The following is a 56,248-nucleotide window of genomic DNA, read 5'->3' as shown; positions in this document are numbered from 1 at the left end:
AGGGGATTCGAAGCCGCGTCAACCCTTAATTTCAAGAAACCTTGATATCGCCGAAAAGCAAAGCGGGGAGGCCTGACGGCCTCCCCGCTTTTCATCAAGCCACACGCTCTTAAAGCACGCCGGCACTGCGCAGCCGTTGCACCTCACCGGCATCCAGCCCCAATACATCCTCCAGCACCACCTCGGTATGCTCACCCAGCAGCGGCGGCGCCCGACGGTACTCCACCGGCGTCTCCGACAGGCGTATCGGGCTCGCCACCTGCGGCACGCTTCCCGCCAATGGATGCGGAATGTTCACCGCCAGCCCGCGCGCCAGCACCTGCGGGTCCTGGAACATCTGCGCCAGGTCGTTGATCGGCCCGCACGGCACCCCTGCAGCCTCCAACTGGCTCACCCACTCAGCCGTGGTCTTGAATACCGTGGCCTGGCGAATCAGTGGAATCAGCTCGGCCCGGTTGGCCACCCGCTGTTTATTGGTAACAAAGCGTGGATCGTCCGCCCATTGCGGCTGCCCGGCCACCTCGGCGAACTTGCGGAACTGGCTGTCGTTGCCCACAGTAAGGATGAAGTCGCCATCCGCCGTCGGGAAATCCTGATAAGGCACGATATTGGGATGCGCATTACCCAGACGGCGAGGCGGGTTGCCCGTGGTCAGGTAATTCATGGCCTGATTCGCCAGACAGGCCACCTGCACATCGAGCAACGCCATGTCGACATGCTGGCCTACCCCGGTCTGCTCCCGATGGGCGAGAGCAGCGAGGATCGCCACCGTGGAATACAGCCCGGTAAGGATATCAGTCAGCGCCACCCCTACCTTGACCGGCCCCGCACCTTCTTCACCCTCCGGGCGGCCGGTCAGGCTCATCAACCCGCCCAGCCCCTGGATCATGAAGTCATAACCCGCGCGCTTGGCATAAGGCCCGGTCTGGCCAAACCCGGTGATGGAACAATAGATCAGCCGCGGGTTGACCGCCTTCAGGCGCTGGTAGTCCAGACCATAGGCAGCCAACCCACCTACCTTGAAGTTCTCGATGACGATATCGGACTTCGCTGCCAACTCACGCACCAGGCGCTGCCCCTCGGCCTGGGTAAAGTCGATGGTCACCGAGCGCTTGTTGCGGTTGGCCGACAGGTAATAGGCCGCCTCACTGGTGTTCTCGCCCTCGGCATCCTTGAGGAAGGGCGGCCCCCACGAGCGGGTATCATCACCACTGCCTGGGCGCTCGACCTTGATCACATCGGCACCAAGGTCAGCGAGAATCTGGCCAGACCATGGGCCGGCCAGCACGCGAGAAAGGTCCAGCACCCGCAGATGTGATAGCGCGCCCATGGGCTGGCTCCTTATCAATAGAAGGCCTGGATACCGGTCTGCGCACGCCCCAGGATCAGTGCATGCACATCGTGAGTACCTTCATAGGTGTTGACCACCTCCAGGTTGACCAGGTGACGGGCCACGCCGAACTCATCGGAAATGCCATTGCCACCCAGCATGTCACGCGCCATACGGGCAATATCCAGCGCCTTGCCGCAGGAGTTGCGCTTCATGATCGAAGTGATCTCCACTGCAGCCGTGCCTTCGTCCTTCATCCGCCCCAGCCGCAGGCAGCCCTGCAACGCCAGGGTTATTTCGGTCTGCATGTCAGCCAGCTTCTTCTGGATCAACTGGTTGGCAGCCAACGGACGGCCGAATTGCTGGCGGTCCAGAGTGTACTGGCGCGCGGTGTGCCAGCAGGCTTCGGCGGCGCCCAGCGCCCCCCAGGAGATGCCATAGCGGGCAGAGTTCAGACAGGTGAACGGCCCCTTGAGGCCGCGCACATCCGGGAAGATGTTTTCCTCCGGCACGAACACGTTGTCCATGACTACTTCGCCAGTGATCGAGGCGCGCAGACCGACCTTGCCGTGGATCGCCGGGGCACTGAGGCCTTGCCAACCCTTTTCCAGGACAAAGCCGCGGATATCACCCGCATCATCCTTGGCCCAGACCACGAATACATCGGCGATCGGGCTGTTGGTGATCCACATCTTGCTGCCGGTCAGGCGGTAGCCGCCGTCGACCTTCCGGGCACGGGTGATCATCGAGCCCGGGTCGGAGCCATGGTTAGGCTCGGTCAGGCCAAAGCAACCGATCCACTCGCCGCTGGCCAGCTTGGGCAGGTACTTCTGCTTTTGTGCCTCGGTACCGAACTCGTTGATTGGCACCATCACCAGCGACGACTGCACGCTCATCATCGAGCGGTACCCCGAGTCGATACGCTCTACCTCGCGAGCAATCAGGCCATAGCACACGTAATTCAGGCCACTGCCACCGTATTGCTCGGGAATGGTGGCGCCCAGCAACCCGACCTCACCCATTTCACGGAAGATCGCCGGGTCGGTCTGCTCATGACGGAAGGCCTCGAGCACACGCGGGGCCAGCTTGTCCTGGGCGAACTGATAAGCGCTGTCACGCACCATGCGCTCTTCTTCAGTGAGCTGCTGATCGAGCAGCAGCGGGTCGATCCAGTTGAAGCTTGCTTTACCGGCCATGAGCGAAATCCTCGAAATAGGGGGCAGTTTCTTGTGCCTTTGAGCCTAGGCCTGATCGGCCGCCGGGACAAACGAGGATTGCGCACCAATTAGTGATAATTTGTCACTTCGTAAATCGGCAAAACGCCATATTGACAGCCTTACGAGTGAGGTTGACGTACATGCGTCGCAAGATCCCCAGTACCGCCGCCCTGGTTTGCTTCGAGGCGGCGGCGCGCAACGAGAGCTTTACCAAGGCTGCCCAGGAGCTTGCCCTGACCCAAGGTGCCGTCTGTCGGCAGATAGGCGGCCTTGAAGCCTTCCTTAATGTGGAACTGTTCCGCCGTTCGCGCCGCGGGGTAAAGCTGACCGAAGCCGGCCTTTCCTACAGCCGCCAGGTGGCCGCCCAACTGGACGCGGTAGAGCGCGACACTTTGTCGGTAATGCGCCAGCAGGGCGCCAACGTGATCGAACTGGCCGTGGTGCCCACCTTCGGCACCCAGTGGCTGCTACCGCGGCTCAAGGACTTCCAGCAGCGCCACCCGGAGGTCACGGTCAACCTCACCAACCGCACCCGGCCATTCCTGTTTGCCGACACCACCTTCGATGCCGCCATCTACTTCGGCGATGCCGACTGGTCCGGCACCCAGTCGCACCGGCTGATGGGAGAAAACCCGGTACCGGTGTGCAGCCCGGCGCTGCTGGGCGGGCAGGGTACGCTCGACGCGCAGCGCATTGCACAGCTGCCATTGCTGCAGCAGAGCACACGCCCCTATGCCTGGAGGCAGTGGTTCGGCAGCGTCGGCATGAATGTGGAGCGCGACATGACAGGCCCGCGCTATGAACTATTCTCGATGCTCGCCCAGGCGGCCATGCATGAGATGGGCATCGCCCTGATTCCGCCGTTCCTGATCCAGCGCGAGTTGGAGGAGGGTAGGCTGGTGGTCGCTAACAGGCATGCCCTGAGTAGTGACAAGGCCTACTATCTGATGATTCCAGAGCGCAAGGTGGAGTCGGCTTCGCTGCGCGCCTTCCGCGACTGGCTGGTGAGCCAGGCCCGGGCGTACACGGCAAAGACCTAGGCAAGCGCAATAAGTTGACTTCGTAGTCAATTATTTTAAACACCTACAGATGTATGTATTTGTCGCATCTACATAAACTGTTATACAAGTGCAAAAATCCTCTTAAACCCTCCTTAGGGCGCGGCTTTGCGGGTTATTTTGCGACATTCACCAAACCATAGGCGAATTGGCTGCAAAATTTTTATATTTTTCTCCTAATCTGCCAATAGCCCATGTTTGACGGGCTGCAGCCTGACCGTTGCGACATACGGTCACAGGGTGACTTGTAGTTTTGACTTCGTTTCGCTTCAGAACCGGTTGAAGGCCCCTGGCTTCGTCTGCAAAATGCTTCGCCCACCCGGGATTCGGCGGGTCGGCGCTCCACAGCCGCCCCAGCGCACCATCCGAAGTGCGCTGGCTTTTACAAAGACAAAAGGTCACCGCAGGAGAAATAGTCGTGCACATTGGTGTTCCTCTCGAGACGCAGACCGGTGAGACAAGGGTCGCTGCGACCCCGGAAACCATCAAGAAACTGATTGGCCAGGGCCATCAGGTCACCGTCCAACGGGGGGCAGGGCTCAACGCCAGCATTCCGGACGGTGCCTATGAGGCCGTGGGCGCTTCCCTGGGGAGTGCAGCCGATGCCTACGGCGCCCAATTGGTGCTCAAAGTGGTCGCCCCCAACGACCAGGAACTGGCCCTGATCAACAGCGGCAGCCTCCTGGTGGGTATGCTCAACCCCTTCAACAGCGAGTTGATCAGCAAGATGGCCGAGCGCGGCATTACCGCGTTCGCCCTGGAAGCCGCGCCGCGTACCTCGCGGGCGCAGAGCCTGGACGTGCTGTCGTCGCAGGCCAACATCGCCGGTTACAAGGCGGTGTTGCTGGCTGCCCATCACTACCCACGCTTCATGCCCATGCTGATGACCGCCGCCGGCACCGTCAAAGCCGCGCGCGTGCTGATCCTGGGCGCAGGCGTTGCCGGCCTGCAGGCCATTGCCACGGCCAAGCGCCTGGGTGCGGTGATCGAGGCGTCCGACGTACGCCCGGCCGTGAAGGAGCAGATCGAGTCGCTGGGCGCCAAGTTCATCGACGTACCCTACGAAACCGATGAAGAGCGCGAGTGCGCCGAAGGCGTCGGCGGTTACGCTCGGCCGATGCCGGCCAGCTGGATGCAACGCCAGGCCCAGGCCGTGCACGAGCGCGCCAAGCAGGCGGATATCGTCATCACCACTGCGCTGATCCCGGGGCGCAAGGCACCGACCCTGCTCAGCGCCGAAACCGTCGCGCAGATGAAGCCCGGCTCGGTGGTCATCGACCTCGCGGCAGCCCAGGGCGGCAACTGCCCGCTGACCGTCGCCGACCAGGTGGTGCAGGAGAACGGCGTGATCATCGTCGGCCCGACCAACCTGCCGGCCCAGGTAGGTGCCGATGCCTCGGCGCTGTATGCCCGCAACCTGCTGGACTTCATGAAGCTGCTGTTCGACAAGGACGGCGCGCTGGTCATCAACCTCGAAGACGACATCGTCGCGGCCTGCCTGATGTGCCGTGATGGCCAGGTCGTCCGCAAGAACGGCTAAGGAGCACGACAATGGAAGACATGCTGATTTCCCATGGCATCTACAACCTGATCATCTTCGTGCTGGCCATCTATGTGGGCTACCACGTGGTATGGAACGTCACCCCGGCGCTGCACACGCCACTGATGGCCGTGACCAACGCCATCTCCGCGATCGTCATCGTCGGCGCCATGCTGGCCGCCGCGCTTACCGTGACCCCGGCCGGCAAGCTGATGGGCACCCTGGCGGTGGCCCTGGCCGCGGTCAACGTGTTCGGTGGCTTCCTGGTCACCCGTCGCATGCTTGAGATGTTCAAGAAGAAAACCAAGAACGAGGCGCAGAAGTAAGCATGAGCATGAATCTGGTAACGCTCCTCTACCTCGTCGCCTCGGTGTGCTTCATCCAGGCGCTCAAGGGCCTGTCGCACCCGACTACCTCGCGGCGCGGCAACCTGTTTGGCATGATCGGCATGGGCATCGCCATCGTCACTACGGTCGGCCTCATTTATAAACTTGGGGCTGAGCTTGCTACTGCCGGCATCGGCTACGTCATCATCGGCCTGCTGGTCGGTGGCACCGCCGGTTCGATCATGGCCAAGCGTGTCGAGATGACCAAAATGCCGGAACTGGTCGCCTTCATGCACAGCATGATCGGCCTGGCTGCGGTGTTCATCGCCATCGCCGCGGTGCTGGAACCGCAATCGATGGGCATCGTTGCCGCCATGAGCGACCCGATCCCCACCGGCAACCGCCTGGAGCTGTTCCTCGGCGCGGCCATCGGTGCCATTACCTTCTCCGGTTCGGTAATCGCCTTCGGCAAGCTGTCGGGCAAGTACAAGTTCCGCCTGTTCCAGGGCGCACCGGTCCAGTTCGCCGGCCAGCACAAGCTGAACCTGATCCTCGGCCTGACCACCATCGCCCTGGGCCTGCTGTTCACCTTCACTGGCCACTACAGTGCCTTCACCCTGATGCTGGTCTTGGCCTTCATCATGGGCGTGCTGATCATTATCCCGATCGGGGGCGCTGACATGCCGGTGGTGGTGTCGATGCTCAACAGCTATTCGGGCTGGGCAGCGGCCGGTATCGGCTTCTCGCTGAACAACTCGATGCTGATCATCGCAGGCTCCCTGGTCGGCTCGTCCGGTGCGATCCTCTCGTACATCATGTGCAAGGCGATGAACCGTTCGTTCTTCAACGTCATCCTCGGTGGCTTCGGTGGTGATGCTGATGCCGGCGCAGCGCAAGGTTCGAAAGAGCAGCGCCCGGTGAAGTCCGGCTCGGCCGACGATGCCACCTTCCTGCTCAGCAACGCCGACAGCGTGATCATCGTCCCGGGCTACGGCCTGGCGGTGGCCCGCGCCCAGCACGCACTGAAGGAACTGACCGAGAAGCTGACCCACAACGGCGTGACCGTGAAGTACGCCATCCACCCGGTGGCGGGCCGTATGCCCGGGCACATGAACGTGCTGCTGGCCGAGGCCGAAGTGCCCTACGACCAGGTGTTCGAGATGGAAGACATCAACGCCGAGTTCGGCCAGGCCGATGTGGTGCTGGTGCTGGGCGCAAACGATGTGGTCAACCCGGCGGCGAAGAACGATCCCAAGTCGCCGATCGCCGGCATGCCGATCCTCGAAGCGTTCAAGGCCAAGACCATCATCGTCAACAAGCGCTCCATGGCCAGCGGCTACGCCGGCCTGGACAACGAACTGTTCTACCTCGACAAGACCATGATGGTGTTCGGTGACGCCAAGAAGGTCATCGAAGACATGGTCAAGGCGGTGGAGTGACAACGGCTGTTGCAAACCAGCTGATATAAAGGAAGCCCCGGTCAGAATCTGCCGGGGCTTTTCTTTTGTTGATCCGGATCAACGGCTCTACCCCAAGGCTTCTCATACGACCATGGTCGTGGGACGGCAGGGGGCGAAGTCTCTAGACTGCGCTGCAGTAGTTTCAGTAGCCCGAGATAACAATCCATGTACCGTGATCGTATCCGCTTGTCCTCCCTGCACAGCAAGGTAATGAGTGCGGCTGATGCCGCTGGTCTGATCGAGGACGGCATGACCGTCGGCATGAGCGGTTTCACCCGCGCCGGCGAAGCCAAGGCCGTACCACATGCACTGGCCGAACGTGCCAAGCAGTCGCCACTGAAAATCAGCCTGATGACCGGCGCCAGCCTGGGCAACGACCTGGACAAGCAACTGACCGAGGCCGGCGTGCTGGCTCGCCGCATGCCGTTCCAGGTCGACAGCACCCTGCGCAAGGCCATCAACGACGGCCAGGTGATGTTCATCGACCAGCACCTGTCGGAAACCGTCGAGCAACTGCGCAACCAGCAGCTGAAGCTGCCGGACATCGCGGTCATCGAAGCCGTGGCCATCACCGAACAAGGCCATATCGTGCCAACCACCTCGGTGGGCAACTCGGCCAGCTTCGCGATTTTTGCCAAGCAGGTGATTGTCGAGATCAACCTCTCGCACAACACCAACCTCGAAGGCCTGCACGACATCTACATCCCGACCTACCGCCCGACCCGCACGCCAATCCCGCTGGTCAAGGTCGACGACCGTATCGGCAGCACCGCCATCCCGATCGACCCAGCCAAGATCGTCGGCATCGTCATCAGCGACCAACCGGACTCGCCGTCCACCGTACTGCCGCCGGATGACGAAACCCAAGGCATCGCCGACCACCTGATCAGCTTCTTCAAGAAAGAAGTCGAAGCTGGCCGCATGACCAACAAGCTCGGCCCGCTACAGGCCGGTATCGGCAGCATCGCCAACGCGGTGATGTGCGGGCTGATCGAGTCGCCCTTCGAAGACCTGACCATGTACTCCGAAGTACTGCAGGACTCCACCTTCGACCTGATCGACGCCGGCAAACTGAGCTTCGCCTCGGGCAGCTCGATCACCTTGTCGACCCGCCGCAACGCCGATGTGTTCGGCAACCTGGAGCGTTACAAGGACAAGCTGGTGCTGCGCCCGCAAGAAATTTCCAACCACCCGGAAGTGGTCCGTCGCCTGGGCATCATCGGTATCAACACCGCGCTGGAGTTCGATATCTACGGCAACGTCAACTCCACCCACGTCTGCGGCACCAAGATGATGAACGGCATCGGCGGCTCGGGTGACTTCGCCCGCAACGCCCACCTGGCCGTGTTCGTCACCAAGTCGATTGCCAAGGGTGGCGCGATTTCCAGCGTGGTGCCGATGGTCAGCCATGTCGACCACACCGAGCACGACGTGGACATCCTGGTCACCGAGCAAGGCCTTGCCGACCTGCGAGGCCTGGCGCCACGCGAGCGTGCCCGGGCGATCATCGACAACTGTGTGCACCCGGACTACCGCGCGGCACTGAACGACTACTTCGATCGTGCCTGCCAGCGAGGCGGCCACACCCCGCACATCCTGCGCGAAGCCCTGAGCTGGCACGAGAACCTGGAAGAAACCGGGCGCATGCTGGCTAGCTGATCCAGTTGTGGTACGGAACGGCGGCCCTGCTTCCGCTGTTCCGGCCTCTTCGCGGGCAAGCCTGCGAATGGGCCATAACAGTCAAACCCTTCTATCAATACACCTCGCCGCCAGAAGCAATATAATCTGTACTACTGTACTGGTATTTTCACGCCTTCCTGGCTGAAGAATCCCCTCAATTGAATAAAAACGCACCAAACAAGTGCAGACCAGTACAGTTACGCCAGTTTCGAGTGCAACAGTAGGGTTACACAGTTAACTGGACCATCGTCTTTCAACTGAACTGTATCTACTGTTATGGACGGCAGAGGAGGATCATTGGCATCAGTTAAATCACTACCTAATCCCGCCATAAGCGGAAGGATGAAACATCATGGAACGTACCCTCAGTTCCGGTCTGGTTTTTGAAAGCAACGCCCAACAATCCAACGCTTCGCTGCCGCTGCGCGCTCTGTCCACCCTGCTGCTGTGGCAGCGCCGCATGGCCAGCCGCCGTCAACTGGCTCGCCTGGACGCCCGCCTGCTGGCCGACGCCGGTATCAGCGAGTCGCAGCGTTACGAAGAGCTGAGCAAGCCTTTCTGGCGTTAAGCTCCGGCTTGCCGGCTTCGGCCGGCACCGCGAATTTCCGAAACCCGTTGCAGGTGACTGCGACGGGTTTTTTGTTTTCAGGCGGCATGCCAGAGCCTTTCCGCCAATAGACCTGTACAGTTTATAAAATCCAAAAACATACCAGCACAGTTTACTGGCGCGCTGTTCATTAACATCCAGAAACACCGGCGCGTGATACGCTTGGCGTAACAGTCTGGTAGAACGCACTGTTGAAAAGTACCGCGACGAGCTGTGCGAGCGTCCGATAAACAGAACCACCCGACCCTAGTCCAGGAGTCCACGATCATGTCCCGTAAATACCTGATTGGCGCCGCTCTGATGCTGAGCCTGGCCGGCACCGCAAACGCCACCAGCTTCGTTGTCACCACTGACGCCGTCGTTGGCGCGGTGGCCGCGTCCACCGATGCCACTTCCGATATTTCCTCCTCGTTCCGTGACGACAAGATCGTCCAGGCCGCCCGTGACGACGCCGCCAGCTTCGTTGGCAGCCAGGGCGACATCCGCGGCGCCAAGCTGGAAAGCGCTTTCCTGCACATCCGCTCGCAGATGCCCGCCCTGCAGGCCAGCGACGCGCAACTGGCCCAGGCCATCCTGGCGCTCTGACCCCGACTGAGCCGTTCAGCTGTGCTGGTCACCACCAGCACAGCCGTACCCACCTTTGCCCCCCACGTTTCCAGCTGTCGTAGAGCCCATGCGTTATCTGTTGCCGTTGCTGTTCTCCGTTGTTGGCATGGCCAGCGCCCATGCCATGGATACCACCACGCAAGGCCTGGTCATCACCGGCTATGTCACCAGCCAGGTCACCACCGCACCGTTCGACCGCAAACTGGTCCGCCAGGCCCAGGACGATGCCGCAGCCTTCGTCGCCAGCGACGGCCAGATCCGCGGTGCGCGGCTGGAAGCGGCGCTGGAATCATTACGCCACAATTGTGCACGGCAGGCCGTCGGCGATCTGGAACTGGCGCAGGCAATTCTCGTCCAATGACTACACCTGACTCCCTGTATTTTTCGGAGATGCTCCATGCGTAAACCGCTGATTGCCGCTACCCTCGGCATGCTGCTGCTGGCCGACCTGGCCCAGGCACAGACCCTGGTGGCCACCAGCAATATCATCGTGCGGGCCTTTGGCCGTTCGATCGATTTCACCTCTGACACCACCACCTCGATCCGCGATTCCAAAGTGGTGCGCGAAGCCCATGACGACGCCGCCAGCTTTGTCGCCAGCAACGGTGACATCCGCGGCGCCCAGCTCGAAGCGGCCTTCAATACCCTGCGCGAGCGCGTACCGCAAGCGCGCGACGCCAGCGACCAGGTACTGGCCGAAGCCATCCTCGCGCTGTGAACCGCGTGCGCGCCTGGCTGCTCGGCTGCGCCCTGACGCTGCTCGGCACGCCCGCCATGGCCGACCTGCAGCTCCAGCTGCAGGCATCCGGCCTTGACCCGCAGCAGGCCCAAGCCACCCGGGCCCTGCTTGACGAGGCTCTGGGCAAGCTGCCCCCTCGCTTCAAGCAACAGCTGGACCGCCGCGTGCAGGTCAGCTGGAGCGACAACATGCCGGCCGACGCCTATGGCCAGGCATCGCTGGTGTCCACCCTCGAGCTCAATCGCCGCCTGCTGCCGAGCCTCACCGATGGCAGTGCCGCCACCGAGCGCACCAACCGCCCGCATGGCACGGTGCGTGAAGAGCTGCTGGCCACCGTGCTGCACGAGCTTACCCATATCTACGACCGCGCCCGGCTGTGGCCCAGCGCCGAAAACGCGCTGATCGCCCGCTGCAAGCGCCAGCAAGGTACGTTGGGCAAGGTCGGCCTGCCCGAGGCATGCCGTGGCCAGGCCGAGCGCCGCTTCACCCTCAGCGACGACCCGCGCCTGCTCGACCTGGCCGGCTGGCAGCAATACGTGGGCCGACGCGGCGAGCGCGAGCAGCACAACGGCCAGTTCGTGCGCAGCCCCGACAGCTATGAACTGAGCAGCCCCAAGGAGTACATTGCGGTCAACATGGAGTATTTCCTCCTCGACCCGAGCTACGGTTGCCGCCGCCCGGCGCTGAACCAGTACCTGCGCGAGCACTTCGGCTGGGCACCGCAACAGGACGGCTGCGCCAAGGGCCTGCCGTTCATCAATGCCGGCAGCGACTTCGCCCGCCAGCCGCTGGGCGAAATCGACCCCGAGCGGGTCTATGAGGTGGACTACCTGCTGGCCGAAGCCAACCAGAACCTGGTCAGCCGCTGGGGCCACAGCATGCTGCGCCTGGTAATCTGCAAGCCGGGCCGCCCACGCGGGCCGGACTGCCGCCTGGACCTCGACCAGAGCCTGGTGCTGTCGTACCGCGCCTTCGTCAACGATGTGCAGCTTTCCAGCTGGGACGGGCTGGTCGGCGCCTACCCCTCGCGGCTGTTCGTGCTGCCGCTGGGCCAGGTGATCGACGAATACACCAAGACCGAACTGCGCAGCCTGGCCTCGGTGCCCCTGCGGCTCAGCCGCGACGAGATCGAGAACCTGGTGCGCCAGGCTGCCGAAATGCACTGGAGCTACGACGGCAACTACTGGTTCCTGTCCAACAACTGCGCGGTAGAGTCGTTGAAGCTGCTGCGCAGCGGCACCGCCAACCCACGCCTGAACGACCTCGACAGCATCATGCCCAATGGCCTGCTGGCCGTTCTCAAGGGCAGGGGGCTGGCCGACACCAGCGTGCTTGACGACCCCCGCGAAGCGCTGCGCCTGGGTTATCGCTTCGACTCCTACCGCGACCGTTACCAGGCCATGTTCGAGGTATTGAAGAAGCAGTTGCCAATCAAGCAGGCCAAGGTCGAAGACTGGCTGGCTCTGGACGCCGAGCAACGGCGGGGCTGGTTCGCCCAGGCCGACCTGCGCACCAGCGCCGCCTTGCTGCTGCTTGAACAGGCCAGCCTGCGCCGGCAACTGCTGCTGGCCCAGGACGAGGTCAAGCAGCGCTACCTGAATGCTGCCACGCTGAACGATGGCAGCGTCAGCAAGGCCGATGCGACCCTCAGGCAGATGCTTGCCAACAGCGGCTTCCTCAGCCGCCCGGCAGAGTTGCTCGATAGCAAGGGCTACGGGCTACCGCAGCCGCAGGAGCGCAAGCACCTGGAGCAGGTCAGCAGCGAGCGGCAGGCGCAGTTGCTGCGCTTGAGCACGAGCCTGGACAAAGAGGTGAGGGCGCTGCTGGAGCCATCGAGGGCCAGGGAAATTGCCGCGGTGGAGGCTAATGTGAAGCAGGTGGGTGAGCATCTGCGGGCGCTGCACAAGGCTGCGGGTGGCCTGCAATTGTGATGCTTGCTGTACCGGCCTCTTCGCGGGCAAGCCCGCTCTCATAGAACTGCACATAACTCGTTGAATTAGCAGGCCCCCTGTGGGAGCGGCTTTAGCCGCGAACACCGGCGCAGCCGGTGCCATGCACCGCGTTGGATTCTTCGCGGCTAAAGCCGCTCCCACAGGATGCTCGGACCGCTTGCGAATTCAGTTCTCTATGCGACAGCGCAGCCCAAAGGGCTGGGCCATCTCCCACAGGAATAGCGCCGATCTTGAGGTTTGTGGGGCCCTGTAGGCGCGGGCTTGCCCGCGAAGAGGCCGGCACAGGCAGCACAAGGCCTACAGCTTCTCCTCCGTCTCCGAAGGCAAATCCTCATCCAGATGCAGCCAGGGCAACCGGCTACCCACCCAGATATGCCGGCTGGCCCTGACCCGCTCCGGGTGGTCCAGCGTCGCCACCGTCACATCCACCGTGTCCGGGCTATGCGTGGTCACCAGTGCCACATGCGCCCCGCAATGCCCACAGAAGTACCGGCTGCAACTGGCCGGCGCCATATAGCAGTTCGGCTCGCCCGCCAGCCACCGAAACCCCGAGCGGGGCAGGGTGAGCCAGGTCACCACCAGCCCGCCGCTGACCCGCCGGCAGATCGAACAATGGCAGTGGGCAATGTCCGTCAGGTCGCCCTCCAGCCGATAGCGCAAGGCGCCACAATGGCAGCCACCCTCGGTCACATCCTGCATAACCTACCTCTCGTCGCCTTTGCTTCGGCGAAAGCTGGCTGAAAGCTTGCCCTCATAGGATAGCCCCCACTACCGGCACAAGACCGGTCAGCCAGGGCACCCGGTAACCTCCGCGCCCGGCCCAATCAACAACAACAATGGTGATTCTGATGTATGCCTGCGCCCGACTTTTCGTAGCCCCCCTTCGCATGCTCCCCGCACAGCGCCAAACGCGCTGATCCGCCCGAATCGACTTTCCTTTCGCCGCGCCACGCCTGGAGTATTGCCATGCTGACCTTCCTCGGCTTTGCCATGGTCATCACCTTCATGTACCTGATCATGACCAAGCGCCTGTCGGCCTTGATCGCACTGATCCTGATACCGATCCTGTTCGCCCTGTTCGGCGGCTTTTCCGCCAAGATCGGCCCGATGATGCTCGAGGGCATCAGCAAACTCGCGCCTACCGGCGTGATGCTGATGTTCGCCATCCTCTATTTCGCCCTGATGATCGACTCCGGCCTGTTCGACCCGGCCGTGCGCAAGATCCTCAAGCTGGTCAAGGGCGACCCGCTGAAAGTCTCGGTCGGCACCGCAGTACTGGCCCTGGTGGTCTCGCTCGACGGTGACGGCGCCACCACCTACATGATCTGCTGCGCCGCCATGCTGCCGATGTACAGCCGCCTGGGCATGAGCCCGCGGATCATGGCCGGCCTGATCATCCTCGCCGGCGGGGTGATGAACATGACCCCCTGGGGAGGCCCGACCGCCCGCGCCGCCAGCGCCCTGCACGTGGACCCGTCGGACATCTTCGTACCGATGATCCCGGCCATGCTGTTCGGCGTGCTGGCGATCCTGGCCATCGCCTACCTGTACGGCAAGCGCGAACGTGCCCGCCTGGGCGAACTGCACCTGCCCACCGACGACATCGACCACAGCGAAATTACCGTTTCGCAATACCCGGACGCGCGCCGGCCAAAACTGCTGTACTTCAATGGCGCCCTGACCGCCGCCCTGATGGTCGCACTGATTGCCGGTGTGCTGCCGCTGCCGGTGCTGTTCATGATCGCCTTCAGCATCGCCATGATCGTCAACTACCCGTGCCTGCAACAGCAGAAAGACCGCATCGCCGCCCACGCCGGCAGCGTGCTGGCGGTCACCGGGCTGATCTTCGCCGCCGGCATCTTCACTGGCATCCTGTCGGGCACCGGTATGGTCGACGCCATGTCCAAGAGCCTGCTGGCGGTCATCCCCGAGGCGCTGGGGCCGTACCTGGCGGTGATCACCGCGATCGTGAGCATGCCGTTCACCTTCTTCATGTCCAACGACGCGTTCTACTACGGTGTGCTGCCGGTGCTGGCCGAAGCCGCCAGCCACTACGGCATCAGCCCGGTGGAAATGGCCCGTGCATCGATCGTCGGGCAACCGGTACACCTGCTCAGCCCCTTGGTACCCTCCACCTACCTGCTGGTGGCCCTGGCCGGCATCGAGTTCGGCGATCATCAGCGCTTCACCTTGAAGTGGGCAGTGCTGGTGTGCCTGTGCATAATGCTCGCCGCGCTGCTGATGGGCATTTTCCCGCTGTTCAGTAGTCTTTAATAAACGCGTATTACCCTAACGCGACGCGCCCCAGATCCGGGCGCGTCGCCTTTACCGTTCGAAGGAAAACACATGGAATGGCTGACCAGCCCGGAAATCTGGGTTGCCTTTTTTACCCTTACTGCACTTGAGATCGTCCTCGGGATCGACAACATCATCATGATCTCGATTCTGGTCAGCCGCATGCCCAAGCACATGCAGCCGCGCACCCGGATCTTCGGCCTGGCGCTGGCCATGGTCACCCGTATCATGCTGCTGCTGTCGATCACCTGGGTCATGCGCCTTACCGACGACCTGTTCGTGGTCCTTGGCCAGGGTATCTCCGGGCGTGACCTGATCCTGTTCTTTGGTGGCCTGTTCCTGCTGTGGAAAAGCTCGCAAGAGATCTACCACGGCCTGGAAGGCGAGGACGAGAACCCGGAAGAGCCGAAAGGCGCGGGTGGCAAGTTCTTCTACACCATCATCCAGATCGCCATCATCGACATCGTGTTCTCGCTGGACTCGGTGATCACCGCGGTGGGCATGGTGTCCCACGTACCGGTGATGATCGCCGCCATCGTCGTCGCCGTGCTGGTGATGATGCTGTGCGCCGGCACCATCAGCGACTTCATCGACAAGCACCCGTCGCTGAAGATGCTCGCTTTGTCGTTCCTGATCGTGGTCGGTACCGTGCTGATCGCCGAAGCTTTCGAGGTGCATGTGCCGAAGGGCTACGTCTACTTCGCCATGGCCTTCTCGCTGGCGGTGGAAGCCATCAACATTCGCATGCGCACTGCCTTGGCCCGCAAGAGCGGCAAAGAGCATGAGCCGGTGAAACTGCGCAAGGACATTCCGGGTCAATAAGATCAGGAGTGCAGGACAGAAAGGGCCCTTCGCTGGGCCCTTTTTCATTCCTGGCCTCCAGAAACAGGGCTCTCCTGTGCCGGCCTCTTCGCGGGTGAACCCGCTCCTACAGGCTACGTGGCTCCTGTGGGAGCGGGTTCACCCGCGAAGAGGCCGGCACAGGCAATCATTCATTCCCAATGTGTTTCAAATAAATGGCAGCCATGCGAAGCTGGCGACAGCTACGCAAAACAACTAAAGCTTTGAGTGAGCACCGAAAATTCCTCAAACGCTCACGCTTCGTCTCTTGGCCCGCTGGGCCAATGCAACAGGGGGCCGTCGCCATGCTGACCCTGCTCAACCTGCTCTCGGCCGTTACGCTTCTGGTCTGGGGCACCCACATCGTGCGTACCGGCATCCTCCGGGTATTCGGTTCGAGCCTGCGGCGCATCATCAGCCAGAACATGAGCAAACGCCCGCTGGCGTTCGTCGCCGGCATTCTGGTCACGGCCATGGTGCAAAGCAGTAACGCCACCGCCATGCTGGTCACCTCGTTCGTCGGCCAGGGCCTGATGGCCATGACCCCGGCCCTGGCGATCATGCTCGGCGCAGACGTGGGTACCGCGCTGATGGCCCGGGTGCTGACCCTGGACCTGTCCTGGCTGTCGCCGCTGCTGATCTTCCTGGGTGTGATCTTCTTCCTCTCGCGCAAGCAGACGCGGGCCGGCCAGCTGGGCAGGGTAGGCATCGGGCTTGGCCTGATCATCCTGGCATTGGAGCTGATCGTGCAGGCAGCTACGCCAATTACCCACGCCCAGGGTGTCAAGGTGCTGTTTGCCTCGCTAACCGGCGACATCATGCTTGACGCCTTGGTCGGCGCACTGTTCGCGATGATTTCCTATTCCAGCCTGGCCGCGGTGCTGCTCACCGCGACGCTGGCCGGTGCCGAAGTGATCAGCCTGCCGGTGGCCATCGGCCTGGTGGTCGGCGCCAACATCGGCAGCGGGCTGCTGGCCTTCATCAGCACCAGCATGCAAAACGCCGCCGGGCGCCGGGTGGCCCTGGGCAGCCTGCTGTACAAGCTGATCGGCCTGCTGCTGATCATCCCCGTGCTGCACCCGCTGGTGGGCTGGATGGACTCGCTGAGCTTCAGCCCGCAGGAGCTGGTCATCGGCTTCCACCTGCTCTACAACACGCTGCGTTGCCTGATCATGCTGCCCACGGTCAAACCCATGGGCCGGCTGTGCAACGCCCTGCTGCCCGAGCGGGAAAACGGCAACGGCCAGATACGCCCGCGCCACCTCGACACCTCAGCGCTGGAAACACCCAGCCTGGCCCTGGCCAATGCATCCCGAGAAACCCTGCGCCTGGGCGATATCGTCGACAGCCTGCTCGAAGCCATGCTCGGTGCCCTGCGTGGTACCCAAACCGCCTTGCCGCAGCAGGTCCGCGCTTTGGGCGAGGACGCCGAAGCCTTGTACAGCGCGATCAAGCTGTACCTGGCGCAGATGTCGCGTGAAGACCTCAGCGAACAGGACAACCGCCGCTGGGCAGAAATCATCGAGCTGGCGATCAACCTCAAGCTGGCCTGCGACCTGATCGAGCGCATGCTGCGCAAGGTCCAGCAGCAGAAAACCAGCCAGCGCCGGGAATTTTCCCAGGTGGGCCTGGAGGAGCTGACCGGCCTGCAGGAGCAACTGCTGGCCAACCTGCGCCTGGGCTTGTCGGTGTTCCTCAGTGCCGACCCGGAAAGCGCCCGCTTGCTGCTGCGGGAAAAACGCCGTTTTCGCGCCCAGGAACGGCGCCTTGCCCACGCCCATGTCAGCCGTCTGCAGCGCAAGGTAGTGCAAAGTCTCGAGACCAGTTCGCTACACTTGGAGCTGATCGCCGACATGAAACGGTTGAACTCTTTGTTCTGTAGCAGTGCCTATGTGGTACTGGGCGGCTCGGACACGGGCGGGCTGATGCTCGACAGCGTGCCGGACGAAGCCCGTCTGCCGTGATTTCGCCTACCTGAGGACCCAAGCTCGCCCATGCGTTGCCTGATGTTCGTTTGCCTGCTGATCTGCAGCCTGCCCTCATTCGCCCTCGACCGCTCGCGGGTCGAAGGTTACCTGTTGCCCAATGGCCTGCAGGTCATCCTGAAAAACGGCTATGAACGTGACCATGTGGCGATTCGCCTGGTGGTCGGCGTCGGCCTGGATGACTTCAAGTGCGAGCAGAAAGAGCTGCCGCACCTGCTCGAACACCTGCTGTTCAGCGGCATCGACGAAACCGGCGAGGGCGGCCTGGAAGAGCGTCTGCAATCGCTGGGCGGTGAATGGAACGCCTACACCAGCAGCGCCGACACCACCTTCGTCATCGAAGCCCCGGCGCGCAACCAACGCAAAATCCTCGACCTGCTGCTGGCGGTGATCCACGACACCCGCATCGATGCCAAGGCCCTGGCCACCGCCAAGCGCATCATCGAGCGCGAGGATGGCGGCCACTATGGCCACCTGCAGCGCTGGCTCGACCGTCAGGACATCGGCCATCCCGCCAGCGACCAACTGGCCACCGAACTGGGCCTGAAGTGTCCGGAGCGCTCCAACCTCGACGACATGACTCTGGAGCAGGTGAACACCTTGCGTGACCGCTGGTACGCGGCCAACAACATGACCCTGATCGTGGTCGGCGGCCTCGACCGCCTGCTGCCGGCCTACCTGGAGCGCACTTTTGGCGAACTGCCCGCCACCGAGCCGGAGGAACGCCGTACCCTGGAAAGCATCGGCCAGCAAGCTGAGCAGCGCCGCAACCTGACCCGCGGCTGGCTGGGTGACAGCGTCAAGCTGCACTGGCTGTTCGTCGAACCGGTGCTGGACAACGATCACCAGGCCACCCTCGACCTGCTGTCGCACTATCTGGACTGGGCGCTGTACGACCAGCTGCGCCTGCGCAACGGGTTGTCCTACGGCCCCTCGGCAAAACGCGAGAGCTTTGGCGACACAGGCCTGCTCAGCCTCAACGCCGACCTGGAGCGCGAGGACATCGACCAGGCGGTCGAGGTGATGCAGGCGATGTTCGACCACCTGCGCAAGGAAGGCCTCGACCCGGACACCTTCGAGCGCATCAAGTACGCCAGCGTCGCCAAGGAAAGCTGGAGCACCCAGGGCAACAGTGCCTTGGCCGACTACTACTGGGGCGCACTGAACGACTATAGCGACGGGCGCTTTGCCAACCCGGTGCGCAAGCTGCGCCAGGTCAGCCTGGCGCAGGCCAACGAGGCGCTGAAGGAACTGCTCAAGGAAGATGGCTATGTGCGTATCGAGAAGCCGTTGCTTGGCTATGATGAACTCTACGGGCTGGTTGCCTTGCTGTTGGGGCTGATCCTGGCAGCGGGGCTGTTGCGCTGGCGGCGGCATGGTCCGGAAAAACCGAGTGGCGCTACACGCTAGCGGTGAAACGACGGTATCCTTTTGCCAGTACCGGCCCTTTCGCGGGTAAACCCGCTCCTACAGGGTTAGTGCAATTCCTGAAAGTTGCACTGTACCTGTGGGAGCGGGTTCACCCGCGAAGAGGCTGGCACAGTCACCCATCCTTTCTTTTGTAGCCCCCAATGCCCCAAATCCCCCATATCGTCCAGCGCATCATCGAACTGCTCAAACGCTACCCCGGCATCATCGCGCTCTGCGGTTTCCTCTCCGGAATCGGCAGCTTCATCCTGGTTGACCGCCAGGCTGGCCTGGCAAGCTGGGTAGCCGTGCTCATGCTGGTCAGCTGGCTCTGGCTGATGCTGGAAAACACCCTCACCGGCCTGTTCGCGCGTACCTTCAACCGCGAAATCCCGCAACCGCTGCTGCGCTACGCAACGCAGATGATCCACCAGGAATCGCTGTTCTTCGTGCTGCCGTTCTTCTTCATCACCACCACCTGGAACAGCGGCCAGCTGGTGTTCACCGGCCTGCTCGGTGCCGCCGGACTGATTTCGATCATCGACCCGCTGTACTACAAGTGGCTGGCACCGCGGCGCTGGCTGTTCCTGGCGCTGCATACCCTGACCCTGTTCGCCGCCCTGCTGACCGCGCTGCCGATCATCCTGCACCTGACCACCGCGCAAAGCTTCAAGCTGGCCCTGATCGCGGCCATGGCCCTGTCGTTCCCCAGCCTGGCCAGCAGCTTCCCGATCAACAACTGGCGCCGCGCCGTGGCCCTGGTGCTGGTCACCCTGGCAGTCGGCGGCGGGGGCTGGCTGTTGCGCTCCTGGGTACCACCGGCGACCTTGTGGATGACCGAGGTGGCGGTCAGCACCGAAGTGCTGAACCGCCAGCCGGGCGATTCGCTGGACGAAATTGCCGCCAGCCGCATCCGTAGCAGCGGCCTGTACGCCTACACCGCGATCAACGCGCCACGCGGCCTGAACGAGCGGATCTACCACGTGTGGCAAAAGGATGGCCAGGAGGTCGACCGCATTGCCCTGGACATCCACGGCGGGCGCAAGGAAGGCTACCGGGCCTGGACCCACAAGCAGAACTTCCCGCCGAACCCGGTGGGCAAGTGGCAGGTGAGGGTGCTGACCGAGGATGGGCAGGTCATCGGCGTGCTGCGCTTCAAGGTGGTCGACGATGTACCCGCGGGGTGAGTGAAAGGGGGCTGCAGACAGCACATAATCACCAAACAGCCCATGCCCGCTGCGCTATGATCAGCCCCTAAGCCTTAGCGCCGAGTCAGTAGCATGGAGCCGATGACCACCCCCAGCGCCACCCTGGATACCAGCAGCCAACCGGCCTGCCTGCGCATTACCGGTGACTGGACCCTGGCGCACTACGCCAACCTCAAGCGTGAGAGCGAGCGCCTGCGCGCCCAGTACACTGCCGATACCGTCGCCGACCTCAGCCAACTGGGCCGCCTGGACACCGCTGGTGCCTCGCTGCTGGCCGAACTGCTTGGCTCCGAGCGCCTGTCGCGCTGCACCCACGACCTGCCCGAAGCCAGCCGCGCACTGCTCAAGAACGTCTACTGCTCGGTGCAGGACTACTGCATCCCGGTCAAGGAACCCGAGCGTAACGTGCTGCTGTTGCTGCTGGAGCGCATCGGCTGCGCCGTCGGCATCTTGTGGCAAGACACCATGCAACTGCTCGGCTTCGTTGGCCTGATCCTCGAAACCCTGCTGCGCCGCGCCCTGCAACCGCATCGCTGGCGCTTCACCCCGGTCGTGGCGCACATCGAACAGACCGGCCTGGACGCCGCCCCCATCGTCGCCCTGCTGACCTTCCTGGTGGGCGCGGTGGTAGCCTTCCTCGGCGCCACGGTGCTGGCCGATTTCGGCGCGACCATCTTCACCGTCGACCTGGTGGCATTCTCGTTCCTGCGCGAGTTCGCCGTACTACTGACCGCCATCCTCATGGCCGGCCGCACCGCCAGCGCGTTCACCGCGCAGATCGGCTCGATGAAGGCCAACGAGGAAATCGACGCCATCCGCACCCTGGGCCTGAACCCCATGGAGCTGCTGGTGGTGCCGCGAGTACTGGCGCTGTTGATTGCGCTACCCTTGCTGACCTTCATCGCGATGATCTGCGGCATCGTCGGCGGCGCGGTGGTGTGCGCGCTGACACTGGACATCTCGCCAGCCATGTTCCTGTCGCTGCTGCAAAGCGACATCGGCGTGCAGCACTTTCTGGTCGGCCTGGCCAAGGCACCGTTCTTCGCTTTCCTGATCGCCTCCATCGGCTGCCTGGAAGGCTTCAAGGTCAGCGGCAGCGCCGAATCGGTTGGCGCACACACCACTTCGGCGGTGGTGCAGTCGATATTCGTGGTCATCGTGCTGGACGCGGTGGCCGCCCTGTTCTTCATGGAGATGGGCTGGTGAGTGGCCAGGAAAGCGTGATCGAGGCCCGCGGCATCTGCAACCGCTTCGGCCGCCAGAGCGTGCACGAAAACCTCGACCTTGACCTGTACCGCGGCGAGATCCTCGCCGTGGTCGGCGGGTCGGGCAGCGGCAAGTCGGTGCTGTTACGCAGCATCATCGGCCTGCGGCGGCCCAACGAAGGGCAGATCAGGGTGTTCGGCCAGGACCTGGCCGGCCTGCGCGAAGAGCAGCGCTCACTGGTCGAGCGGCGCTTCGGCGTGCTGTTCCAGAAGGGCGCGCTGTTCTCTTCGCTGACCGTCACCGAAAACGTGGCGTTGCCGCTGATCGAGCACGCCGGGTTGTCCCGCGCCGATGCCGAGCACCTGGCCGGGGTGAAGCTGGCCCTGGCCGGGCTGCCGATGTCGGCCGCCGACAAGTACCCGGCCTCGCTGTCGGGGGGCATGATCAAGCGCGCCGCGCTGGCCCGGGCCCTGGCACTGGACCCTGATATCCTGTTCCTCGACGAACCCACCGCCGGCCTGGACCCGATTGGCGCCGCCGCCTTCGACCAGTTGATCCTGACCCTGCGTGACGCCCTGGGCTTGTCGGTGTTCCTCATCACCCACGACCTTGACACCCTGTACACCATCACCGACCGCATCGCCGTGCTGTCGCAGAAGAAGGTCCTGGTGGCCGGCCCGCTGGCCGCAGTCGAGCAGACCAACGACACCTGGATTCAGGAATACTTTCATGGCCCACGCGGGCGCGCAGCCGAGCAGGCCGCCACCCGTGCCGGGCAGGAGCGCTGAACAATGGAAACCCGAGCCCATCACGTCCTTATCGGCCTGGTCACCGTCCTGGTGGTGGCCGGTGCCATGCTGTTCGGCCTGTGGCTGGCCAAGTCCAGTGTCGACGATGCCTTCAAGGATTACGAAGTAGTGTTCAACGAGGCCGTCTCCGGCCTGTCCCGCGGCAGCCCGGTGCAGTACAACGGCATCAAGGTGGGCGACGTGTCCACCCTGCGCCTGGACCCGAAGGACCCGCGCCGGGTACTGGCACGGGTGCGCCTGAGTGCCGACACCCCGGTGAAGGAAGACACCCAGGCCAAGCTGACCCTGGCCGGCGTGACCGGCAACTCGTTCATCCAGCTCAGCGGCGGTACCCCGCAAAGCCCAGAGCTGAAAGGCAAGGACGGCAAACTGCCGGTGATCATCGCCTCGCCCTCGCCAATTTCGCGCCTGCTCAATGACAGCAGCGACCTGGTAACCAACATCAACCTGCTGCTGCACAACGCCAACCAGATGTTCTCCGAAGACAACATCGGCCACCTCAGCAGCACCCTGGCCAACCTCGACAAGACCACCGGCGCTTTCGCCGGCCAGCACGGCAGCATCGCCCAGGCCATCGAACAACTGGTGCAAGTGGGCAAGCAGGCCAGCGCCACCCTGGCCGAAACCCAGGCACTGATGCGCAACGCCAACGGCCTGCTGGGCAGCGAGGGCAAACAAGCGATCGGTAGCGCCGAGCAGGCCATGCAGTCGCTGGCCGAGAGCACCGCCACCATCAACCGCCTGCTCGAGGACAACCACGAAGCCATCGGCGACGGTGCCCAGGGCCTGAACCAGCTGACCCCGGCGATTCGCGAACTGCGCGAAACCCTCAACGCACTCAAAGGCATTTCCCGGCAACTGGAAGCCGACCCCAGCGGCTACCTGCTCGGCCGCGACAACAACAAGGAGTTCCAGCCATGAAACCGTCGCTGCGCCTGCTGGCCCTGGCGGCCGCACTGAGCCTGGCCAGTGCCTGCTCGATCCTGCCGCAGAGCGAACCCGTCGACCTCTATCGCCTGCCAGTGAACCAGCCCAGCCGCACGGCAGCGGCGCTGGACTGGTCATTGCGCCTGAACAAGCCGCTGGCCAGCGAAGTGCTGGCCGGGCCACGGATTGCCGTAATTCCCCAGGGCAATGTGGTCAGCAGCTACAAGGGCGCGCGCTGGAGCGATGCGGTGCCAGTGCTGCTGCGCAACCGCCTGCTCGACGGTTTCCAGCGTGACGGCCAGGTACAGCGCCTGAGCGCCGACGACAGCAACCTGCAGGCCGACTACGAGTTGGCTGGCGAGCTGCAGGCGTTCCAGACCGAATACCGCGAGGGCGGGGCGGTGGAGGTGGTGATCCGCTATGACGCACGCCTGGTCCAAGGCCGTAACCAGCGCATTCTGGCTAGCAAACGCTTTGAAATCCGCCAGCCGCTGGCCGACAAGCAGGTGTCAGCGGTGGTTGCCGGCTTCGGGAAGGCCTGCGACCAGCTGACCGGGCAAGTGGTGGGCTGGACCATTGCCCAGGCGGGTAGTACCCAACCACCATCAGTTCGTTGAGCCAGGCTCTGTCAGGGCCTCATCGCCGGCAAGCCAGCTCCCACAGGTACTGCACAGGCCTTGAATGCAGCACGATCGAGGTGGGAGCTGGCTTGCCGGCGATGGGCCGCAAAGCGGCCCCAAAAGGTCAGGCGAAGAACCAGTAGCAGACGAAGATTGCCGCGACCACACCGGAGAACTCCGCCAGCAATGCGCAACCGACAGCATGGCGCACGCGCTGGATCCCTACCGCACCAAAGTACACCGCCAACACATAGAAGGTAGTTTCGGTACTCCCCTGAATCGTCGCCGCCACCAGCGCCGGGAAGCTGTCTACGCCGTGGGTCTGCATGGTCTCGATCAGCATCGCCCGCGCCGCGCTGCCGGAGAACGGCTTGACCAGCGCCGTGGGCAGGCCCTCGACGAAACGGGTATCCAGGCCCAGCCAGGTCACCGCATGGCGGATACCGTCCAGGGCCAGCTCCAGGGCGCCTGAAGCCCGCAGCACCCCCACCGCCACCAGCATCGCCACCAGGTAAGGCAACAGGCCCTTGGCCACGTCGAAGCCTTCCTTGGCGCCTTCGACAAAGGCTTCATACACCTTCACCCGCTTCAAGGCGCCGATCACCAGGAACAGGATGATCACGCCAAACAACGTGAGGTTGCCCAGGATCGACGACAGGCTGGCCAGCGCGGCCGCCGACAGGGTGCCGAGGAAGGCCATGAAGGCGCCCAGCAGCAAGGCACCGGGAATCAGGTAGGCGAGCACCACCGGGTCCCACAGGCGCAGGCGCTGCATCACCGCCACCGACAGCAGGCCGACCAGGGTCGAGACGCTGGTGGCCAGCAGGATGGGCAGGAACACCATGGTCGGGTCCGGCGCACCTTGCTGAGCCCGGTACATGAAGATGGTCACCGGCAGCAGGGTCAGCGACGAAGCATTGAGCACCAGGAACAGAATCTGCGCATTGCTCGCCGTGGTGCTGCCGGGGTTCAGCTCCTGCAGCGCACGCATGGCCTTCAGGCCGATCGGCGTGGCGGCGTTGTCCAGGCCCAGGCCGTTGGCGGCGAAGTTCATGGTGATCAGGCCCAGGGCCGGGTGGCCGGGCGGCACTTCCGGCATCAGCCGGGCGAACAGCGGGCCCAGCACCTTGGCCAGCCACTCGACGATGCCAGCCTTCTCGGCGATCTTGAGAAAGCCCAGCCACAGGGTCAGGGTGCCGAACAGCAGCACCATCACCTCGACCGACAGCTTGGCCATGGCGAAGATGCTCTCGACCATCGCCGCGAAGATGCCGGCGTTGCCGCCTACCAGCCATTGGGCCAGGGCGGACACTGCCGCCACCAGGAAAAAGCCGAGCCAAAGGCCGTTGAGCATCCGTGTATTCCCCCTGAAAAATGCCCGAATGATAGCGTATCGGGGCGTATGGCTGGAGACCGCAGCCGCACACAGGCCCCTGTGGGAGCGGGTTTACCCGCGAACACCGGCAAAGCCGGTGCCATACACCGTGTTGCCTGATTCGCGGGTAAACCCGCTTCCACAATGGCCACTGCTCGGCCCCAAGATCTCACAGGCAACAAAAAGCCCCGACAAGTCGGGGCTCTTCGTCATGCAGCGGTCAGGTTCAGCGCTTGGCGGTTTCGCCAACCATGGCCGCTTCCTGTTTGCCGGCCATCAGCGAGGCGTAGTACTTCTCGCCCTTGGCGGCGTCGTACATACCCTCCCAGCGGGCGATGACCAAGGCTGCCAGGGCGTTGCCCACCACGTTCAAGGCGGTACGAGCCATGTCCATGATGCGGTCGACACCGGCGATGAAGGCCAGGCCTTCCAGCGGGATACCCACGCTGCCCAGGGTGGCCAACAGCACCACGAAGGAAACACCCGGTACGCCAGCGATGCCTTTGGAAGTGACCATCAGGGTCAGCACCAGCAGCAGCTGCTGGCTCCACGACAGGTCGATACCGTACAGCTGGGCAATGAAGATGGCCGCGATGCTCTGATACAGGGTCGAACCGTCGAGGTTGAACGAGTAGCCGGTCGGGACCACGAACGAGCAGATCGATTTCGGTGCACCGTACTTCTCCATCTTCTCGATCACGCGCGGCAGCACGGTCTCGGAGCTGGAGGTGGAGTAGGCGAGGATCAGCTCATCTTTCATGATGCGCATGATCTTGATCACCGAGAAGCCGAACAGGCGGGCAACCAGGCCCAGCACCATGAAGGCGAAGAAGGCGATGGCGAAGTACACCAGCAGCACCAGCTTGGCCAGCGGCAGCAGCGAGCTGAAACCGAAGTTGGCGACGGTCACGGCGATCAGGGCGAACACGCCGATCGGGGCGTAGTTCATGATCATGTGGGTGACTTTGAACATGGTCTCGGAAACCGCCTGGAAGGTACGCACCAGCGGGTCGCGCAGCTCTGCCTGCAGGCTCGACAGGCCCAGGCCGAACATCACCGAGAAGAAGATGATCGGCAGCATTTCGCCACGCATCAGCGCTGCGAAAATGTTCGACGGGATCAGGTTCAGCAGGGTTTCGATGAACGCGTGCTCATGCTGCACTTCGGCCGCGGTGGCCTGGTACTTGGAGATGTCCACGGTACCCAGGGTGCTCATGTCGATGCCGGCGCCCGGGTGGAACAGGTTGGCCAACACCAGGCCAACGACGATGGCGATGGTGGTGACCACTTCGAAGTAGATGATGGTCTTCAGGCCGATGCTGCCCAGTTTCTTCGCGTCGCCAACCCCGGCGATACCCACGATCAGCGACGAAATCACGATCGGGACGACGATCATCTTGATCAGGCGAATGAAGATGTCACCAGCGGGCTGGAGGACGTTGCTGATCCACCATGCCTTTTCTGCACTGAAATGATTCAGTAGAGCGCCGATTGCAACACCCAGGACCAGACCGATGACGATCTGCCAGGCGAGGCTCAGTTTTGCCTTCTTCATGTCTTTACCCTTTGTTCTAGTGGTCATGGCCACCCAACGGAAACGCGCGTAACAGAGCCGTTGGCAAGGTCACGGGCAGCAGATGCTTCCGTCCGGCGACTTCATGTAAGGACACCGCAGGCGAGCGACAGGGCGCTCGGACCAGCGAAAAAGGCGGCAACTATTGCGATGGCAAAGGGGGAAATCTAATGCCTGAAACGTATGACCCATGCCGATTATGCATAACATTTCTGACCACAACGGGAGGTTCGCAAGTGCTTGATTTACAATGTTCGGAATCCCGAACAAGACCAAACCGCCATATTTAGGCAGATTTGGCAGGGCGAAAAGGACGAGGAAGATGGCTTGTTCGACAATCCGAATGGCTGAAATGCCACTTGAACAACCGCCGGGTTGGTCGAAAAAATTTGATGTACGGTCGAGACAAAATGTGTCCTGAGGAGGAAATCGCGCAGGGAAGAGACGTTTCCTACATGGCTCCTCGGAAGCCAGGTCTGGTCAGTGCCCCTACGACACCGCCGACCTGAAACTTCCGATTCCGCCTTTCCTGACCCGGCCCATTGCTGGAGGCACTCCCTGTACCCCTAGGCCACTCCGATCCTGCAACAATCAGAACAGCCCGGCCCCTTGGTCATGTGCCGCCCCTCCTCGGGGCGGCGCATCATAGAAGCCTGAAATATAAAGAGGTTCAGCTTCTATTACGTGACAGTGCATGACCTTTCATCCGTACCGCTCAGTACCAGTTCGGGTCACGCTTCAGCTGCTCCTGCAGCATCGCCTTCATGCCGTCGTCCGGGTCACCCAGCCAGCGGTACTGCGCGTGGCGGGTGGGCGACTTGTCGTTCGGCAAACCTTCGGGTACCTCCACGAGCATCCCGTAAGCATCGTCCTTGTCCCAGCTGAACGCCACGATCAGGCGCTTGTAGGTGCAGTTGTCCTGGCCTTCGCACAACGGGCCGACCAGGTACTGGTCGCCGTCTTCAGTAACGGCAGACATCTGCTGCTGGGCACTACCGGTCAGATTGACCACCCAATCGGGCAGGCGCTCCTCGCCTTTGATCGTGTCCTGCCAGGTTTCCCGGTACTCCGGGTCCGAGCCGAGTAGCTGGTCGACCCGGACCTGGCCGTCATTGGCCGCCATCGCCGCCGCGCTGCCCCCCAGTACCAGGGCGGCAGCCAAGGCTGTCCAACGCTTCCTGCCCATCTTCAACCTCGTCCACGTCCAAAGAAGAAAGAGGCTACGAACAGCACCAGGAAGACAATGAACAGAATCTTCGCGATACCCGTGGCAGCGCCCGCGATACCACCGAAGCCCAGTACGGCGGCGACAATGGCGATGATGAGGAAAGTGATAGCCCAACTCAGCATGATGGTTCTCCTTTCTTTTTCGAAATCGGTCCGGCTGGCGGTCAGAACACCCAGCGGTCCTGGGGTACGACATTTACCAGGGTGGCCGGTGAGGCAGTGGCCTGGCCGGTTGGCAGCGGGTCGGCGGCCTTGACCAGGGTGTTGCCACGGCTTGCCTGAAGCTGCGTCAACAGGGCGGTCTGCGCCGCCACTTGCTCGGCCAGACGCGCGGTTTGCCAGCTGTAATAGAAGAGGCCAGCGGCCAAGGTCAGCAGCAGCGCCAGGCCGAGGGACAGCATCTGGCGCACGGGCAGTGCGGCGTACTGCAAGCGGTTGACGGATTGGCGGTTCATGCCGGCTCCTCCTGCTGTAATTCTTGTTCAAACCTGAACAGGTAATTGCAGCCTGCATGCCAGCCTTTCACGCCATATAAATCCCTTATTAATCAAATAGTTACGAAAAAAACGCAAAATCGGCAAAGATGTATCCTGCACGATGCCGCCCTGGCCATCGTGCGAATTGCACGATCAGCCCTCGACCTTGGTCGACACCTTGAGCAGGTCGGCATCCACCCCGCGCACGCCGATGATCTGCCGGGCGATCTCCACGGCAATGGTTTTCTGCTCGCTGCTGACCACCTCGCCCGAAAGCCGTACCAAACCCTCTTCGCTGGCTACTTTCAGGTTCAGGCCATCGAGGTTGCGGCTGAAGCGGTAGCTGTTGTGGATCTTGTCGATGATCCAGCTGTCGCTCGGCTGCGGTCCGGTCGGAGCCCCCACCGGGACCTCCCGGGCCTTGGCCATGGCGGCGGTATCGAGGCTGACCAGGTTGTTGACCAGGTGCACGCCCTCGGTGGTACGCGCCACCACGCCGGCCAGCTCCTTGGCCTCGGCACTGTCGACCTTGCCGCGCAGGGTCACCACACCTTCGCTGCTCTGTACATCTATAGGCGCCTTCTCGGTGGTGCGGCTCCATAGCAGGCGTGCACGGATCACCGCGGCCAGGGTGGCATCCTCCAGGCGCTGGGCGTAGGCACGCAGCGCCAGCGGGCGCTCCACCAGCTGGGCATTGACCCGCAGCTGGTTGTCGACTTGCTCGATGCCACGGGTAGCCAAGGCCACATGCTCGGCCAGTTGGCGCTCGACGTCATTCTCCACCTCTCCGGAAAGCCGCGCCTGCTTGCCATCCACCTCGACCTGGATACGGAACGGGTCGAGCATGCGGTTCAGCGACAGGGCAGTTTGCAGGGCCCCCTCCAGGCGGGCGTCCTGCACCGGACCGGCGAATGCCGGGGTGAATATCGGCAGCAGGGTGGCTGCCAACACGGCGGTGCGAATGGAAAAGGACATGGCAGTGCCTCCTTTTTGCAGAGCAAAAGCTAAAAATCCTCGCAACCAATGTGCCACCGTGGACCTCTAAGGAAATCACTTGGATATCGCGGCCTCCAGGCGTTGATTGGCCATTGGCTAGCATGCAAAGGACAGGTTCCTTCACAATGGACCATGCAACTTGCCCGATTTTCCCCACACTAAATGAAGATCTACCCCTCAAGGAGCGCAGCACATGGAGCCAGCCCAGGACAACCAAGGCCGCATTCTGCTTGTGGATGACGAGTCCGCGATCCTGCGCACCTTCCGCTATTGCCTGGAGGACGAGGGCTATAGCGTGGCCACCGCCAATAGCGCCGCACAGGCCGAAGCCCTGCTGCAGCGCCAGGTATTCGACCTGTGCTTCCTCGATTTGCGCCTGGGCGAAGACAACGGCCTCGATGTGCTGGCGCAGATGCGCATCCAGGCGCCCTGGATGCGGGTGGTAATCGTCACCGCGCACTCGGCGATCGACACCGCGGTGGACGCGATCCAGGCCGGCGCCGCCGATTACCTGGTCAAGCCGTGCAGCCCCGACCAGCTGCGCCTGGCTACCGCCAAGCAGCTGGAAGTGCGCCAGCTGTCCGCACGCCTGGAGGCCCTGGAAGGTGAAGTGCGCAAGCCCAAGGACGGCCTCGACTCGCACAGCCCGGCCATGATGGCGGTACTGGAAACCGCCCGCCAGGTCGCCACCACCGATGCCAACATCCTCATCCTTGGCGAATCGGGCACCGGTAAAGGTGAGCTGGCCCGGGCCATCCATGGCTGGAGCAAGCGCGCGCGCAAAGCCTGCGTGACCATCAACTGCCCGTCGCTGAACGCCGAGTTGATGGAAAGCGAGTTGTTCGGCCACACCCGCGGCGCCTTCACCGGTGCCAGCGAAAGCACCCTGGGGCGAGTCAACCAGGCTGACGGGGGCACGCTGTTCCTCGACGAAATCGGCGATTTCCCACTGACCTTGCAACCCAAACTGTTGCGTTTCATCCAGGACAAGGAATACGAGCGCGTCGGCGACCCGGTCACCCGCCGCGCCGATGTGCGTATCCTCGCCGCCACCAACCTCAACCTCGAAGAGATGGTGCGCGAAAGCCGCTTCCGCGAAGACCTGCTGTATCGCCTGAACGTCATCACCCTGCACCTGCCGCCCCTGCGCGAGCGCAGTGAAGACATCCTGACCCTGGCCGACCGCTTTCTCGCCCGCTTCGTCAAGGAATACTCCCGTCCTGCCCGTGGTTTCAGTGACGAAGCCCGCACCGCCCTGCTCAACTACCGCTGGCCTGGCAACATTCGTGAACTGCGCAACGTGGTGGAGCGGGCCAGCATCATCTGCCCGCAGGAACGCGTGGAAATCAGCCACCTGGGCATGGGCGAGCAGCCCGCAGGCAATGCCCCGCGCGTAGGCGCCGCGCTGAGCCTGGATGAGCTGGAGCGCGCCCACATCGGCGCGGTGCTTGCCGCCAGCGACACCCTGGACCAGGCGGCCAAGACCCTGGGGATCGATGCCTCCACCCTGTACCGCAAACGCAAGCAGTACAATCTATGAGGTGGCCACCCATGAAGCTGCGCACGCGGCTGTTCCTCAGCATTTCGGCGCTGATCACCGTGGCCCTGCTCGGGCTGCTGCTGGGCCTGGTCAGCGTGCTGCAGATGGCCACAGTGCAACAGCGACTGGTCCGCGATACCACCCACGCCCTGGAAGTAGGGTTGAAGCTGCGCCAGAACCTTGGCGAACAGTTGACCCTGATCCTCGATGACCAGACCGCCCCGGAGAACCTGCGGCTGCTGCAGGACAACTTCCAGACCCTGCTCAACCAAGGGCTGGAACAAGACGGCGAGCGCACTGGCTTCAGCAAAGCCAGCAGCAACTACCAGGCGTTCCTCCAGGCCTACCGCGACAGCCCGGCGCCCGCCCGCAGCATGGGCGTTGAGCAACCATTGGGCGCGGCGTTCAACCAGGTCCGCACCGACCTGATCGATTCCCACAAGCAGGCCCTGGAATACATCACCCGCAGCGAGGAGCACACCCGCGACCACGCCCTGCTGGTCAGCGGCGTACTTGGCCTGATGGGCCTGGTGGTGCTGGTGCTGGGCTTCATTACCGCACACAACATCGCCCGGCGCTTCGGCCAGCCGATCGAAGCCTTGGCCAAAGCCGCCGACCAACTCGGCAAGGGCAATTTCGACGTCACCCTGCCGGTCACCCAGGCCACCGAACTGAACCAGCTGACCCGTCGCTTCGGCCTGATGGCCGATGCCTTGCGCAAGCACCAGGCCACCAACGTCGATGAACTGCTGGCCGGCCAGCAACGCTTGCAGGCCGTACTGGACAGCATTGACGATGGCCTGCTGATCATCGATCGCCAGGGCCGACTGGAGCACCTCAACCCGGTGGCGCAGCGCCAGCTGGGCTGGACCGACAGCCGTGTGGGCAGCAGCCTGGCCGAAGCCCTGCAGCGCCCGGAGCTGGAACAACAGCTACGCCAGGTACTGCGCGGCGGCAACCTCGACCGCCAGCCGGACGACCTGAGCATCGAGGTCGATGACGAAACGCGCCTGCTCGCCTACAGCCTGACCCCGGTCAGCCACCCGCAAGGGCCGATCCTCGGTGCGGTGATGGTGCTGCACGATGTAACCGAGCAGCGAGCCTTCGAACGCGTGCGCAGCGAGTTCGTGCTGCGCGCCTCCCACGAGCTGCGCACCCCGGTGACCGGCATGCACATGGCCTTCGGTCTGTTGCGCGAGCGGCTCACGTTCCCGCCCGAGGCGCGCGAGCATGACCTGCTGGAAACCATCGGCGAGGAAATGCAGCGCCTGACACAGTTGATCAACGACCTGCTCAACTTCAGCCGCTACCAGAGCGGGATGCAGAAGCTCGACCTGGCCCCCTGCGCCATCGACGAGCTGCTGGAGCGTGTACAACGGCGCTTTGCCGAGCCAGTGGCGCACAAGCAGATCGAGTTGATCACGGAGCTGGAGCCGCCGCTACCGCGTATCCAGGCCGACGTCGCCCAGCTCGACCGGGTGCTGGACAACCTGGTGCATAACGCCATCCGCCATACCGCCAGTGGCGGGCGTATCCGCCTGCATGCACGACGGCATGCGGAGCGGGTGATCATCAGTGTCGAGGACAACGGCGAGGGCATTGCCTACGGGCAGCAGGGGCGCATCTTCGAGCCCTTCGTGCAGGTAGGGCGCAAGAAAGGCGGCGCGGGGCTGGGGCTGGCGTTGTGCAAAGAGATCGTACAGCTGCATGGCGGGCGCATGGGCGTGTTTTCCCGACCGGGGCAGGGGACCCAGTTCTACATGGCGCTGCCGGTCTGAATGTTGCCTGTCCCGACCTCATCGCCGGCAAGCCAGCGCCCATAGAACTGCACATTACTCATTGAATTAGCAGGGCCTCTGTGGGAGCGCAGCCCAAAGGGCTGGGTGATCTCCCACAGGTACCGCACTCAATGCTCAACCCGCCGCGGCAGCCGTCCGCGGGTAACCAGTTCGGCAAACTGCCGGGCATTCAGTGGCCGGGCAAACAGCCAGCCCTGGCCATAATTGACCCCTTCGCTGTTCAGCAGCACCGCCTGATCTTCACACTCGATGCCTTCGGCAATCACCCGCAGGTGCAAGTCATGAGCCATGCGGATGATATGCGGGGCAACACCGCTGCTGGCGGCGTCATGCCCCAGGGCGTCGATAAAGGCCTTGTCGATCTTCAGGCAATCCACCGGCAGGGTCTGCAGGTAGGCCAGGCTGCAATAACCCGTACCGAAGTCGTCGATCAGCACCTGATGCCCCACCGCGCGCAGCGCCTGCAGGTTGTCGCGGGCCACCACCACGTCGATCAGGCCGCGTTCGGTCACTTCGAAGGCAATCTGGCTGGCCGACACCCGGTGCAAGGCCAGCAAGCGCGCCGCCACCCGGCCAATGCGCGGCACCATCACATCGCAGGCTGCCAGGTTCACCGAAATGTACAAGTTGGGGTGTGAGCGCAGCAGTTGCCCTAGCTGTTCCAGCAAACGCTGCAGGACAAAGTCAGTGATCTGGCGAATCTGCCCGGTGTTTTCCGCCAACGGAATGAACAGGTCCGGGCTGGTCAGGGTGCCGTCCGGGCGGCGCCAGCGCACCAGGGCCTCAGCCCCCACACAGCGCCGGCTGTCGAGTTCGAAGATCGGCTGGTAGAGCACCTGCAGCTCGCCACGGCGCAAGGCATTCTGCAACTCGGAGCTCATCGACCGCCGCTGCAGGATCAGCTGCAGTACCAGCCAGCCGATGCAACAGGCCGCCAGCACACTGCCGGGGAACAGCAGCCAGAGCATGCCGTTCATCCTCAACGGCAGGCTCGCCCGCGGGGCAATCAGCACCAACTGGTAGTCCGGTGACTTGGTCGGCATGCGGTAGATCAGGCGGTCGCTGAGTTCGAGCAGCGACTTGTGGCTTGTCGACCAGGCCGAGGGCGGCGGCCATACCTGCGGCGGGCCCAGTACGGGGATGGCCCGGGTGCCGTTGTCCAGCACCACCACCAGGCTGCCGCCCGGGGGCAGGTCGACCACATCGGTCAGGTGCCCACGGGAGGTGGAGACCACGAACTTGCCCCGGCCCAGCATCAGCGCGGCCAGGTTCTCGTTCGGCTCGGTTGTGGTGTTCAGCCAGTAGCTGTAGGTCGGACCCTGAATGTCGGGGACCCGCAAGGGTTCGAACGCCCGCTCATCACCGCGGTTGGAACAGACAACATCACCATCCACGTAGGCTGCTTCATAAATGAAGCGTGAACTCAGGCCTACCTGCTGCAATGCCGTCAGCATCGCCGGGCTGCAGCCGCGCAAGGGCTGCGCCTGCAACAGGTCGACCCCTTCGCGCAACTGGCCGAACACCTGCTCGAGGCGTTCGAGAAAGCGCTCGCCCTGGGCGTTCATCTGTGCACTTTCGCTTTGCTTCATCTGTTGCAGGGCAATGCCGATGCTGGCGGATAGCAACAGTGCCGCGCTGGCCAGTGCTGCCAATGTGGCGAGCATCCAGGGACGGTAAAAAATTTGGCGCAGCAACGCGATGAGGGCTGACATCGAAGGCATCCAGTTGATAACTAAGGTATAGCAACTGAATCAGGAATCACCTTCGCCGTTTGGCGCTTCGCAGCAGCCTTCGCCGGCCCTTGCAGGGGCAACTGTCTTGCTCAGAATCCAACAGCTTGCGCAATCCTTGTGGGAGCTGCGTAGCTGCGATGGACCTCAGCGCATCCGGTTGAGCACCTGCAGCATCGCCGCGGTCTGCGCATCCGGCATGCCATCGAAGCGCTGCGGGCGGAAACGCATCTGGAACGCGGCGATCACATGGCGGGTGGCAACATCCAGTACCCCGGTCTGCTCGATTGCATAGCCAAACCGCGCCAGCTCCTGCTGATACCAGCCAACGCTCGGCGGGTTGACGCTGAAATAAGCCTGCTGCTGTGCCACGGCATTGGCATTCGGCCAGACACCCAGCCCGGCGTCGGCCAGGCGCTTCCACGGGAACAGCGGCCCCGGGTCCAGCTTGCGCAGCGGCGCGATATCGCTGTGGCCAATAATGTGCCGTGGCTCGATGTTGTTACGTTTGACGATGTCCTTGAGCAGCGCGATCAGCGCCTGGACCTGCGCTTCGCTGTAAGGGTGCCAGACCCGGCCATTCGGCGTGTCGGTAAAACCCGGGTTGACGATTTCGATACCGATGGAAGAAGAGTTCAGCCAGGTCCGCCCCTGCCACTGGCTATCACCGGCATGCCAGGCACGGCGGCTTTCATCCACCAACTGGTAGACCGTGGCCGGGCCGTCACCAATCAGGTAATGGCTGCTGACTTCGCCACGGGTCAGGAGCGCCAGGGAACGCTCCAGCGAAGCATTGGTGTAGTGCAGAACAACGAACTGGATGCGGTTGTCCTGGTTGGCCGAAGGGTGGCTACGGTCGATGCGCAGGCCCGTCGAGCAACCGGCGACAGACAACAGCAGGAAGGAAATCAGGGTTTTCTTAAGCGTGGAAAGCACGTCAGTGGCCTCAGCGTATGAGCGCTACAGTATAACGTGCTCCCCAAGGGCCGTGCTTGCCACGAGTCAGCGGCTGCCGGCTATGCCTGCTCGACGCGATTGCGCCCCAACTCCTTGGCCCGGTACAGCGCCGCATCGGCGCGCTTGAGCACCTGGTCGCCGCGCTCGCCGGAACGGAATGCACCCAGGCCGATGGACGTGGTGATCACTACCCGTTCGCCCTTGAAGTGGAACGGGCACGCCTCGACCACAGCCCGCAGCTCCTCGGCTACCTGGGCGGCTGTTGCCGGAGAAGTCTGCGGCATCAGCAGGACAAACTCCTCGCCGCCAAAACGGGCGATGAAGTCGTCGCCGCGCAGGCGCTTGCGCAACTGGTCGGCGACGATCTTCAGCACCTTGTCCCCAGCCAGGTGCCCATAGCTGTCGTTGATACGCTTGAAATGGTCCAGATCGAGGATCGCCATCGCCAGATGACCGCCGTGCGCCTGCCATTCGCGTATTTCGCGCTCGACCCGCTCGCTCCAGGCCGCACGATTGGGCAGGCCGGTAAGGGGATCGAGCAGGGCCTTCTGGCGTTGCTCTTCCAGGTGCTCGCGGTAGCCGAGCGCCTCCTGCTCCATGTTCGCCACCCGCTCTGACAGCCCTTGCAGGCGCCCGGCCAGCTCCTGCTCGCGGCGATCACGCTCGTGCTTGTGCTCGTCCATGGTCACCAGCAGGCCTTCCAGGCGGTTTTCCAGAATGTGCTTGAGGCTGTCCACATCGGCGGCACCTTGCACACTGCTCTGCAGCCCATCGACGTGCTCACGCAATTGGGTATCCAGCTCGCGGGCGGCCGAGCTGTTGTCGGCATGACCGGCGCTGGCCTCGTGCAGGTGACTCTGGAAGCCTTCCAGGCGTTCGTTTAGCTGCTGCAGGTAGGTTTCGAATTCGTGCTGGCCGCTGTCGGTAATCGCCAGCATGAGCACGGCCAGGTCATCCAGCACCGGGATCAGCTCATACCAGTTCAAGCCGCGGGCGACCCGTTCGCGCATGTTCAGCGCCTGGGCCTTGTGTCGCTCCGGCAGGCTGAGGTCATCGAGCAGGCCGATCAGGGTTTGTTCGATGTGCGCAGCAACCTGGCTGTAGGGCGGCTCCACCGCGTAGGGCAGGGCATAGGGGCCGTCTTCGCCGAAGCTTTCTTCGAGTGTTTGTGCCGGTCCTGCTTCAGCCGGCGGCTCGCTGGCGGCAGCCTCCGGTGCTGGCGCGTCGTCCGGTAGCGGCTGCGGCAGCGGGGCTGGCACCAGTTCGGCGATTGCGATCAGCGCCGGGCCAGTGGCCTCCAGCTCGGGCTCAGGCGCTACGGGCACCTCGACAATAGAAGCTGAAGCGGCTGGCAGCGGCTGTAGCGCATCCACGTCGTCGGCATCGACCCTGCCCGGCGCCGCCAAGGGCTGCGTCTCGGCAACAGGCGCCACCACAAGGGCTGGCTCGCCTTGCGCGTCATCCTCGCGGCTGCCGAACAAACGCTGCAAGAAACCGGGCCGGGCGTCTTCCCCCGACTTGCCCAGAGCTGACAGCGCGCGGCCCTGCAAGCCACTCAACTCACCCAGCAACGGTGGCAGGTCGCGGGACTGGGCCACGCCGCCGTCGAGCCTCTTCGCCAGTTTTTTCAACGGCCGCGAGACATCGTTTGGCAGCGGCAGGCCTTGCAGTTGAGCGACCAGCGCGACCAGCGCATCGCTGACTTGGTTCATGCGGGTTTCCCGGCGCTGTTCGGAGTCCAGCACCGCCTTCTCAAGGCGCGGAATCAGCCCGGCAAGGCCGGCGTCCATGTTGTCGCTGCGGATGACCTCGCGCATTTCCTTCATGCACTGGTCCACCACCTTGTCACTGCCTTCGGCAGCCAGGGTGCTGCGTACCAGGCCGCGGCGCAGCAGGTCGAGGCGGGCGTCCCAGCGGCGCTCGAGCCTTTCCTGCTGCTCGATGCTTTTCAGGTATTTTTCTTTCCAGCGCTCAGCGTCTTCAGTCATGCCCGGGTCCGCAAACGGTGATGGCAATTAGCTCAGGACCGGCAGCGTATCCACAGTCAATGCATCAGGCAATCGAATCTCGACAGCAACGGGAAGGTGGTCCGATATTGGCTGCGCCAGCACCTCGACACGCTCCAGCGTTAGGCTTGGGCTGAGCAGGATGTGGTCCAGGCAACGCTGTGGGCGCCAGCTGGGGAAGGTGGCCTCGACTTGCGGGGCAATCAGGCCCAGGTCGCGCAACGGCGAGTGCTCCAGCAGGTCGCTGGCATGGGTGTTCATGTCGCCCATCAGTACCTGGTGGCGGTAACCGCCAATCAGTTCGCGGATGTAGCCCAACTGCAGGGCGCGGGTCTTGGCGCCGAGGGCCAGGTGCATCATCACTACGATCAGCGCATTTTCGCCCTCGCCAAAACGCACCAGGATTGCACCACGCCCAACCGGGCCAGGCAACGGGTGGTCCTCGAGCAACTGCGGCTTCAGGCGGCTGAGCACGCCATTGCTGTGCTGGGCAAAACGCCCAAGGTTGCGGTTGAGCTGCTGGTACCAGTAGGGGAAGGCGCCCAGGTGGGCCAGGTGCTCGACCTGGTTGACGTAGCCCGAGCGCAGGCTGCCGCCATCGGCCTCCTGCAAGGCCACCAGGTCGAAGTCGCCCAGTAGTTGGCCAATCTTCTGCAGGTTGCCGGCACGCCCGTTGTGCGGCAGCAGGTGCTGCCAGCTGCGGGTCAGGTAATGCCGGTAGCGCTCGGTGCTGATGCCCACCTGGATGTTGAAACTGAGCAGCCGCAGGCGACCATCCTCGGGCAGGCCAGGGGCCCGCAGGTGATGTTCGTTGACCTGCGGCTGGTGCAGGCCAATGCCACGCGCGGTCCGGAAGCGGCGCATGGGTTACGCCGCTTACTTAGCGGCGCGCTCCTTGGCGATCAGCTGGTCGGCAACATTCAGTACGCCTTCCGGCCCGCCGGCGGTACCCAGGTCGAAGCGATACTTGCCATTGACCACCATGCTCGGTACGCCGGTGATCTCGTACTTCTTCGCCAGTTCCTTGGCCTGGTTGACCTGGCCCTTGATGGCGAACGAGTTGAAGGTGGCGAGGAACTTGTCCTTGTCCACGCCCTGAGTGGCGAGGAAGTCAGCCATGTCCTTCGGGTCGGTCAGGCGCTTGCGCTGGTTCTGGATGGCATCGAACACCGCGGCATGCACCTTCTGCTCGACGCCCATGGCTTCGAGGGTCAGGAACATCTGGCCGTGTGCATCCCATGGGCCGCCGAACATGGCTGGCACGCGCTTGAAGTTGACGTCCTTCGGCAGTTTCTCGACCCATGGGTTGATGGTCGGCTCGAAGTGATAGCAGTGTGGGCAGCCGTACCAGAACAGCTCGACCACTTCGATCTTGCCAGGCACGGAAACCGGAACAGGGTTGCTCAGCTCGAGGTATTCCTTGCCAGCGACAGGCTCGGCGGCCTGGACGGCAGTCATACCGAATACGCTGGCAGCGACCAGCGCGGCGCTGAGAATCAGTTTACGCATGCTTTACTCCTGAGCAGTCATTGGTCACCACGACGCGACCTGCACTGAGACAGGCCGGGAAGGGCCCGAGTTCGGTAGTGTAACGGCTGCGGACGGAAAAAAGGGCGGTCCGGCCACCCTTTCATCATTGGCCTACAACATTAACTGAAAGTTAATGCGCCGCCTGTAATGGCCCTATCGCCGGCAAGCCGGCTCCCACCTCGACCACATCGACTTCAAGTCATGCGAAGTCCCTGTGGGAGCCGGCTTGCCGGCGATAGGGCCGGTACAGGCTGCCGAAGGCCTCAGTGCAGGCCCTGGATGTAGCTGGCCAGCGCCTCTATGTCATGGTTGCTCAGCTTGCCGGCGATGGTGCGCATGGTCATGGCATCACCATCGTTGGTGCGGTTGCCTTCGCGGAAGTCGGTGAGCTGCTTGGTCACGTACTGCGCATGCTGGCCGCCCAGATGCGGGAAGCCGGCCAGAGCGATGCCCGCGCCGTTCGGCGAGTGGCAGCCGGTGCAGGCAGGCATGCCTTTTTCCAGGTCGCCGCCGTTGAACAGCGCCCGGCCACGTTCGACCAGTTTGGGATCGGCGGCGCCCACACTGCCTTTCTGGCTGGCGAAGTAGGCGGCGATGTCGGCCAGGTCCTGGTCACTGAATGCGGCCAGCATGCCGGTCATCTCCAGCACGGTACGCTTGCCCGACTTGATATCGTGCAGTTGTTTTTCCAGATAGCGCTGGCCTTGACCGGCCAGTTTCGGGAAGTTCGGTGCCAGGCTGTTGCCGTCAGGGTTGTGGCAGGCGCCACAGACGGCCGTCTTGGCCTGGCCGGCGGCGGCATCGCCTTTGACGGGTTGCGCAGCAGTGGCCGCACCTGCAACACCCAGGGTCAACAGCAGACTCACGACTAGTTTGTTCATCAGCTAATCCAACACGGCTAAGGGTGAAATGTTATGTATCGGGACTGCCACTCATCCAAAGGATGACCAAACGGTAGTCCTCGGCACTGCAGTCCATGCACAATCCACGCGGCGGCATAGCCTTGAAACCCTGGGTCACGTGCTTCACCAGTACATCCATGCCCTGCGCCAGCCTTGGCTCCCAAGCTGCCCGGTCACCCTGCCTGGGTGCCTGTGGCAACTGCCCGGTGTGACAGGCCGCACACGTGCGGTTGTACAACACCTCGGGATCCTGTGTAGCCTGTGCGCTGAAAAACGGCAGGAACATACCGACAGCAAGCAGCCATTTCGCCATGCGGAACGACCTTCAGGGTTGGGGGCCGCGCTGCGTTCTGTTGCGCGAGCTATTGTTCGACACCCCATGCCCGTTCTCCTTCGCCGGGAGAATGAGCACACAAAAACTGGGGCATTATATACTTCCGCCATCCAAACGGAAACGACACCGCTTGCCGGGCTCGAGCCTAAAGAGTCAGGCAACACCCACATCGGATATCCCATGCAAGTCAAGAACCCCATCCTCGGCCTCTGCCAGAAAGCCAAATTCGCCCTCAGCGCTGCCAAGGTCGAACAATGCCCGGACGACCAGGGTTACGAGGTGGCTTTCGCCGGCCGCTCCAACGCCGGCAAATCCAGCGCCCTCAACACCCTGACTCATGCCAGCCTGGCGCGCACCTCGAAAACCCCCGGGCGCACCCAGCTGTTGAATTTCTTCAGTCTGGACGATGAACGGCGTTTGGTCGACCTGCCAGGCTATGGTTATGCAAAAGTACCGATTCCGCTCAAGCAGCATTGGCAGAAACACCTGGAAGCCTACCTGGGCAGCCGGGAGTGCCTGCGTGGCGTGATCCTGATGATGGACGTGCGCCACCCGATGACCGACTTCGACAAGATGATGCTCGACTGGGCCAAGGCCAGCAGCATGCCGATGCACATCCTGCTGACCAAGGCCGACAAGCTGACCCACGGCGCAGGCAAGAACACCCTGCTCAAGGTGCAGTCGGAAATCCGCAAGGGCTGGGGTGATGGCGTGACCATCCAGCTGTTCTCGGCGCCCAAGCGCCTCGGCGTGGAGGAGGCCTACCGGGTGCTGGCAGACTGGATGGAGCTGGAAGACAAGCCAGTCATTTGAAGGCTTGCTCGCAACCTGTGGGAGCGGATTTACCCGCTCCCACAAGGCTCTCTACACGTCATAAGTCAAATTCCGGGCAAAAAAAACCCCGGACTTCGTATGGGGAGGGGGAAGTTCGGGGTCCAAGTCCGGACCGCTAGGGCGGGGTCCAGATATCTGCCAACACTTAACACAACATAGGAGCATCGAAAGGCTTCACCAGCCATTCAGTTACTCTGAGTTCCGCTTCACCGGTTTAGTTCCAACGGTCTGAAAACTATTTGCGATAGTTTCATGAAACCTCAGCACCACTGGCACTGAGCGGGTACCAGGATCCGCATCCCTACTTCACGGATCCTACACAGCCTGCCCCGCTCGATCAGTGAGCTTCGTCCCAATTCGCGCCGATTCCTGCCTCGACCAGCAGCGGTACATCCAGCTGCGCAGCCCGGCTCATGTGCTGGCGAATTTCATCTTTTACCTGCTCCACCAGGTCCTCGCGCACTTCCAGCACCAGTTCGTCGTGCACTTGCAGGATCACCCGGGCATCCAGCCCGCTCGCGCTCAGCCAGTTATCCACATTGACCATGGCCCGCTTGATGATGTCGGCCGCCGTGCCCTGCATCGGCGCGTTGATCGCCGTGCGCTCGGCGCCTTTGCGCAAGGCCGGGTTCTTGGCATTGATATCCGGCAGGTACAGGCGGCGGCCGAACAGGGTTTCGACAAAGCCTTGCGCCGCCGCCTGGGCGCGGGTGCGCTCCATGTAGGCCAGCACGCCCGGGTAGCGGGTGAAGTAGCGGTCGATGTAGTCCTGCGACTGCTTGCGGTCGACACCGATCTGCTTGGCCAGGCCAAAGGCGCTCATGCCGTAGATCAGGCCGAAGTTGATGGCCTTGGCGCTACGGCGCTGGTCGCTGGTGACGTCGGCCAATGCCACGCCGAACACTTCCGCCGCCGTGGCACGGTGCACGTCCAGGTCATTGCGGAAGGCATGCAGCAAGCCTTCGTCCTTGGCCAGGTGAGCCATGATGCGCAACTCGATCTGCGAGTAGTCCGCTGCCAGCAGCTTGTAGCCGGGGCTGGCAATGAAGGCCTGGCGGATACGCCGGCCTTCGGCCGTACGGATCGGGATGTTCTGCAGGTTCGGATCGCTCGACGACAGCCGGCCGGTGGCCGCCACCGCCTGCTGGTAAGAAGTGTGGATACGCCCGGTGCGCGGGTTGATCTGCCCCGGCAGCTTGTCGGTGTAGGTGCTCTTGAGCTTGCTCAGGCTGCGGTACTGCATCAGTACCTCTGGCAGCGGGTAACCTTGCTCGGCCAGTTCGTCGAGCACAGCTTCTGCGGTGGATGGCTGGCCCTTGGTGGTCTTGCTCAGCACCGGCATGCCCAGCTTGTCGTAAAGGATCGCGCCCAGCTGCCTGGGCGAGCCAAGGTTGAACTCCTCACCGGCCAGCTCATAGGCGCGCTGCTCCAGCTCGGCCATCTTCACCCCCAGCTCACCGCTCTGCACCTGCAGCAGCGCGGCATCGACCAACGCCCCCTGGCGCTCGATCCTGGCCAGCACCGGCACCAGCGGCATCTCGATGTCCATCAGCACCGGCTGCACGCTCGGCGTCTGCGCCAGGCGCGCCTGCAGTGCGTGGTGCAGGCGCAGGGTGATGTCGGCGTCTTCGGCGGCGTAGGGGCCGGCCTTGTCCAGATGGATCTGGTTGAAGGTCAGCTGCTTGGCGCCCTTGCCGGCGATGTCCTCGAAGGCGATGGTGGTATGGTCGAGGTACTTCTGCGCCAGGCTGTCCATGTCGTGACGGGTGGCGGTAGAGTTCAGCACGTACGACTCGAGCATGGTGTCGTAGGCCACGCCGCGCATTTCGATGGCGGGGGAGCCGTTGGCGAGGATGTTGATATCGTACTTGGCGTTCTGCCCGACCTTGGCCTTGGCCGGATCCTCCAGCAGCGGCTTCAGCGCCAGCAGCACGGCGGCGCGGTCCAGTTGAACCGGCGCCCCTTCATAGTCATGGGCCAGCGGCACATAGGCCGCTTCATGCGGCTCGACGGCGAACGACAGGCCGACCAGCTGCGCCTGCTGGGCGTCCAGGCCGGTGGTCTCGGTGTCGAAGGCGAACAGTGGCGCCTGGCGCAGCTTCTCCAGCCAGACGTCGAGACGGGCCTGGTCGAGGATGGTTTCGTACCTGGGCTCGGCCTTGGCCGCCGGCTCCGCGACCGGCGCGATGTCGTCACCGGCCTTGGCGGCGTCGCGCTGCACTTCGGCGATCCAGCTCTTGAACTCCATCTCGGTGTACAACGCCAGCAACGCTTCACGGTCCGGCTCGCCGCACACCAGGGCATCTACTTCGATGTCCAAGGGCACATCGACCTTGATGGTAGCCAGCTCATAAGACAGGAACGCCGCGTCGCGGTGTTCTTCCAGCTTGGCCGGCAGGGTCTTGGCGCCGCGAATGGCCAGCGTCGGAACCTTGTCCAGGTTGGCGTACAGGTCGCTGAGGCCACCGCCGATGCCGGTCAGCAGGCCCACAGCGGTTTTTTCGCCCACACCCGGCACGCCGGGAATGTTGTCGACCTTGTCACCCATCAGGGCCAGGAAGTCGATGATGTGTTCCGGGCCGACACCAAATTTCTCGTGCACGCCAGCCACGTCCAGCACGCTTCCGGTCATGGTATTGACCAAGGTAATGTGCCCGTCCACCAGCTGCGCCATGTCCTTGTCACCGGTCGAGATGATTACCGGCCGGCCCAGGGCTGCACTGCTGCGCGCCAGGGTACCGATCACGTCGTCGGCCTCGACCCCTTCGACGCACAACAGCGGGTAGCCCAGCGCCTTGACACTGGCATGCAGTGGCTCGATCTGCACCCGCAGGTCGTCCGGCATGCTCGGGCGGTTGGCCTTGTACTCGGCGAACATGGCATCGCGGAAGGTGCCACCCTTGGCGTCGAACACCACCGCGAACAGGCTGTCGGGGTATTGCTTGCGCAGGCTCTTGAGCATGTTCAGCACCCCCTTCACCGCGCCGGTCGGCATGCCCTTGGAGGTGGTCAGCGGCGGCAGCGCGTGGAAGGCGCGGTACAGGTAGGAGGAACCGTCCACCAGGACGAGGGGCGCTTGGCTCATGAGCAGAATCAACCTTTTCGACGGGTCCGGCGCTAGAATAGCCAGAATCATTGACGACAAAGGGACAAGGTTATCATGCGTACACTCAATCGCCTGTTACTGCTCGGTCTGTTGGCAACCATGCCAGTCGTCACCCTGGCGGCGGACGACGCCCCCTCGGCCGATCCCGAGGTGACCATTCGCACGGAAGGCGACAAAACCATCCAGGAGTACCGGCAGAACGGGTTCCTGTATGCGATCAAGATCACGCCGAAAAACGGCAAGCCTTATTTCCTGGTACGCGCCGATGGCTCTGATGGCAATTTCATTCGATCCGACCAGCCGGACATGCTGATTCCGTCCTGGAAGATCTTCGAGTGGTAATCTGACGCGCACCGTTCACATCAACCCGGCACTTCCCGGCGGAAGTGCCCGTATGGGCAAATTTTCATCATGTCAGTTTTCACCCCCGTGACCCGGCCTGAGCTGGAAACCTTTCTGGCACCGTACGCGCTGGGTCGTCTGCTCGATTTCCAGGGCATCGCCGCCGGCACCGAGAACAGTAATTTCTTCGTCAGCCTCGAACAGGGGGAGTTCGTCCTGACGCTGATCGAGCGTGGGCCCAGCGAGGACATGCCGTTCTTCATCGAACTGCTTGACACCCTGCACGCGGCCGACATGCCGGTGCCCTATGCGATACGTGACCGCGATGGCCATGGCCTGCGCGAACTGTGCGGCAAGCCGGCACTGTTGCAACCAAGGCTGTCGGGCAAACACATCAAGGCACCGAATGCCCAGCACTGCGCCCAGGTCGGCGAGCTGCTGGCGCACATTCACCTGGCCACCCGCGAGCACATCATCGAGCGCCGCACCGACCGCGGCCTGGACTGGATGCTGGCCTCGGGTGCCGAACTGCTGCCGCGCCTTAGCGCCGGGCAAACCGCGCTGCTGCGGCCGGCGCTGGATGAAATCAGCGCGCACAAGGCACAGATCCTGGCCCTGCCACGGGCCAACCTGCATGCCGACCTGTTCCGCGACAACGTGATGTTCGAAGGCACTCACCTGACCGGCGTGATCGACTTCTACAACGCCTGTTCCGGGCCGATGCTGTATGACATCGCCATCACCGTGAACGACTGGTGCCTGGATGAACACGGTGCGATCGATGTGCCTCGCGCCCAGGCACTGCTGGCGGCCTATGCGGCGCTGCGGCCGTTCACCGCGGCCGAAGCCGAGCTGTGGCCAGAGATGTTGCGGGTAGGCTGCGTGCGCTTCTGGCTGTCGCGCCTGATTGCAGCGGAATCGTTTGCCGGGATGGACGTGATGATCCACGACCCGAGCGAGTTCGAAGTGCGTTTGGCACAGCGCCAGCAGGTGGCCTTGCACCTGCCTTTCGCCCTCTAGAGACCGCGTCTGCTTGTTCGCGGGTGAACCCGCTCCCACAGGTACGGTGACAGGCGTGAGGCTGGCGCTATCCCTGTGGGAGCGGGTTTACCCGCGAAGAGGCCGGCACAGGCTACAGCTGCTCCAGGCACCCCGCCAGATCACCACCCAGCTTCTCCAGCAAGCGCTCATAGCCCTTGCCATCCACCGGATCGTTACCGCCCAGGGCATCCAGTTCGGCCAGGCGCACCGGCAGCCCGGCGGTCAAGGTCTCGGCCAGCCGCGGCCGCAGCGGCGGTTCGCTGAACACACAGGTCTTGCCCACTTCCTGCAGGCGCTTGCGCATGGCTGCCACGTGCTGAGCACCCGGCTGCACCTCGGAGGCCACGCTGAACACCCCGGTGTGCTTCAGGCCATACTCGGCCTCGAAATAGTCGAACGCTTCGTGGAACACGAAGTACGGCTTGCCGGCAATCCCGGCTACCCGTGCCTTGATCCGCCCATCCAGTGCATCCAGGCGTTCGTCGAAGGCCTTCAGGTTGCTCTGGTAGCGCGCCGCATTGACCGGGTCGATTTGTGCCAGGTCAGCCGCCATTTTCGCTGCGATTACCCGCGCGTTGACCGACGATAGCCACAGGTGCGCGTCCAGGCTGCCTGGGCGGTGATCGTGGTCATGGTCGTCGTGGTCTTCTTCCTCATGGGAATGGCTGTCCTCGCCAAAGTGCCGCAGCTTCATGCCCGGTAGCGCCTGCACGGCCACCGTCGGCTTGCTGCGATTGCCCAGAACCCGCGGCAGGAAGCCCTCCATGGCCGGGCCGATCCAGTACAGCAGGTCGGCATCGCCCACCCGCCGTACGTCTGACGGGCGCAGCGCGTAGTGATGCGGCGAGGCGCCCGGCGGCAGCAACACCTCAGGGCTGCCAACTCCGTCCTGCACGGCGGCGGCAATCTGCTGCAGGGGTTTGATACTGGTCAGCACGCGCACATCGGCCTGGGCGGAAAATGCGATGAAAGCGACAAAAAGGACTAGGAATCGGGACACGGTGAATACTCGAGTCGTCAGAAACAGGTAACATAATAACGTCTCCATCCAGAACCGTCGCTGCCCATGTCCATCACGCCGCTGGCCAACCGTCCTCACGATCACTCCCATTGCGTACACAGCGCACTGGCTGAAGCCGACGCCTTGTGCACCCGCCAGGGCCTGCGCCTGACCGCGCTGCGCCGTCGAGTGCTGGAACTGGTGTGGCAGAGCCACAAGCCGCTGGGCGCCTACGACATCCTCGCCGTGCTCAGTGAGCAGGACGGCCGCCGCGCCGCCCCCCCCACGGTATACCGCGCCCTGGACTTCCTGCTGGAAAACGGCCTGGTGCACCGCATCGCCTCGCTCAACGCCTTCATCGGCTGCAGCCACCCGGAGCACCTGCACCAGGGCCAGTTCCTGATCTGCCGGGCCTGCCATGTGGCCATCGAGCTGGAACAGGACAGCATCAGCGAAGCCATCATCAGCAGCGCCAAGGGCGTAGGCTTCACGGTCGAGACCCAGACTGTGGAAGTGGTCGGCCTGTGCAGCAATTGCCGGAGCGCGGCATGAGCGATGCACTGATCCGCCTGGAGCAGGTCGGCGTCAGCTTCGGCGGCGAGGCGGTGCTCGACAGCATCGACCTGTCGGTCGCACCCGGCCAGATCGTCACCCTGATCGGCCCGAACGGGGCGGGTAAGACCACCCTGGTGCGCGCCGTGCTCGGCCTGCTCAAGCCGCACCGCGGCAAGGTATGGCGCAAGCCGAAACTGCGCATTGGCTACATGCCACAAAAAATCCAGGTCGATGCCACGCTGCCGCTGTCGGTGCTGCGGTTCTTGCGCCTGGTGCCCGGTGTAGACCGCGCGGCAGCCTTGTCGGCGTTGCAGGAAGTGGGCGCCGAGCAGGTCATCGACAGCCCGATCCAGACCATTTCCGGCGGTGAGATGCAGCGCGTGCTGCTGGCCCGCGCCTTGCTGCGTGAACCCCAGTTGCTGGTGCTCGACGAGCCGGTGCAGGGCGTTGACGTGGTCGGCCAGACCGAGTTGTACAACCTCATTACCCGCCTGCGCGACCGCCACGGCTGCGGCGTGCTGATGGTTTCCCACGACCTGCACCTGGTAATGAGCGCCACCGACCAGGTGGTGTGCCTGAACCGCCATGTGTGCTGCTCAGGCCACCCCGAGCAGGTCAGCGGCGACCCGGCATTCGTCGAGCTGTTCGGCCAGACCGCAGCACCCAGCCTGGCCATCTACCACCACCATCACGACCACAGCCACGACCTGCACGGCTCGGTGGTCGCCCCTGGCACCCATGTTCACGGAGCGCACTGCAAGCATGGCTGATTTTCTTCTCTACGCCCTGCTTGCCGGTTTGTCCCTGGCGCTGGTGGCCGGCCCACTAGGCTCCTTCGTGGTGTGGCGGCGCATGGCCTATTTTGGCGACACCCTGTCCCACGCCGCCCTGCTCGGCGTGGCCCTGGGCTTTGCCCTGGACGTCAGCCCGGCGCTGGCAGTAACCGTGGGCTGCCTGTCGCTGGCGATCTTGCTGGTGACCTTGCAGCAACGCCAACCGCTGGCCTCCGACACCCTGCTCGGTATCCTCGCCCCCAGCACCTTGTCGCTGGGCCTGGTGGTGCTGAGCTTCATGCACGACGTGCGCATCGACCTGATGGCCTACCTGTTCGGCGACCTGCTGGCCATCAGCACCACCGACCTGGCCTGGATACTCGGCGGCAGCGCGCTGGTCCTGCTGCTGCTCGCGGTGCTGTGGCGGCCTTTGCTGGCAGTCACTGTGCACGAGGAGCTGGCCATGGTCGAAGGCCTGCCGGTAGCCGGCCTGCGCATGGCGCTGATGCTGCTGATCGCGGTGGTGATTGCCGTGGCCATGAAGATCGTCGGCGTGCTGCTGATCACCTCGCTGCTGATCATCCCCGCAGCTGCAGCGCAGCGTCACGCCCGCTCTCCCGAGCAGATGGCCCTGGGCGCCAGCCTGCTGGGCGTGACCGCGGTATGCGGCGGCCTGGCCATGTCCTGGTTCAAGGACACCCCCGCCGGCCCGTCGATCGTGGTCTGCGCGGCGGTGCTATTCTTGCTGAGCCTGGCCCTGCCCAAACGTTGAAAAACAGGGCGCGTGAAGGCGCGCCCTGCAACCTTTTCGCACGTAAAGGGTCTGTAAGACTTGTTTTCGAGCGTGCGCACCTGGGTGTAGACTTGCTCGCTTTTTGCGCAAATAGAGAGTCGCAGGAATGAAGCCGTTCGCCTCCCGTTATCTGCTTGTTGCCGCGTTTTCCCTGTTCCTGGCCGCGTGTACCAGCGCGCCGGTCGAACAGGCCACCGCACCTGCCCAAGCCGATGCCTGGCAGCAGTTGCAACAGAACATCGCCAGCAACGAGCTGGCCACCGCCGAAGACCAGCTGGCAGCCCTGCAGGCCCAGGCGCCCGATGATGCGCGCCTGGAGCAATACCAGCGCCAGCTCGCCGAAGCCTACCTGCAACGCAGCCAGATCTTCCTGCAAAAGGGTGATGTGAACGCTGCGGCCACCGCCCTGGCCCGTGCCCGCGCGCTGATGCCACAGGCCCCGGCGGTGACCGGTGGCGACGCCGTGACCCAGGCGCGCAAGGCCGAGCTGGAGAAGGCTGAAGCGGCGTTGAAAGCGGCCGAGGCCAAGCCCAAGGCGCGCATCATTGACCCGACCGCTCCCAGCACCGTAGTGGCTTTGAAGACCACTGACAGCCGTGCGATGCGCCGCCAGCTGGATGACATTGCCGCCGATGTGGTGAGCTACCAGTGCGAGGTGCTGTTCCAGGTGCCGCGCACCGAGGATGCGCCTTGGCTGAAGACCTTGCTGGAGAAGCGCGTGCGCAAGATCGACAGCGGGTTCGAGCTGAAGCAGAAACATGAGATTCAGCGGTCGTTGCCGGCGCAGGTAGTTCTGGTTCCGCATCAGCAATAGACCTCCTGGGCCCTATCGCCGGTAAGCCAGCTCCCACCTCGACCGCAGCGCTTTCAAGTCTTGTGCAGTACCAGTGGGAGTTGGCTTGCCGGCGATGGGCTGCGAAGCAGCCCCTAGGCCGGCACAGCCTCAGCAGCCGCCTCCCGCTCCCACACCCGATGCCCCTCTACCGTCTTGACAAAGGCATCCACTACTTTTTGCTCATCCCCCAGCAGCAACCCCTTATCCTCCTTGAGCCCCAGGCTCCCCACCAGCTCCTTGGCCAATAGCATCGCCTTCAGGTGCTTGTAGGCTTCCAGCAGGAAATGCTTGGCCAACCCGCTGGCCGCCAGAGCATCGATCGAAGCCTTCCCCCCCGGCACGACAACTCCATCGAACATGATCGAAGGCATCCCCTCCATCGACGCAGCCACCGGCAGTTGCTTGCCATCTGCCGCCTTCACCGGCGCCGAGGTCGGCCCCAGCAGCATCGGCCGGGCACTGTGCGCTTCCAGCGCCTTGACCAGTTTGTCTAAGCTGGCAGCGTCCACGCCATCAGCCACCAGCACGGCAATCTTGCGCCCCTTGATGCCCACCGAACCTGGGTGGTTCATCTGGCTCAAGGCAGGCGACTGCGCCAGTTGCCCCCCCTTCACCTGCACCGTGCCCGCGCTCGGCGCAGGCAGGCCCAGGTTGGCCGCAACCGCCGCCGCCAGCTTCAAGTCGATGTTGGCAAGGATTTCATGCACTTCCCGGGCGCGAATGTGTTCACGCTCCACTTTGCCCAGTTCAAAGCTGTAAGCCTTGATGATGTGCTGCTGCTCGGTCGGGCTCATGCTCTGGAAGAACAACCGCGCCTGCGAGAAGTGGTCGCCGAACGACGCGCTGCGCTGGCGGATCTTGTGCGCATCGATGCGTTCCTGAAAACTCTCGAAACCACCATCCTGGGCGGCAGGTGGGGTTTCCTGCGGCCAGCCGCCATCGATGGAGTTTGGCTCATAAGAAGCGCGCCCCTTGTGCACCACATGCTGATGCAGGGCGTCGCGCTGGTTATTGTGATTGGGAGCGACGGGGCGGTTGACCGGGATCTGATGGAAGTTGGGCCCACCCAGGCGGCTAAGCTGGGTGTCGGTGTAGGAGAACAACCGCCCCTGCAGCAACGGGTCGTTGGTGAAGTCGATGCCTGGTACGATATGGGCCGGGCAGAACGCCACCTGTTCCACTTCGGCAAAGAAGTTGTCCGGGTTGCGGTTCAACACCATCTTGCCCAATGGTGTAACCGGCACCAGCTCTTCCGGGATTATCTTGGTCGGGTCCAGCAGGTCGAAATCGAACTTGTGCTCGTCCGCCTCCGGCACGATCTGTACGCCCAGTTCCCATTCCGGGTAATCGCCCGTCTCGATAGCCTCCCACAAATCGCGACGCTGGAAATCAGCGTCCTTGCCTGCCAGCTTCTGCGCTTCGTCCCATAGCAGGGAATGCACGCCATGGCGCGGTTTCCAGTGGAACTTGACGAAACTGGCCACGCCCTGGGCATTGATCAGGCGGAAGGTATGCACTCCGAAACCTTCCATCATCCGCAAGCTGCGCGGGATCGCACGGTCCGACATTGCCCACATGACCATATGGGCAGACTCCGGGACCAGCGAAACGAAATCCCAAAAGGTGTCATGGGCCGAGGCACCGGTCGGGATTTCGTTGTGCGGCTCCGGTTTAACGGCGTGGACGAAATCGGGGAATTTGATTGCATCCTGAATGAAGAACACCGGCATATTGTTGCCCACCAGGTCGAAGTTACCTTCGTCGGTGTAGAACTTGACCGCAAAACCTCGCACGTCACGCACGGTGTCGGCTGAGCCGCGCGGGCCTTGCACCGTGGAAAATCGCACGAAAACGGGCGTGACTTTCTCCGGGTCCTGCAGGAAGCCTGCCTTGGTCAGCTCGGCGTGGTTGCCATAGCTCTGGAAATAGCCATGCGCTCCCGTCCCTCGGGCGTGCACGATGCGCTCCGGGATACGCTCGTGGTCAAAGTGCGTGATTTTCTCGCGCATGATGAAATCTTCAAGCAGCGAGGGGCCTCGGCCACCGGCCTTCAGCGTGTTCTGATTGTCAGCGATGCGCACCCCCTGATTGGTACGCAGCGCACGGCCTGTGGCATCGCTGCGGTCAGCTTCCAGGCTTTGCAACTTGGCGTTGGTATTGGCCCGGTCCGGAGTCTGGGTGCCGGCGGCCTCGCTGTGCTTTGGCGCGTCCGTGTTCTTGTTGGGCATGGTCGGCTCTCCTCATCAGTCTACAGGCGTGCCCGTTCGGGCTTGTTCAGGTAGTGACCGGAGCGCTTTGCCGAGCGTTCAATCAGAATTACCGGTTGTCGCGATATGCCCGAAGGATTGGTGCATTACGAAATAAATGCTAAGAACAGCTATGGGAAAAGGCTAAAATGCGCGACCCCAGCCAACCGCTGACCCAAATTCCATGCGCCCCACAAGGTTCGCTACGTGATCGAGTTCCAACAGGTACACAAGACCTACCGCGTCGCCGGTAGGGAAATCCCCGCACTGAATCCGACCAGCCTGATCATCGAAGATGGCCAGGTGTTCGGCCTGATCGGCCATTCCGGCGCCGGCAAGAGCACCATGCTGCGCCTGATCAACCGCCTGGAAGAACCTTCCGGCGGCCAGATCATCGTCGATGGCGAAGACGTTACCGCGTTCAACGCCAGCCAGCTGCGCGGTTTCCGCCAGCAGGTCGGGATGATTTTCCAGCACTTCAACCTGCTGGCCTCCAAGACCGTCGCCGACAACGTCGCCCTGCCACTGACCCTGGCCGGCGAGCTGTCGCGCAGCGCAATCGACAAGCGCGTGACCGAGCTGCTGGCCCGTGTCGGCCTTTCCGACCACGCCAGAAAGTACCCGGCGCAGCTGTCCGGCGGCCAGAAGCAGCGCGTCGGCATCGCCCGCGCCCTGTCCACCAACCCGAAGATCCTGCTGTGCGACGAGGCCACCAGCGCCCTCGACCCGCAAACCACGGCCTCGGTCCTGCAATTGCTGGCCGAAATCAACCGTGAGCTAAAACTGACCATCGTGCTGATCACCCACGAAATGGACGTGATCCGCCGGGTCTGCGACCGCGTGGCAGTGATGGACGCCGGCCAGATCGTCGAACAGGGCTCGGTGGCCGAGGTGTTCCTGCACCCGCAGCACCCCACCACCAAGCGCTTCGTCCAGGAAGACGAGCAGGTCGACGAAGGCGAGCAGCGTGACGACTTCGCCCACGTGCCGGGCCGTATTGTGCGCCTGACCTTCCAGGGCGACGCCACCTACGCGCCGCTGCTGGGCACCGTGGCCCGCGAAACCGGTGTGGACTACAGCATCCTCGCCGGGCGTATCGACCGCATCAAGGATGTCCCCTATGGCCAGCTCACCCTCGCCCTGATCGGTGGTGACATGGAAGCGGCGTTCGCCCGCTTCAAGGCAGCTGACGTACATATGGAGGTACTGCGTTGATGGACGCCCTGAGTTTCTTCGCCAACGTCGACTGGGCCGAAATCTGGCTGGCCAGCGTCGATACCATGATCATGCTGTTCGGCTCGCTGTTCTTCACCGTGTTGCTGGGCCTGCCGCTGGGTGTGCTGCTGTTCCTCTGCGGGCCGAAGCAGATGTTCGAGCAGAAGGGCGTGTATGCGCTGCTGTCGCTGGTGGTGAACATTCTGCGCTCGCTGCCGTTCATCATCCTGCTGATCGTGATGATCCCCTTCACCGTGCTGATCACCGGCACCTCGCTGGGTGTCGCCGGTGCCATTCCACCGCTGGTGGTGGGCGCCACGCCGTTCTTCGCGCGCCTGGTGGAAACCGCCCTGCGTGAAGTGGACCGAGGCATCATCGAAGCCACCCAGTCGATGGGCGCCACCACCCGCCAGATCATTACCAACGCACTGCTGCCGGAGGCCCGCCCGGGCATCTTCGCAGCCATTACCGTGACCGCCATCACCCTGGTGTCGTACACCGCCATGGCCGGTGTGGTCGGTGCCGGCGGCCTGGGCGACCTGGCCATCCGCTTCGGCTACCAGCGTTTCCAGACCGACGTGATGGTCGTCACCGTGGTGCTATTGCTGGTACTGGTCCAGGTCCTGCAGAGCGTGGGCGACAAACTGGTCGTGCATTTTTCCCGTAAGTAACCCCAATGGGGTCGGCCCGGCCGACCCGTTCGGGGGCCGTCGCGGCCCTCACAAGGAGTGATCAATGAAGAAGCTGCTTGCTGTTGTCGCCGCTGTCGCGGCCTTCTCGGCCCACGCCGAATCCCTGACTGTTGCCGCTACCCCGGTGCCGCACGCCGAGATCCTCAACTTCGTCAAACCTGCACTGGCGAAAGAAGGCGTAGAGCTGAAAGTCAAGGAATTCACCGACTATATCCAGCCGAACGTGCAGGTTGCCGAAAAGCGCCTGGACGCCAACTTCTTCCAGCACCAGCCATACCTGGATGAGTTCAACAAGGCCAAGGGCACCCACCTGGTGAGCGTGGCCGGCGTGCACATCGAGCCGCTGGGCGTGTACTCGACCAAGCTCAAGAAGCTGGACGAGCTGTCCTCCGGCGCCACCGTGGTCATCCCCAACGACGCCACCAACGGCGGCCGCGCCTTGCTGCTGCTGGACAAGGCCGGCGTGATCAAGCTCAAGGACAACAAGAACATCCTGTCCACCGTGAAGGATGTTGCCGAGAACCCGAAAAGCCTGAAGTTCCGTGAGCTGGAAGCAGCCACCATCCCACGCGTGCTGACCCAGGTAGATGCTGCCCTGATCAACACCAACTACGCGCTGGAAGCCAAGCTGAACCCGGAGAAAGACGCCCTGGCCATCGAAGGCAGCGACTCGCCGTACGTGAACATCCTGGTTGCCCGCCCGGACAACAAGGACTCGGACGCCATGAAAAAACTGGCCGCTGCGCTGCACTCGCCTGAGGTGAAGCAGTTCATCAACGAGAAGTACAAAGGCGCTGTGGTTCCGGCGTTCTAAGCCCACAATCGCGCTGGATTCTTCGCGGGTAAAACCGCTCCCACAGGTACATCGCTAGCCTCAGGCCTTGTGATATCCCTGTGGGAGCGGGTTTACCCGCGAAGCTTTTGAAGCCCCATCAATCCCGCTTTACAAGCCCCGGCAACTGCGCCACCAGCTTCTGGTTGTTGAACGGCGCCCGAATGAACCCGCGCTGACGCCCATCCGGCCCCACAACCGCCAGGTTGCCGCTGTGATCAACGGTATACCCCGGCTTGCTGGTATCGGCCGGAATGAACGGAATGCTCAAGGCATTGGCCAGCTTCTGGGTATCCTCGATCGACCCCGCCACCCCGACGAAATCCTTGTCGAAATACCCCAGGTACTGCTTCAGCTGGTTCGGCGTGTCACGGTTCGGGTCCACGCTCACCAGCACCACCTGCAGCCGCTCGACGGCCTCCTTGGGCAGCTCGCTCTTCACCTGGCGCAGCTGGGCCAGGGTGGTCGGGCAGATATCCGGGCAGTAGGTGTAGCCGAAGAACAGCAGCGACCACTTGCCCTTCAAGTCATCCAGCCGCACCGGCTGGCCGTCCTGGTTGGTCATGGTCACGTCGGCCACGGTACGACTCTGCGGCAGCAGGATGATGCCGGCATCGATCAGCTCGGTGGGGTTCGGCTGGTCTCGGCCATTGAGCACCTTGTTGACGGTCAGGCCCAGGATCAATGCGACCAGGGCAACGAGGATGAAGACGGTTTTCTGGGTTCGGGTCATAGGCTCAGCAACAGGTAGTGGTCGAGGAGCAAGGCGATGAACAGCGCGAACAGGTAGCCGATAGAGTACTTGAAGGTGCCGATCGCCGCGTGCGGCCGGCTGCCACGGTACAACACCCAGGCCCATTGCAGGAAGCGCAGGCCCAGCACCAGGGCACAGGCCAGGTACAGCGGGCCGCTCATGTGGATGGCGTAAGGCAGCAGGCTCACCGCCAGCAATACCAGGGTGTACAGCAGGATGTGCAGCTTGGTGTAGCGCTCGCCGTGGGTCACCGGCAGCATCGGAATATCGGCCTTGGCGTATTCCTCCTTGCGGTGGATGGCCAGGGCCCAGAAGTGCGGTGGGGTCCAGGCGAAGATGATCAGCACCAGTAGCAGAGGCTCGGCGCTGACATGACCACTGACCGCAACCCAGCCCAGCAGCGGCGGGGCGGCGCCGGCCAAGCCGCCGATGACGATGTTCTGCGGCGTGGCACGCTTGAGAAAGCCGGTGTAGAGCACTGCATAGCCGATCAGCGAAGCCAGTGTCAGCCAGGCGGTGAGGGTGTTGGTGAACATCAGCAGCAGCGCCATGCCCAGCAACGCCAGCGCCAAGGCAAACAGCAGCGCTGGCAGCGGCTCGACGCGGCCCTGGGCCACGGGCCGCTTGTGGGTCCGCGCCATCAGTGCGTCGACGCGTCGGTCCACCACATGGTTGACCACCGCCGCACCGCCTGCACACAAGCCGATGCCCAGGTTGCCGAACAGCAGCACGCTCCAGCTGACACCCGCACGGGTGGCGAGGAACATGCCCGCCAGCGAGGTGATCAGCATCAACACCACCACCTTGGGCTTGGTCAGCTCCAGGTAATCACGCCAACTGGCCCGCCGTGCGCTCAGAAACGTCGCCACGAATCATTCCTCATGTGGTGGGAGATGCCCACGCCAGCCACAGGTCGCAGGCGCCAGCCATGGCCGATACCCGCGCGCACCTTGTCGACCACGCGGATGCGGTA

The 56,248-nt window shown here is 63.2% G+C and carries 53 protein-coding genes (1 of these 53 running past the window's edge); 31 read left to right on the top strand and 22 right to left on the bottom strand.

The window, feature by feature from the left end; translation table 11 throughout:
* Positions 1-109 precede the first annotated feature (109 nt).
* Positions 110-1,330, bottom strand: coding sequence for a CaiB/BaiF CoA transferase family protein (locus FQ664_RS01105; protein WP_144170079.1), 1,221 nt, complete (start codon positions 1,328-1,330; stop codon positions 110-112).
* Positions 1,331-1,344: 14 nt separating this feature from the next.
* Positions 1,345-2,526 carry an acyl-CoA dehydrogenase gene (locus FQ664_RS01100; protein WP_144170078.1) on the bottom strand — a complete coding sequence of 394 codons (1,182 nt, stop codon included), beginning with the start codon at positions 2,524-2,526 and terminating at the stop codon, positions 1,345-1,347.
* 161 nt (positions 2,527-2,687) lie between these two features.
* Here FQ664_RS01100 and FQ664_RS01095 point away from each other — a divergent pair, with 161 nt between their 5' ends.
* From FQ664_RS01095 to FQ664_RS01050, 10 genes are all read left to right on the top strand, one after another.
* A complete protein-coding gene (locus FQ664_RS01095; protein ID WP_144170077.1) occupies positions 2,688-3,587 on the top strand; it encodes a LysR family transcriptional regulator in 900 nt (299 codons plus the stop codon).
* 436 nt (positions 3,588-4,023) lie between these two features.
* Positions 4,024-5,145 (top strand): Re/Si-specific NAD(P)(+) transhydrogenase subunit alpha, encoded by a 1,122-nt coding sequence (locus tag FQ664_RS01090; RefSeq protein WP_144170076.1) that lies wholly within the window; start codon positions 4,024-4,026, stop codon positions 5,143-5,145.
* 11 nt (positions 5,146-5,156) lie between these two features.
* A complete protein-coding gene (locus FQ664_RS01085; protein WP_003256966.1) occupies positions 5,157-5,471 on the top strand; it encodes an NAD(P) transhydrogenase subunit alpha part 2 in 315 nt (104 codons plus the stop codon).
* A gap of 2 nt (positions 5,472-5,473) precedes the next feature.
* Entirely contained in the window at positions 5,474-6,910 is a 1,437-nt protein-coding gene (locus tag FQ664_RS01080; protein ID WP_144170075.1) for an NAD(P)(+) transhydrogenase (Re/Si-specific) subunit beta, read from the top strand.
* A gap of 186 nt (positions 6,911-7,096) precedes the next feature.
* Complete coding sequence (locus FQ664_RS01075) at positions 7,097-8,590, top strand: acetyl-CoA hydrolase/transferase family protein (protein WP_144170074.1); 1,494 nt, start codon at positions 7,097-7,099, stop codon at positions 8,588-8,590.
* A gap of 373 nt (positions 8,591-8,963) precedes the next feature.
* Positions 8,964-9,179 (top strand): DUF1127 domain-containing protein, encoded by a 216-nt coding sequence (locus FQ664_RS01070; protein WP_003256968.1) that lies wholly within the window; start codon positions 8,964-8,966, stop codon positions 9,177-9,179.
* 306 nt (positions 9,180-9,485) lie between these two features.
* The gene (locus FQ664_RS01065; protein WP_025337247.1) at positions 9,486-9,803 is read left to right on the top strand and encodes a DUF2388 domain-containing protein; all 318 of its coding nucleotides are present in this window, start codon (positions 9,486-9,488) and stop codon (positions 9,801-9,803) included.
* Positions 9,804-9,891: 88 nt separating this feature from the next.
* Entirely contained in the window at positions 9,892-10,185 is a 294-nt protein-coding gene (locus tag FQ664_RS01060) for a DUF2388 domain-containing protein (RefSeq protein WP_144170073.1), read from the top strand.
* Positions 10,186-10,221: 36 nt separating this feature from the next.
* Positions 10,222-10,542, top strand: a complete 321-nt coding sequence (locus FQ664_RS01055; RefSeq protein WP_003256970.1) for a DUF2388 domain-containing protein — start codon at positions 10,222-10,224, stop codon at positions 10,540-10,542.
* Positions 10,539-12,494, top strand: a complete 1,956-nt coding sequence (locus tag FQ664_RS01050; protein ID WP_144170072.1) for a DUF7844 domain-containing protein — start codon at positions 10,539-10,541, stop codon at positions 12,492-12,494. The genes FQ664_RS01055 and FQ664_RS01050 overlap by 4 nt, the downstream gene beginning before the upstream one ends.
* Positions 12,495-12,812: 318 nt before the next feature.
* On the opposite strand, the gene FQ664_RS01040 is transcribed toward FQ664_RS01050, so the two are convergent.
* A complete protein-coding gene (locus tag FQ664_RS01040) occupies positions 12,813-13,214 on the bottom strand; it encodes a GFA family protein (protein ID WP_144170070.1) in 402 nt (133 codons plus the stop codon).
* Positions 13,215-13,481: 267 nt separating this feature from the next.
* Here FQ664_RS01040 and FQ664_RS01035 point away from each other — a divergent pair, with 267 nt between their 5' ends.
* From FQ664_RS01035 to FQ664_RS00995, 9 genes are all read left to right on the top strand, one after another.
* On the top strand, positions 13,482-14,789 hold the full coding sequence (locus tag FQ664_RS01035; RefSeq protein WP_144170069.1) for a CitMHS family transporter: 1,308 nt from the start codon (positions 13,482-13,484) through the stop codon (positions 14,787-14,789).
* Positions 14,790-14,861: 72 nt separating this feature from the next.
* Entirely contained in the window at positions 14,862-15,632 is a 771-nt protein-coding gene (locus FQ664_RS01030; protein WP_144170068.1) for a TerC family protein, read from the top strand.
* A 323-nt stretch (positions 15,633-15,955) separates the two neighbouring features.
* On the top strand, positions 15,956-17,614 hold the full coding sequence (locus FQ664_RS01025) for a Na/Pi cotransporter family protein (protein WP_144170067.1): 1,659 nt from the start codon (positions 15,956-15,958) through the stop codon (positions 17,612-17,614).
* A gap of 30 nt (positions 17,615-17,644) precedes the next feature.
* On the top strand, positions 17,645-19,045 hold the full coding sequence (locus FQ664_RS01020) for a M16 family metallopeptidase (RefSeq protein WP_144170066.1): 1,401 nt from the start codon (positions 17,645-17,647) through the stop codon (positions 19,043-19,045).
* Between the two features lie 161 nt (positions 19,046-19,206).
* Positions 19,207-20,229 (top strand): DUF5924 family protein, encoded by a 1,023-nt coding sequence (locus FQ664_RS01015; RefSeq protein ID WP_144170065.1) that lies wholly within the window; start codon positions 19,207-19,209, stop codon positions 20,227-20,229.
* Positions 20,230-20,322: 93 nt separating this feature from the next.
* On the top strand, positions 20,323-21,456 hold the full coding sequence (locus FQ664_RS01010; RefSeq protein WP_144170064.1) for an ABC transporter permease: 1,134 nt from the start codon (positions 20,323-20,325) through the stop codon (positions 21,454-21,456).
* Complete coding sequence (locus FQ664_RS01005; RefSeq protein WP_144170063.1) at positions 21,453-22,244, top strand: ABC transporter ATP-binding protein; 792 nt, start codon at positions 21,453-21,455, stop codon at positions 22,242-22,244. Before FQ664_RS01010 ends, FQ664_RS01005 begins: the two co-directional genes overlap by 4 nt.
* Positions 22,245-22,247: 3 nt before the next feature.
* Positions 22,248-23,186, top strand: coding sequence for an MlaD family protein (locus FQ664_RS01000; RefSeq protein WP_144170062.1), 939 nt, complete (start codon positions 22,248-22,250; stop codon positions 23,184-23,186).
* Positions 23,183-23,809: an ABC-type transport auxiliary lipoprotein family protein gene (locus tag FQ664_RS00995; RefSeq protein WP_144170061.1), complete on the top strand. Its 627-nt coding sequence runs from the start codon at positions 23,183-23,185 to the stop codon at positions 23,807-23,809. Before FQ664_RS01000 ends, FQ664_RS00995 begins: the two co-directional genes overlap by 4 nt.
* Before the next feature lie 127 nt (positions 23,810-23,936).
* Here the strand turns inward: FQ664_RS00995 and FQ664_RS00990 are convergent, their stop codons facing one another.
* The 6 genes from FQ664_RS00990 to FQ664_RS00960 form a co-directional block, all read right to left on the bottom strand.
* Positions 23,937-25,166, bottom strand: coding sequence for a nucleoside recognition domain-containing protein (locus FQ664_RS00990; protein WP_144170060.1), 1,230 nt, complete (start codon positions 25,164-25,166; stop codon positions 23,937-23,939).
* Positions 25,167-25,413: 247 nt separating this feature from the next.
* A complete protein-coding gene (gene gltP, locus FQ664_RS00980; RefSeq protein WP_144170058.1) occupies positions 25,414-26,742 on the bottom strand; it encodes a glutamate/aspartate:proton symporter GltP in 1,329 nt (442 codons plus the stop codon).
* Positions 26,743-27,475: 733 nt separating this feature from the next.
* A complete protein-coding gene (locus FQ664_RS00975; protein ID WP_144170057.1) occupies positions 27,476-27,946 on the bottom strand; it encodes an inhibitor of vertebrate lysozyme family protein in 471 nt (156 codons plus the stop codon).
* A 2-nt stretch (positions 27,947-27,948) separates the two neighbouring features.
* Positions 27,949-28,110 (bottom strand): DUF1328 domain-containing protein, encoded by a 162-nt coding sequence (locus tag FQ664_RS00970; RefSeq protein WP_003252966.1) that lies wholly within the window; start codon positions 28,108-28,110, stop codon positions 27,949-27,951.
* Between the two features lie 41 nt (positions 28,111-28,151).
* On the bottom strand, positions 28,152-28,442 hold the full coding sequence (locus tag FQ664_RS00965) for a hypothetical protein (protein ID WP_144170056.1): 291 nt from the start codon (positions 28,440-28,442) through the stop codon (positions 28,152-28,154).
* A 174-nt stretch (positions 28,443-28,616) separates the two neighbouring features.
* Positions 28,617-29,438: a BON domain-containing protein gene (locus FQ664_RS00960; RefSeq protein WP_144170055.1), complete on the bottom strand. Its 822-nt coding sequence runs from the start codon at positions 29,436-29,438 to the stop codon at positions 28,617-28,619.
* Between the two features lie 214 nt (positions 29,439-29,652).
* Between FQ664_RS00960 and algB the strand changes: the two genes are divergently transcribed.
* A complete protein-coding gene (gene algB / locus FQ664_RS00955) occupies positions 29,653-30,999 on the top strand; it encodes a sigma-54-dependent response regulator transcription factor AlgB (RefSeq protein WP_144170054.1) in 1,347 nt (448 codons plus the stop codon).
* Positions 30,996-32,777: a KinB sensor domain-containing domain gene (locus FQ664_RS00950; protein ID WP_144170053.1), complete on the top strand. Its 1,782-nt coding sequence runs from the start codon at positions 30,996-30,998 to the stop codon at positions 32,775-32,777. Before algB ends, FQ664_RS00950 begins: the two co-directional genes overlap by 4 nt.
* A gap of 128 nt (positions 32,778-32,905) precedes the next feature.
* On the opposite strand, the gene FQ664_RS00945 is transcribed toward FQ664_RS00950, so the two are convergent.
* The 7 genes from FQ664_RS00945 to FQ664_RS00915 all read right to left on the bottom strand — a co-directional run bounded on the left by FQ664_RS00945 (position 32,906) and on the right by FQ664_RS00915 (position 40,236).
* Positions 32,906-34,510, bottom strand: a complete 1,605-nt coding sequence (locus tag FQ664_RS00945) for an EAL domain-containing protein (protein WP_144170052.1) — start codon at positions 34,508-34,510, stop codon at positions 32,906-32,908.
* 165 nt (positions 34,511-34,675) lie between these two features.
* Positions 34,676-35,464 (bottom strand): N-acetylmuramoyl-L-alanine amidase, encoded by a 789-nt coding sequence (locus FQ664_RS00940; protein ID WP_144170051.1) that lies wholly within the window; start codon positions 35,462-35,464, stop codon positions 34,676-34,678.
* A gap of 80 nt (positions 35,465-35,544) precedes the next feature.
* Entirely contained in the window at positions 35,545-37,473 is a 1,929-nt protein-coding gene (locus FQ664_RS00935; protein WP_144170050.1) for a GGDEF domain-containing protein, read from the bottom strand.
* A 27-nt stretch (positions 37,474-37,500) separates the two neighbouring features.
* A complete protein-coding gene (locus FQ664_RS00930) occupies positions 37,501-38,355 on the bottom strand; it encodes an endonuclease/exonuclease/phosphatase family protein (RefSeq protein WP_144170049.1) in 855 nt (284 codons plus the stop codon).
* A gap of 12 nt (positions 38,356-38,367) precedes the next feature.
* Positions 38,368-39,000, bottom strand: a complete 633-nt coding sequence (gene dsbA, locus FQ664_RS00925) for a thiol:disulfide interchange protein DsbA (RefSeq protein WP_144170048.1) — start codon at positions 38,998-39,000, stop codon at positions 38,368-38,370.
* Between the two features lie 284 nt (positions 39,001-39,284).
* Entirely contained in the window at positions 39,285-39,902 is a 618-nt protein-coding gene (locus tag FQ664_RS00920; RefSeq protein ID WP_087501053.1) for a c-type cytochrome, read from the bottom strand.
* A gap of 31 nt (positions 39,903-39,933) precedes the next feature.
* Positions 39,934-40,236 (bottom strand): c-type cytochrome, encoded by a 303-nt coding sequence (locus FQ664_RS00915; RefSeq protein ID WP_015268479.1) that lies wholly within the window; start codon positions 40,234-40,236, stop codon positions 39,934-39,936.
* 201 nt (positions 40,237-40,437) lie between these two features.
* Between FQ664_RS00915 and yihA the strand changes: the two genes are divergently transcribed.
* Positions 40,438-41,070, top strand: a complete 633-nt coding sequence (gene yihA / locus FQ664_RS00910) for a ribosome biogenesis GTP-binding protein YihA/YsxC (protein ID WP_085665602.1) — start codon at positions 40,438-40,440, stop codon at positions 41,068-41,070.
* 358 nt (positions 41,071-41,428) lie between these two features.
* Here the strand turns inward: yihA and polA are convergent, their stop codons facing one another.
* Positions 41,429-44,176 carry a DNA polymerase I gene (gene polA / locus FQ664_RS00905; protein WP_144170047.1) on the bottom strand — a complete coding sequence of 916 codons (2,748 nt, stop codon included), beginning with the start codon at positions 44,174-44,176 and terminating at the stop codon, positions 41,429-41,431.
* A 75-nt stretch (positions 44,177-44,251) separates the two neighbouring features.
* Here polA and FQ664_RS00900 point away from each other — a divergent pair, with 75 nt between their 5' ends.
* On the top strand, positions 44,252-44,539 hold the full coding sequence (locus FQ664_RS00900; RefSeq protein WP_013970316.1) for a DUF2782 domain-containing protein: 288 nt from the start codon (positions 44,252-44,254) through the stop codon (positions 44,537-44,539).
* A gap of 69 nt (positions 44,540-44,608) precedes the next feature.
* Positions 44,609-45,559 (top strand): homoserine kinase, encoded by a 951-nt coding sequence (locus tag FQ664_RS00895; protein ID WP_144170046.1) that lies wholly within the window; start codon positions 44,609-44,611, stop codon positions 45,557-45,559.
* Between the two features lie 112 nt (positions 45,560-45,671).
* On the opposite strand, the gene FQ664_RS00890 is transcribed toward FQ664_RS00895, so the two are convergent.
* Complete coding sequence (locus FQ664_RS00890) at positions 45,672-46,628, bottom strand: zinc ABC transporter substrate-binding protein (RefSeq protein WP_144170045.1); 957 nt, start codon at positions 46,626-46,628, stop codon at positions 45,672-45,674.
* Positions 46,629-46,646: 18 nt separating this feature from the next.
* On the opposite strand from FQ664_RS00890, the gene zur reads away from it, so the two are divergent.
* From zur to FQ664_RS00870, 4 genes are all read left to right on the top strand, one after another.
* Positions 46,647-47,132, top strand: a complete 486-nt coding sequence (zur, locus tag FQ664_RS00885) for a zinc uptake transcriptional repressor Zur (protein WP_015268473.1) — start codon at positions 46,647-46,649, stop codon at positions 47,130-47,132.
* Positions 47,129-47,905: a zinc ABC transporter ATP-binding protein ZnuC gene (gene znuC, locus FQ664_RS00880; RefSeq protein WP_144170044.1), complete on the top strand. Its 777-nt coding sequence runs from the start codon at positions 47,129-47,131 to the stop codon at positions 47,903-47,905. The genes zur and znuC overlap by 4 nt, the downstream gene beginning before the upstream one ends.
* Complete coding sequence (gene znuB / locus FQ664_RS00875) at positions 47,898-48,680, top strand: zinc ABC transporter permease subunit ZnuB (protein ID WP_144170043.1); 783 nt, start codon at positions 47,898-47,900, stop codon at positions 48,678-48,680. Before znuC ends, znuB begins: the two co-directional genes overlap by 8 nt.
* A gap of 127 nt (positions 48,681-48,807) precedes the next feature.
* The gene (locus tag FQ664_RS00870) at positions 48,808-49,515 is read left to right on the top strand and encodes a PA5502 family lipoprotein (RefSeq protein WP_144170042.1); all 708 of its coding nucleotides are present in this window, start codon (positions 48,808-48,810) and stop codon (positions 49,513-49,515) included.
* 113 nt (positions 49,516-49,628) lie between these two features.
* Here the strand turns inward: FQ664_RS00870 and katE are convergent, their stop codons facing one another.
* A complete protein-coding gene (gene katE, locus FQ664_RS00865) occupies positions 49,629-51,764 on the bottom strand; it encodes a catalase HPII (protein WP_144170041.1) in 2,136 nt (711 codons plus the stop codon).
* Positions 51,765-51,989: 225 nt separating this feature from the next.
* Between katE and FQ664_RS00860 the strand changes: the two genes are divergently transcribed.
* The 3 genes from FQ664_RS00860 to FQ664_RS00850 all read left to right on the top strand — a co-directional run bounded on the left by FQ664_RS00860 (position 51,990) and on the right by FQ664_RS00850 (position 54,503).
* Positions 51,990-52,997, top strand: coding sequence for a methionine ABC transporter ATP-binding protein (locus tag FQ664_RS00860; RefSeq protein WP_144170040.1), 1,008 nt, complete (start codon positions 51,990-51,992; stop codon positions 52,995-52,997).
* Positions 52,997-53,668 (top strand): methionine ABC transporter permease, encoded by a 672-nt coding sequence (locus FQ664_RS00855; protein WP_144170039.1) that lies wholly within the window; start codon positions 52,997-52,999, stop codon positions 53,666-53,668. The genes FQ664_RS00860 and FQ664_RS00855 overlap by 1 nt, the downstream gene beginning before the upstream one ends.
* A gap of 64 nt (positions 53,669-53,732) precedes the next feature.
* Positions 53,733-54,503: a MetQ/NlpA family ABC transporter substrate-binding protein gene (locus FQ664_RS00850; RefSeq protein WP_144170038.1), complete on the top strand. Its 771-nt coding sequence runs from the start codon at positions 53,733-53,735 to the stop codon at positions 54,501-54,503.
* A 118-nt stretch (positions 54,504-54,621) separates the two neighbouring features.
* On the opposite strand, the gene FQ664_RS00840 is transcribed toward FQ664_RS00850, so the two are convergent.
* The 3 genes in view from FQ664_RS00840 to FQ664_RS00830 are tightly spaced (each overlapping or abutting the next) and all read right to left on the bottom strand, a layout consistent with a single transcriptional unit that may run on beyond the window.
* Positions 54,622-55,254 (bottom strand): SCO family protein, encoded by a 633-nt coding sequence (locus FQ664_RS00840; protein WP_144170037.1) that lies wholly within the window; start codon positions 55,252-55,254, stop codon positions 54,622-54,624.
* The gene (cyoE, locus tag FQ664_RS00835; RefSeq protein ID WP_144170036.1) at positions 55,251-56,144 is read right to left on the bottom strand and encodes a heme o synthase; all 894 of its coding nucleotides are present in this window, start codon (positions 56,142-56,144) and stop codon (positions 55,251-55,253) included. The genes FQ664_RS00840 and cyoE overlap by 4 nt, the downstream gene beginning before the upstream one ends.
* On the bottom strand, positions 56,129-56,248 hold the 3' portion of the coding sequence (locus FQ664_RS00830; protein ID WP_144170035.1) for a COX15/CtaA family protein. It continues 960 nt past the right edge of the window; 120 of the gene's 1,080 nt are visible here — the last part of the coding sequence; its start codon lies off the right edge, out of view — the gene reads right to left on this strand; the stop codon is at positions 56,129-56,131. The genes cyoE and FQ664_RS00830 overlap by 16 nt, the downstream gene beginning before the upstream one ends.

It is taken from the genome of Pseudomonas persica (assembly GCF_900291015.1).
In the GTDB taxonomy this organism is placed as follows: Bacteria; Pseudomonadota; Gammaproteobacteria; order Pseudomonadales; family Pseudomonadaceae; genus Aquipseudomonas.
Note: the sequence above shows the minus strand (reverse complement) of the source record. Positions and strands in the feature narration are given on the sequence as shown.

Excerpts from the sequence above, each read along its gene's own strand:
- FQ664_RS01105 (WP_144170079.1), bottom strand. The coding sequence starts at position 1,330 with ATGGGCGCGCTATCACATCTGCGGGTGCTGGACCTTTCTCGCGTGCTG.
- FQ664_RS01100 (WP_144170078.1), bottom strand. The coding sequence starts at position 2,526 with ATGGCCGGTAAAGCAAGCTTCAACTGGATCGACCCGCTGCTGCTCGAT.
- FQ664_RS01095 (WP_144170077.1), top strand. The coding sequence starts at position 2,688 with ATGCGTCGCAAGATCCCCAGTACCGCCGCCCTGGTTTGCTTCGAGGCG.
- FQ664_RS01085 (WP_003256966.1), top strand. The coding sequence starts at position 5,157 with ATGGAAGACATGCTGATTTCCCATGGCATCTACAACCTGATCATCTTC.
- FQ664_RS01080 (WP_144170075.1), top strand. The coding sequence starts at position 5,474 with ATGAGCATGAATCTGGTAACGCTCCTCTACCTCGTCGCCTCGGTGTGC.
- FQ664_RS01075 (WP_144170074.1), top strand. The coding sequence starts at position 7,097 with ATGTACCGTGATCGTATCCGCTTGTCCTCCCTGCACAGCAAGGTAATG.
- FQ664_RS01070 (WP_003256968.1), top strand. The coding sequence starts at position 8,964 with ATGGAACGTACCCTCAGTTCCGGTCTGGTTTTTGAAAGCAACGCCCAA.
- FQ664_RS01065 (WP_025337247.1), top strand. The coding sequence starts at position 9,486 with ATGTCCCGTAAATACCTGATTGGCGCCGCTCTGATGCTGAGCCTGGCC.
- FQ664_RS01060 (WP_144170073.1), top strand. The coding sequence starts at position 9,892 with ATGCGTTATCTGTTGCCGTTGCTGTTCTCCGTTGTTGGCATGGCCAGC.
- FQ664_RS01055 (WP_003256970.1), top strand. The coding sequence starts at position 10,222 with ATGCGTAAACCGCTGATTGCCGCTACCCTCGGCATGCTGCTGCTGGCC.
- FQ664_RS01040 (WP_144170070.1), bottom strand. The coding sequence starts at position 13,214 with ATGCAGGATGTGACCGAGGGTGGCTGCCATTGTGGCGCCTTGCGCTAT.
- FQ664_RS01035 (WP_144170069.1), top strand. The coding sequence starts at position 13,482 with ATGCTGACCTTCCTCGGCTTTGCCATGGTCATCACCTTCATGTACCTG.
- FQ664_RS01030 (WP_144170068.1), top strand. The coding sequence starts at position 14,862 with ATGGAATGGCTGACCAGCCCGGAAATCTGGGTTGCCTTTTTTACCCTT.
- FQ664_RS01025 (WP_144170067.1), top strand. The coding sequence starts at position 15,956 with ATGCTGACCCTGCTCAACCTGCTCTCGGCCGTTACGCTTCTGGTCTGG.
- FQ664_RS01020 (WP_144170066.1), top strand. The coding sequence starts at position 17,645 with ATGCGTTGCCTGATGTTCGTTTGCCTGCTGATCTGCAGCCTGCCCTCA.
- FQ664_RS01015 (WP_144170065.1), top strand. The coding sequence starts at position 19,207 with ATGCCCCAAATCCCCCATATCGTCCAGCGCATCATCGAACTGCTCAAA.
- FQ664_RS01010 (WP_144170064.1), top strand. The coding sequence starts at position 20,323 with ATGGAGCCGATGACCACCCCCAGCGCCACCCTGGATACCAGCAGCCAA.
- FQ664_RS01000 (WP_144170062.1), top strand. The coding sequence starts at position 22,248 with ATGGAAACCCGAGCCCATCACGTCCTTATCGGCCTGGTCACCGTCCTG.
- FQ664_RS00995 (WP_144170061.1), top strand. The coding sequence starts at position 23,183 with ATGAAACCGTCGCTGCGCCTGCTGGCCCTGGCGGCCGCACTGAGCCTG.
- FQ664_RS00990 (WP_144170060.1), bottom strand. The coding sequence starts at position 25,166 with ATGCTCAACGGCCTTTGGCTCGGCTTTTTCCTGGTGGCGGCAGTGTCC.
- gltP (WP_144170058.1), bottom strand. The coding sequence starts at position 26,742 with ATGAAGAAGGCAAAACTGAGCCTCGCCTGGCAGATCGTCATCGGTCTG.
- FQ664_RS00975 (WP_144170057.1), bottom strand. The coding sequence starts at position 27,946 with ATGGGCAGGAAGCGTTGGACAGCCTTGGCTGCCGCCCTGGTACTGGGG.
- FQ664_RS00970 (WP_003252966.1), bottom strand. The coding sequence starts at position 28,110 with ATGCTGAGTTGGGCTATCACTTTCCTCATCATCGCCATTGTCGCCGCC.
- FQ664_RS00965 (WP_144170056.1), bottom strand. The coding sequence starts at position 28,442 with ATGAACCGCCAATCCGTCAACCGCTTGCAGTACGCCGCACTGCCCGTG.
- FQ664_RS00960 (WP_144170055.1), bottom strand. The coding sequence starts at position 29,438 with ATGTCCTTTTCCATTCGCACCGCCGTGTTGGCAGCCACCCTGCTGCCG.
- algB (WP_144170054.1), top strand. The coding sequence starts at position 29,653 with ATGGAGCCAGCCCAGGACAACCAAGGCCGCATTCTGCTTGTGGATGAC.
- FQ664_RS00950 (WP_144170053.1), top strand. The coding sequence starts at position 30,996 with ATGAGGTGGCCACCCATGAAGCTGCGCACGCGGCTGTTCCTCAGCATT.
- FQ664_RS00945 (WP_144170052.1), bottom strand. The coding sequence starts at position 34,510 with ATGTCAGCCCTCATCGCGTTGCTGCGCCAAATTTTTTACCGTCCCTGG.
- FQ664_RS00935 (WP_144170050.1), bottom strand. The coding sequence starts at position 37,473 with ATGACTGAAGACGCTGAGCGCTGGAAAGAAAAATACCTGAAAAGCATC.
- FQ664_RS00930 (WP_144170049.1), bottom strand. The coding sequence starts at position 38,355 with ATGCGCCGCTTCCGGACCGCGCGTGGCATTGGCCTGCACCAGCCGCAG.
- dsbA (WP_144170048.1), bottom strand. The coding sequence starts at position 39,000 with ATGCGTAAACTGATTCTCAGCGCCGCGCTGGTCGCTGCCAGCGTATTC.
- FQ664_RS00920 (WP_087501053.1), bottom strand. The coding sequence starts at position 39,902 with ATGAACAAACTAGTCGTGAGTCTGCTGTTGACCCTGGGTGTTGCAGGT.
- FQ664_RS00915 (WP_015268479.1), bottom strand. The coding sequence starts at position 40,236 with ATGGCGAAATGGCTGCTTGCTGTCGGTATGTTCCTGCCGTTTTTCAGC.
- yihA (WP_085665602.1), top strand. The coding sequence starts at position 40,438 with ATGCAAGTCAAGAACCCCATCCTCGGCCTCTGCCAGAAAGCCAAATTC.
- polA (WP_144170047.1), bottom strand. The coding sequence starts at position 44,176 with ATGAGCCAAGCGCCCCTCGTCCTGGTGGACGGTTCCTCCTACCTGTAC.
- FQ664_RS00900 (WP_013970316.1), top strand. The coding sequence starts at position 44,252 with ATGCGTACACTCAATCGCCTGTTACTGCTCGGTCTGTTGGCAACCATG.
- FQ664_RS00895 (WP_144170046.1), top strand. The coding sequence starts at position 44,609 with ATGTCAGTTTTCACCCCCGTGACCCGGCCTGAGCTGGAAACCTTTCTG.
- FQ664_RS00890 (WP_144170045.1), bottom strand. The coding sequence starts at position 46,628 with ATGGAGACGTTATTATGTTACCTGTTTCTGACGACTCGAGTATTCACC.
- zur (WP_015268473.1), top strand. The coding sequence starts at position 46,647 with ATGTCCATCACGCCGCTGGCCAACCGTCCTCACGATCACTCCCATTGC.
- znuC (WP_144170044.1), top strand. The coding sequence starts at position 47,129 with ATGAGCGATGCACTGATCCGCCTGGAGCAGGTCGGCGTCAGCTTCGGC.
- znuB (WP_144170043.1), top strand. The coding sequence starts at position 47,898 with ATGGCTGATTTTCTTCTCTACGCCCTGCTTGCCGGTTTGTCCCTGGCG.
- FQ664_RS00870 (WP_144170042.1), top strand. The coding sequence starts at position 48,808 with ATGAAGCCGTTCGCCTCCCGTTATCTGCTTGTTGCCGCGTTTTCCCTG.
- katE (WP_144170041.1), bottom strand. The coding sequence starts at position 51,764 with ATGCCCAACAAGAACACGGACGCGCCAAAGCACAGCGAGGCCGCCGGC.
- FQ664_RS00855 (WP_144170039.1), top strand. The coding sequence starts at position 52,997 with ATGGACGCCCTGAGTTTCTTCGCCAACGTCGACTGGGCCGAAATCTGG.
- FQ664_RS00850 (WP_144170038.1), top strand. The coding sequence starts at position 53,733 with ATGAAGAAGCTGCTTGCTGTTGTCGCCGCTGTCGCGGCCTTCTCGGCC.
- FQ664_RS00840 (WP_144170037.1), bottom strand. The coding sequence starts at position 55,254 with ATGACCCGAACCCAGAAAACCGTCTTCATCCTCGTTGCCCTGGTCGCA.